The organism is Paractinoplanes maris (assembly GCF_023544465.1).
Taxonomy (GTDB): Bacteria; Actinomycetota; Actinomycetes; order Mycobacteriales; family Micromonosporaceae; genus Actinoplanes; species Actinoplanes maris.
Window position 1 is genome coordinate 459,732 of the sequence record NZ_JALPVL010000007.1, and the last position, 57,331, is coordinate 517,062.

The following is a 57,331-nucleotide window of genomic DNA, read 5'->3' on the forward strand; positions in this document are numbered from 1 at the left end:
GCCCGCGACCGGCCTGCGACATCAAGCCGAGGACCTGCTTGCCGAGGCGGAAGCCGAGGCCAGGAAGACTGCGCCGCAGGTACTGGTCGGTACGCATCTGATCGACGGTGCCGCCACGCAGGTACTCCTCGAGGAGGCCGATCCGGCCACCTTGCTGGTACTCGGCGATCGGGGCCTCGGCGGCCTCAGCGGACTGATCATCGGGTCGGTCGCTGTGCACGCAGCCGCCCGTGCTCGCTGCCCGGTCCTGGTCATTCGCGGTGCCGGGCCGACCGCCGGACCGGTGGTGGTCGGCATCGACGGCACCAACCAATCCGATCTCGCGCTCGGCTTCGCGTTCGAGGAGAGCGCGCAACGCTCGGTGGAACTGATTGCTCTGCATGTTCGGGACGGTTCGCCGGGGCGGTCGGACGGCTTGATCACGGACGGGCAAACGCTCATCGATGCTCTCGCCGGTTGGCGGCGGACATACCCCGACGTCGTGGTCAAACCGGAAGTGGTGCGTGGGCACCCGCGACACGAACTGATAGCGAGATCGAGACAGGCGCAGTTGATGGTGCTCGGCGCTCACGGCCACGACACTTTCAAAGGATTGTTGCTCGGCTCGGTCAGCCAGACTCTGCTCTACCACTCCGCCTGCCCAGTCGCCGTCGTCCGCGCTACTCTGCCCACAAATGGCGTCCAGCGCCTCACGCGGGCGGTTTCACCGAGGCACTCACCGGGGCACCCGTAAGCCAGCCCTGATAACACCTGAGAAGGCTTCGTCGTCCAGCATCACCCGAGCGGCCTGAGCAATGACCGGTCTCCCGACCCGACGGTGGGCCTTCGACGTCGCCGATCTCGGCCACGCTGCTGAGGCGTTCGGCAACACCGATCCCGATGTCCCACTCGGTCCCCCCATTTCGTCAAGTGGTCATGGTGTCGTCGAACGAGCAAGACCCGATCGTCCTGGCGCTGGCGCTGGCTGCCCAGCGCGACGACCGGGCCGCCTTCCGGGCCGAGCTGCACGCCGAAGTCTCGGCGATCTGTGACGGTGGGCCGTGGCACGCCGCCTTCGGTGTCGACCAGGTGACCGATCTCGCCCTGCTCCTGCTTCAGGAGAACGGCACGGAGCTCACCGTCGAGATGGCCAACGGATCTCCCGCTCTGGTGGTACGCCGGGCCGGCGTGGCCCTGGCGGTGCTGGCCGTCGAGACGCACGCGGGCCGGGTGGTGAGTCTGTGGGCGGTGACCGCTCCGGCGAAGCTGCGCCGATGGCATCGCCGTGAAGAACCGTGAGCAGCTGAGGGACGGATTCCGGCGCTGTCCAGCCGTACGGCATGCATGTCACACACCGTCGCGCAATAACGTCCTCTCTTCATGAGCAGTGAATCCACGAAGGACGAGAGTGCCGCGAGCCGTGAAGAGGAACTGGCGCAACGGTACGAACGCGCTCGCCCGCGATTGATCCAGGTGGCGTACTCGGTACTGGGCCGTCGCGGGGAGGCGGAGGACGTGGTTTCCGAGGCGTGGTTGCGGCTCGTCGCGGCCGACCGCCGGGAGCCGGTGGTCGACGTCGAGGCGTGGGCCGGCGTCGTGGTCGCCCGAGCGGCCTTCGACGTCCTGCGCTCGGCGCGGATGCGCCGGGAGGTGTATGTCGGACCGTGGCTGCCCGAACCGATCGTCGAGCAGTTGCCCGGCACCGTGAACCCGGCGGACCGGGTCACCCTGGACGACGCCGTCAGTTTCGGGTTGCTGGTCATGCTCGAATCGCTGACTCCGGCCGAACGTACGGCGTTCGTGCTGCACGACCTGTTCGGGATGCCGTTTCAGAAGGTGGCCGAGGCGGTCGGTCGTTCACCCGACGCGGTCCGCCGGCTCGCCTCGCGGGCCCGCGCGCACATGCAGGCCGGCCGGCCCCGGATCAAGGTGGACGCGTCCCAGCACGAGCGCACGGTCACCGCGTTCCTGAAGGCGGCCGCCAGCGGTGATCTGAACGGTCTGCTCGCGCTGCTGGACGAGTCCGTCGTGATGACCACCGATGGCGGTGGCAAGGTCACGGCCGCGCGGCACCCCGTGGTCGGCCGGCACAAGGTCACCCGCTTCGTCCTCGGGCTCGCCGACGGCGTCACCGGAAAGCAGAGCGTACGGCCGTTGAACGTCAACGGCGCCCTCGGCGTCGGCCTGTACGAGGGCGACGTCCTCGACAGCGTGGTCTCGTTCACCACGGTCGGTGAGCGGGTCGCCCGCATAGACATCGTGCGCGCGCCGGAGAAACTGCCGACCTGAACCCCGGTCACCTGGGTGTGTCCAGAACACGAGAAAGGTGATGATGAGGCATTTCCTAGCGAGGCTCCGGCAATTGAGGCACCGGCGAGACGAATTCGTCAATGTGTCAAACGGAAGATCCATCCGCCGCTCGGCGATCCTATAATCAGGCATGTCACCAGATCCGGAACCGCCCGCGGGTGATGCCGTCGCCGTCTTCCAGATGCACCGTGGCATGTTGCTGGGGCTCGCCTACCGGCTGCTCGGCAGCTTCGCCGATGCGGAGGACGTCGTGCAGGCGGCCTGGCTGCGCTGGTCGGACACCGACCGTACGGTGATCGAGGCCCCGAACCGGTTCCTGGTGACCGTGGTCACCAGGCTTTCCATCGACATGATGCGACTGGCGCACCGCCGCCGGGAGACCTACGTCGGCCCGTGGCTTCCCGAACCCGTCCACAACGGGGACATGCGGTCGCTCGAGCCGGCCGACACCGTCGCGCAGCGTGAGACCCTGTCGCTGGCCATGTTGCGCATCATGCAGCAGCTCTCCGCCCCCGAACGCGCGGTGTACGTGCTGCGGGAGGCCTTCGATCTGCCGTACCGGGAGATCGGCGAGATCCTCGGGCTGAGCGACGCGAATGCCCGGCAACTACATCGGCGCGCAGCCGGCCACCTGAACACCGGCCAGGACCGGTTCGCCACCGACCCGGAGATCCACCGTGACCTGGTGGAGCGGTTCCTGTTCGCGGCCCGGACGGGCGAGCGGGACGCCCTGGAGGGCCTGCTGGCCCGCGACGTGACGTTGTGGGCCGACGGCGGCGGCCGGGCCAGCACCGCGCTGCGGCCGGTTACCGGCGCCGAGCGAGTCTCCCGCCTGATGATCGGCGCGTTTGCCAAGCGGCACCCGACCGGCCTGATCGTCCAGGTCAACGGACAGGCGGGGCTGCTTCTCCAGCACGACGCCGAGGAAGTGGCGGACGTGAATGTCATCGCATTCGAGATCTCCGGCGACCTGATCACCGGCATCCAGTGGATGGCCAACCCGGACAAGCTGACCAAGCACGGCCCCGTGCGGTAGACCGGCGGCCAGGGTTGTCACAGATCCGCGGGGCCGCTCCGTCTTCATAGCGAAGGAGGCCCCAATGATCATCGTGACCAGGGCCCACGCGCTGCGGGTCGCCCGCCGGGCGTACGGGCCGGACATCGCCGAATCGCTGCGAGAACACCTGCCCGAGCGACTCGACCTGGACAGCGCTGCCGACCGCAACCTGTTGTTCCAGCTCGGTATGACCCCGGACCAGCTGGCCAGCGCGATGGGCGCCGAGCTATGACGAAAACCGGACGACTGCCCGCGGACCGGCTCGCGATCGGCATCGAGCAGACCTGGGTGCGCGGGACCCACCCGAGGAGCGTGGACGTGCCGTGAGCCGTGACGATGAACTCGCTGAGGCGTACGACACCGCACGTCTGCGGCTGACCCGCATGGCGTATTCGATCCTGGGCAGCCACAGCGACGCCGAGGACGCCGTTTCCGATGCGTGGCTGCGGCTAGTCTCCGCGGACAACCGCGAACGCGTCCTCAATATCGAGGCGTGGAGCACCGTCGCCGTCGCTCGTGTCGCCTACGACGCGCTGCGTTCGACGCGGTCACGCCGGGAGACCTACGTCGGTCCGTGGCTGCCCGATCCACTCGTGGAGCACTTGCCCAGCGGGGTCGATCCGGCCGACCGCATCACCCTCGACGACACCGTCAGCTATGCGCTGCTCATCGTGCTCGAGTCGCTGACCCCGGCCGAGCGTACGGCGTTCGTGCTGCACGATCTGTTCGCGTTGCCGTTCCAGGAGGTCGCCGCCGCGGTCGGCCGCTCCCCCGACGCTGTCCGCCAGCTTGCCTCGCGGGCCCGAAGCCACATTCGGGCCAGCACACCGCGACTGAAAGTGGACGCGGAGAACCACCGGCAGACGGTGACCGCGTTCCTCGACGCGGCGGCCGGCGGAAACCTGCAAGGGCTGCTCTCGTTGTTGGACCCCGGCGTCGTCACGACATGTGATGGCGGCGGCCAGGTCAGCGCCGCGCGGCGGCCGGTGGCCGGCGCGGACAAGGTCAGCCGGTACATCATGGGTCTGTTCACGATCGCCTCGGACCGGGAGGCGAGGCTGGTCATGGTGAACGGCGCGCTCGGCTTCGCCTGCTTCCGCCACGGGGTGCTGGACTTCGTGGCGTCGGTGACCACCGTGGCCGGGCAGATCGCCACCATCGACATCGTGCGGGCGCCGGGCAAGCTCGAACAGGCGTTGGCAGACGGCCGGAAGCAATGAGCCCGACGGGCTGAGCATCTTGCGGCCGTCGTTCGTCGTGCGTGTAAAAGCTCCTAAAAGGATCTCCTGGCGGTCCAGTTGATCGGTCGCCGCCAGCAGATCAGGACGCAATCGAGGCCGACCAGGCCGTCGTGGATGTCGAGGGCCAGGGGGAATGCATCGCTGCTGTAGCCCTTGTCGGCCAGCAGCGTGTCGAACCGGCGGCGTGGCCGCCCGCGGCGGCCGGCGATCGGCGGGTAGCCGTCGAGCACGTCGAGGGCGCGGCTGATGTCAGGCACGTTCGCGGCGGAGGTGAGCACATGGATCCGGGGTGCCGTGGCCGTCGCAGATCAGGTGATGCTTGGAGCCGGGCTGGCCGCGGTTGACCGGCGACGGGCCTGTTCCGGCACCCCTTTTTTCGCGTCGATGTGGCTGCCGTCCATCGCCGCCCTCGACCAGTCGATCCTGTTCGCCGCGTTCAGTTTCGCCAGCAGAATCTGGTGCACCTGGTCGAACACGCCGGTCTCGGTCCAGCGCACCAGCCGCCGCCAGCACGTCATCCCGGAGCCGAACCCGAGCTCCTGCGGCAGGTCTTCCCAGCCGATTCCGGTGTGTAACACGAATAAGATGCCCTGCAGACACAGTCGATCCGGCAACGGCCGCGGGCCAGGCGCCTTATCCGGCCACGGCGGCAGCACTGGCTCGATCAGCTTCCAGAGGTCGTCATCGACGATCCACGCCTTGCTCATGACCGGCGAACGAGACTGATCTTCACCTCGTGGCGCTGATCAACCTCGATTCAGCAGATCGTTAGGAGCTTCAAAGGGAAACGCACACCGTGCCAACCACTCTCGTGGTCGGCGAACACCCTGCGCGGGGTCGTTGTTTCGGGCGGCCCCGCAGGCCGCGGATCGGTGGGATGGCGTCGATCAAGGGCAGCAGTTGGGTGACGTCGTTGCGGTTGCCGCCGGTCAGGATGACCGCCAGGGGTAGTCCGCTGGCGTCGGTCGCGTGCGCCAGGTCCAGCAGGCCTGCAGCGCGCAGCTCGGCCAGGACGGCTTCGTGCAGCTGTTGCAACACCCCGGCTTGGTGCCACTCTTGCAACCGGCGCCAGCACGTCGCACCGGACGCGCCGAACCTGACGGTGGGTAGATCGTTCCAGCGCATGCCGGTGCTGATGACGAACAGGATCCTTTCCAGCGCGGCCCTGTTGTCGGTCCCGCGCCGGCCCGGGAACCGGTAGCGGCGCAGCGGCACCGGGATCAACCCGATCGAACGACGCCACGCCCGACCGAGCCCAGGCATCCCCCGCGGACCGTCAGCAGAGCGTCCGCAGTCCTTGCCCCGTCACAACTGTCGCTCCAGATCAGGCTGCGGCTCATCAGCTTGGGAAGGCTCGCTGCCGGCCCGCGGCCGCTCGATCGGGAAGAAGAAGCCCTTGGTCGCCGGGGCGAGTGCTCCCACCCGGTTCATCTTCTTGGGGACTGCCCAGCCCGAGTAAGGCAGAGGCTCCGTCGAAAGGTGTTGGTGCACCTCGGCGAAACCGCCGTCGGGAAGCCGGCGGATGATGCCGGTCTCGACCCCGTGTGCCAGCACCTGACGGTCGTGCTGTTGCAAGCCCAGACAGATCCGGACAGTGATGAAGTAGGCCAGCGCCGGGCCGAGCACCAAGGCTATGCGCCCGCCCAAGACCATTGCGTTCACGCTGATGTGGAACTTGTCGGCGATGATGTCGTTGATGCCGGACACCGCCGCGACGAGGTAGAAGGTCACGGCCATCGCACCCACGCCGGTGCGCTCCGGTGCGTCCCTGGGTCGCTCGAGCAAGTTGTGCCACGAGGTGTCACGGCGCAGGCGCCGCTCGATGTAAGGATACGCAGCCGTCAAGGTCAGCATCCCGCCGAAGACGACCACACCGGGCCAGAACACCGGCGGAATCGAGTAGCCGTCGCCTATCGGGATGGTGATCTGCCACGCCGGGAAGATGCGCAGCAGCCCGTCGAGGAACATCACATACCAGTCGGGCTGGCTCGACGAGGCCGCGTCACTGCCGGACGAGGGACCGTACAACCAGACCGGGTTGATCTGCAGTACGCCCGCGATCAGGGCCACCACGGCGAACACGATGGAGAAGAGGCCGGCGCGCTTCATCAGGACGCGGGGGAACAGCCGCTCGCCGACCACGTTGTTCTCGGTCCGCAGGGGGCCCGGGAACTGGGCGGGCCGTTGCCTCATGGACAGCAGAGCGGACAGGCCGGCGACGGCCAGCACCAGTCCGGGCAGCAGGAACGAGTGCAGGACGTTGAGGCGCTCGATGATGACGGACCCCGGGTATTCGCCGCCGAACAGCGACGCCGTGATCCAGGTGCCGGCGACCGGGATCGAGAGCATGATGGCGTGCGCGATGCGCAGGCCGGTGCCGGAGAGCCCGTCGTCGGGCAGGCCGTAACCGCTCCACCCCTCGAGGAACGCCAGCACGAACAGCAGGACGCCGATGACCCAGTTGGCCTCCCGGGGTCGGCGGAACGCTCCGGTGAAGAACTTGCGGAGCATGTGCAGGATCAACGAGGCCATGAACAGCAGCGCCGCCCAGTGATGCATCTGCCGCACGAACAATCCCCCGCGCACTTCGAAAGAAATGTCCAGAACGCTCTCGTACGCCTTTGAGACCTCAGTCCCCCGCAGAGCGACATAGGGTCCGTCATAGGCGACCGGTTGCATGGACGGCTCGAAGAAGATGGTCAGGAACACCCCGGTGATCAGTAGTACGACGAACGAGAAAACCGCGATCTCGCCCAGCAGGAACGACCAGTGGTCCGGAAAGACCCGGTTCATCAGCGATCGCAATGGAGTCGCGATCTTGTATCTCGCGTCGACCTCGGCCGCCATCACTGGAACTGGATTCGGCCGGCGCTTTTCCTTTTTCGTCGCCATATTGTCAGGACGTGCCAGCCGCTCCAGATGTGACACCGAATGCGGCGCCGTCGGCTAGGTCACAATATTCTCAACCTGTCACAAGGTGCCGGACATCTCGGAAACGCGGGGGCGGCCACCACTCCGAGCAGGGACACGGGCATGTCGCTGTTTCAGTCGAGGGGTCAGCGCCAGCAGGCTGACCGCCAGCAAGAACTCCACGATGAGGGAGCCGCTGATGACATGAGCCGCTGACCCGTCGAAATGCAACTCCTGATAGACGAAGTGGCCGGCCGTATAGATGGCAAAGGCAACCAGTGATGCGCGGACCATCTGATGATTCAAACTGACCGCGGCGAACAGCAAAGCGCCGATCAGCCCCAGGCCGAGGCCGGCCACATCGAACAAGTACTGCCAAACACCGATGGCGGACTCCGAAACGATCAACAATATGATCCCGGCTCGCAGCCATCGGCGTGTACTCCTGACACGGATGCTCATTCCATGAAGACGGTGCAGAGCCGGCCGATGTGACGCGGCATGAGCCGCATCACTCGTGACGCGACCCGGCACGCTGCCCCGTTGTGTTTCTCGTCCGGTTCGGCCGACGAAAGACGTGTCAGGCCCACCTCCGCCGAACCGGCTCGAATGACGTGTCACATCCACCGACGCCGGCTCGTCATCTTTGCTGAACGCCCGACTTCGCCATCGAAACACGCATGATGAACCCAATCGGAGCTTCCGTCGTGAACAAGTCCTCGAAGCAGCCCTTTCTCATCACGAGCGCGGCCCGGAGTCAGGAAGAACTGTTCCGCGCCCGACATAGGCGGTACCTGCTGATGATGAGCGGGCGCGCCGGCCTTCTCGTCCTGGGCACCGTCGTGGTCAGCGTGCGCCCCCCAGTGATGTGGCCGTGGCTTGTGCTGTGCGTCGCCGGCATGGTGCTGCTGCCCTGGATCGCCGTCCTCGTCGCGAACGATCGACCGGCTCGACCCACAACCGAACGCGCCGCTTCCACACTCGCCGATGAACCGAGGCAAACCGCCGACCGGGCCTCCGCCTTGAAGAAAAGGGAAATGACATGTCCGACAATCTGGCCGTGATGAGCAACGACTATGAGCGTTTCCGCCTGTCGAGCGAGGCGATCGCGGAATGGGAGGACGGTGCCCGCACCGACGACCGCGCCGGATCGTACGAGTGGTGGTATTTCGATGCGCACCTCGCCGACGGTGCCAAGATCGTGGTCGTCTTCATGAACAAGGACCTGGGTGCGGCAACCGAACCGCTGTCGCCGCAGCTGCGGGTCAACCTCGAACTGCCCGACGGCACCATGTCCAACCATGTCATCGCGGTGCCGGCCGACCAGTGGTCCGCGGAACGCGACCACACCGACGTCCGGATGGGATCAGAGAACCGGTTCTCCGGCGAAGGCCTGCGCGAATACCGGATCCAAGCCACAGCGGGCCCGGTCGACGTCGACTTCACCCTGACCGCCGACGTCCCGGCCTGGCGCCCGGCAACCGGCCACATGCTGTTCGGCCCGGATAAAGACCTCGAATTCAATTGGCTTCCGGCAGTACCGCAAGGCACCGTGACCGGGGCGTACACAGTGGATGGCCGGCGGCACGAGACGACCGGCGTCGGGTATCACGACCACAACTGGGGCAACGTCGGGATGCAGAAGATCATCCACGACTGGTATTGGGGTCGCGGGCAGGCCGGGCCCTACACGGTCATCGCCTCGTTCATCACCGCCGCCCCGAAATACGGCTACGACGAGATCCCCATCTTCATGCTGACCCGCGACGGCCGGATCATCGGTGACGACCCCACGAAGACTGCCTTCGAGCCGCAGCAGATCTACACCGATGACGAGACCGGCAAACCAGTCGCGAACATCGTCCGCTACCGCTACGTCGATGCCGACGACACCTACGTGGTCACCTTCGATCGACAGCGCGACCTGGCGCGCAACCCGATCACCAAGGACCTGCCCTTCGTCAAGCGCATGGCGGCCCGGCTGGCCGGGTTCGACGGGGCCTATCTACGGTTCGCCGGCTCACTGACCGTCGAGCACTTGAAGGCCGGCCGGTCCGTCGAGGAGTACACCGAAGAAGCCATCTGGGAACTCATGTACTTCGGGCACGCTCGACCCCGTACGCAGCGATGAGGACAAGCGTCTTCTCGGCGGCCCGGTGCTGCGCTTCCGGCGTACACGCGAAGCTCCGGCACGCCGTACTCGTCCGCCTGCCCTCCTGCCGCGGTGATCTCGTCGACCGGTACGCGCTGGCGTGGCGTAGGGAGGCGAGGAGCGGTCAATGGATTCCTGCCGGTTCCCGGATGACGACGGTCCGCCGACGTGACTACAGGAACTCACTGCGGTACGTGGGGGCCAGTTCGGCAGCGCGGCGGCGGCGCTCGGCGAGCTCGTCGGGCGACAGCTGAGGCGGTGGCGCGTCCTTGCCGGCGATCACGTCGCCGATCCGCAGGAAGTACTCGTCCTGCCCGGCCGGGGTACACATGCAAAGCATCCGGGCCGGCGCGCCGGAGACGTTGCGGAAGTTGTGCGGCGCGTTGGCCGGGATGTTGATCGTCGACCCGGCCCGGACGGTGTGCTTCCCGCCCCGGAACATGAACTCGATCTCGCCCTCGAGGATCGTGAACATCTCCTCGAAATCGTGCCTGTGCGGGGGCGGGCCGCCACCGTCGGGGACGCGCATATCGATCAGGCAGTACTGGCCGTTGGTCTGCTCGCCGGTGATGAGCATGGCGTACGTGTTGCCGACCAGCGAGACGTACGTCGTGCTCGGGTCGTCCGGATGGGCCACGGTCAGCGAGCGGGACGGGTCGTCATCGGGAATCATTGCTGGGGCTCCTTCGAAGAGGCGGGTCAGAGCGTGACGATGGTCTTGCCCGGCAGCTCGCTCGCGCCGGCCTGGGCGTGAAGTGCCGACAGGTCGGCCAGGGCGACCCGCTGGGCGACCTCGACGCGCAACTCACCGGTGTTGACCCGAGCGACCAGGTCGGCGAGCTGGTCGGCGTCGCTGCGGACGAACAGATCGATGCCGCGAACGCCGCGCTCCTCGTCGGAAGGGGCTGGCATCCAGACGGTGGTGTTGACCAGGGTGCCACCGTCCCGGATCAACGAGACCAGCGCGGCCAGCTGTTCCGGGGAAACCGGCGCGAGGTTCAGCACGAGGTCGACCGGCTCGGTCACCGCCGCGGTCACGTCGGTGGTGGTGTGGTCGACAACGTCGTCAGCGCCCGCGGCTTCGACCCGCCCGGCGCTGCGCGGACTGGCCGTGGCGATCACGTGGGCGCCGGCCTCCTTGGCCAGCTGCACGGCGTATCCACCGACCGCCCCGCCGGCGCCGTTGATCAGCACCCGCTGACCGGCGGTCAGGTTTCCGTGGTCGAACAGCGCCTGCCACGCGGTCAAGCTCACCAGCGGCAACGCCGCCGAGTCGGCCAGCGGGATGTTCTTCGGTGCCCCCGTCAGGATGTCGGCCGGCGCGATCACGAACTCCGCCGCCGCACCGGCCGCCGTCATCGGCAGGAAACCGATGACCCGGTCGCCGACCGCGATCTCGTCCACGTCGTCACCGAGCGCGTCGACCGTGCCGGCGACGTCGATGCCGGGCGTGTGCGGGAGCTCGACCGGGATCGGGCCCTGCATGAAGCCCGCCCGGATGTTGCCGTCGACGCCGTTGAACGACGTCGCGGCGACCCGGATCCGGACCTGACCGCTGCCGGGGGTGGGCTGCTCGACATCCTCGTACCGAAGGACCTCGGGACCGCCGAACTCGTGAAAACGCACTGCTTTCATCGCTGAACCTGCTTCCGTGGAACGCCGTCGAGGTGTTGCTGGAGACGTCAATCAACTTCGCAGGATTCGACGTGATCAGCCTGGGCCGGGCTGGCCCACCTTGACGATGGCCGGATGCCCGGCGCCGCTGACGATCTCGGCCAGACGCGCCGCATCGGCCGAGCCCGGCGCCGCGGTGAGCATCAGAGCCGCCAGGTCGTCACCCGGGATGGCGAGCAGGTTGCCGACGAGCGTGACGGCGGCGCCGTCCGGATGAACGAACTCAGCACTGCTCTCGTACGCCGTCACCGGTCGCGGCGTACGCCACAGGGTGTCGAACCGGCGGCTTCGGCTTCGCAGCTCGTCCACCAGCGCGGCCAGCGACGCGTCGGCGGGGTAGCGCAACAGCGTGCTCCTCAGCTGGGCGACAAGGACCGCCTCGTGATCGGTCACGTCGGCCGCGGACTGCCGGAAACCAACGAACGGATCACAGAACGTACGCCAGGCGACATTCCACTCCCAGGGATCCCCCGTGACGGCCCAGTGCCCCAGCGCCAGAAACGCGCTGTTCACGGCGACCAGATTCATCGCACCGTCGGAGACGAACATCGGAGTGTCTGTGAACCGCTCCAGCAGCCGCATCGCACCCGGACCGATCTCGTTGGGCACCTGCCCGTCCGCGGCGGCGTACCCGGACAGCGCGCAGAGCCGCTCGTAATCCGCCCGCCCGATCCGGAGCGCACGGGCGATGGCGTTCACCACCCCGGCCGACGGATGGCTGCGCCCCTGCTCCAACCGGCGCACGTAGTCCGCGGACATCCCCGCGAGCTCGCCGAGTTCCTCCCGCCGCAGACCTTGCACCCGACGCCGGCCGACCGGCAGCCCGACCGTTGCGGGATTTGTGCTCTCCCGCAGGTGGCGCACCGCGGCGCCGAACTCGTGATGATCCACAGCTCAAGTGTGCCCGCACAGTCGGGGCAGTGGGGTATTCCCAGCCTCAGGCCGCCCGGTTCAAGGGCCGGACGGAAGCTGGTTGCCACGGCCCTGATCGGCTCTCCGTTGCGAGTGCCGTCCGTACCGGACGTCACGACGCCAGACCTTCCTAGGATCATGAGTTGTCGACCACGGCCGGCTATTCAAGCTGTGGGTAGGTCTCTTGCCGTGGGCGGGCCGGTGACCGCCGAGGCGGCCGCCGTGGAATTGATCTTCCCGCTGCCCGTCGAACCGCTGCCCGTCGAACCTGGGATGCTGGACATCCGGCAACGTCAGACGGGAGGGCGCACATGGCGGACAACAAAGCGCGCCGTAGCCAGCGCCCGGTGGTGGCCGACGGCGACGAGCAGTGGCTCGTCGCCGTCGCCGCCGGGGCTAGCCGTGACGCCGGCGGCGTGCCGGTGGCGTTGCTCGGCGACTACCTGCCGCTGCTGGCCGACGCCGCCATCACCGGCCGTAAACCCAAACGTGCCGAACTGGACGCCGTGGAAGCGCTCGGCCGGCGAGCCGCCGAGCAGGGCATCTCCGCCGGCCGGGTGGTGCAGCTCTACCTGTCCGCCGCCCGCCGGCTGTGGCAGGACCTTCCCGAGGTCGTCCGCAGCCGCGACCGAGAGGCCGTACGAGCCGCCGCGACGGCCGTGCTGCACGTCGTGGACGACGCCGTTGCGACCCTGGCCGAGGGTTACGCCGTCGCCCGTCGCGACCTGGTGCGCCGCGAGGAGGCGCTGCGCCGGGAACTCATCGACGACCTGCTGCGCGGCGACTCCGATCTCGGCGCCCTGGTGGAACGCGCCGAACCGTTCGGTCTCGACCTCGCCCGGGTCCACCAGGTCGCCTTGGCCGCGCCGAGCCGAAGGCTGCCCGACACCGATGCGGCCATCTCCGCTCTTGAAGCGGTGATCTTCGACCGTCTCGGCGACCGTGACGTTCTCGTCGCGACCAAGGACGGGCTCCTGGTGGTCTTGGCACCCGCCGACGCCAGCAACCCCGACTCCGCGCCGCCTCGGCGCAGTGCTGCCGCCGACGACCTCGGACATCTGATGCACGACCAGCTTCGCCGCCTGCCTCGCGGACGGCCATGGCAGATCGCCGTCGGCCGGCCCCACCCCGGCCTGTACGGCATCGCTCGCTCGTACGAAGAAGCCCGCGAGGCACTCACCATGGCCGCCCGGCTCCGCGTGGCTTCTCCTGTGGTCAGTGCCCGCGACCTGCTGATCTACCGAGTCCTGCTCCGCGATCAGCCCGCCATCGTCGAACTGGTCCACGCCGTGCTCAGCCCGCTCACCGGCGCGCGGGGCGGCGCCGAGCCGTTGGTCACCACGTTGCACGCGTACTTCGACACCGGCGGCGTGGCCACCGAAACCGCGAAACTCATCCACATATCAGTACGGGCAGTGACCTACCGTCTCGAACGCGTCCGCACCCTCACCGGCTACGACCCGGCCGACCCCGCTCACCGATTCACCCTGCAAGCCGCAGTGCTCGGCGCACGCGCCCTCGACTGGCCCGAAAGGCCCCTACCGGCATCGGGATGACGAGGACGCGTTCGTGCGGCTGTCATCCGCCGAGCGTGAGAGCTGCGAGGGTCACCCGGGTAACAAAGTCGTTGCTCGACGGCTCTGATGCAGAGCACCGTCGCCGACGACGGTCAGGCCACGGGTGGTGATCGCAGGCGTCGACATCACTGGGCACTCCGCGGCGACGATTTCGCCGGTAGGTGACGGCGCGGGGATGCCGCGCCGCAGAGCGGCACGGCATCCCCGGCCAGGTCACCCCTTGTGCTTTGCCTGGCAGGGCACGCAGAAGCGGGCATGCGGAAGAATCTCGAGGCGCTCCACCGGAATGTTCCGGTCGCACTTCTCGCACCCGCCGTAGGTGCCGTCGGCCATCCGGCGGAGCGCACCGGTGATCTGCTCGATGTTGCGCCGGGTCGTGACCAGCAGCTCCGCCCGGTTGTGCGCCTCGCCGGGGTCGCCGGTGTCGGCGTTGATCTCGGTCAGTTCTCGGAGCCGGGCCGTCTGCGTGGTGAAGTCGTCGGCCAGGGAGGCGCGCAACTCGGCCAGCCGGCTGTGGTCGACAGTTCGATGATCGATACTCATGGTCTTCCTTTCACGGAATGCGGGAAACAAAAAAGGGCCGAAGCTGAGAAGCTTCGCCCTGGCGGCCGTTCAGTGGATGCAACGGTCCGCGGGAGGGCCTCGGCCGGTTCGCGCCGACATCGGGCACATGAGGGTGGATGCGATGGTCACCACCCGGGAGGCCACCGGCACTGGCGTCAACACGCACGCAGCGGCCGCCGGCACCTCAGTGACGGCATGCGGGCAGAACGTGACCGGTGACATGGCTCCACCATAGGATGAGGACCGCCGGAAGCCAAAGCTCCCGGCGCGCAGCGGTCGGCGCAGCGGGTCGAGCGGCGCCAGTTCGGGCGGCACTTCACCCTTGACCACGGTCTGGGCCAGCAGCTGCCCGATGACAGGACCGAGTGCGATCTGAGCGGGCACGGGCATCAGGCCGCATGGCGGCCGTTGCCGACGGTCGGCAAGCAACAAGGAGATAGGTCGCCGTCGCGGACCGTGGTCGACGCGCACCCTCGCGGCGATAATTGACGTAGCAAGTAATGGCGACGAAAAGACTGCGGTACGGGGCACCTGCCCCGCCTCGGACAGTCCGGAGAGGTGTCGAGATGCACTGGCAGGTCGATGACGTGATGACGCACAAGGTGACCACCGTGGATGTGGACACTCCGGTGGGGCAGATCGCGAGTCTGCTCGAACGCGAGGGCATCAGTGCCGTACCGGTGACCGTCCCGACGGGCGGCGTAGTCGGTGTTGTCTCGCAGGCCGATCTGCTCGTCGGCGTCGCGAAGGGCGAGCGGGACAACGCGCGTGGGGGCCGACCGAAGGGAAAGGCCACGGCTCCGCGAGCCAGGGACATGATGACCACCCCTGCGATGTCCATCGGTCCAGCTGCGTCGCTGACCCAGGCAGCCAGAACCATGCAGGACCGCAAGGTACGCCGGTTGTTGGTCACGAGCCCGCAGGGACGACTGCTCGGCGTGGTCTCCCGCGGCGATGTACTGCGCCCGTACGCGCGCACCGACGCAGAGATGCGGCGCGAGGTCGAGGCGGAGTTGCGTCGCCGGATGTGGATCTACCCGGATCAGGTCGGTGTCCGTGTCGCCGCGGGCGCGGTGACGCTGATCGGCGCGGTGGGCCGGCGCTCCACCGCTGACATCATCACCCGGGTGGTCACGGCGGTGCCCGGGGTAACAGCGGTGGCCAACCGCATCCGGTACGACTTCGACGACGCCGATCTGGTGCGCTCCAACGTCAGCCGCACCCACCCGTTCAGCGCCGAACCGTTCCACCCCGGCAAGCAGCGTCGGCGCGGCCGCATCCGCCTCACCACGGGCAGTCGGCGCAGACAGCGCCAGGATGCCTGAGCCCACTCACGCGGATGACACCGCGAGCGGCACTGCAGAATGTCACACCGCAGGCGCATCGCCTCGGAACAATGCGACTGCCGTCGCGCTCGACGGCGGCAACACCGCTCACGACGCCAACATCCCGGGAGACTCGCGAGCGGTCCGGGGGACAGCCAGCGCAACACGGTCACTGCTCAGCTACCTTCGTGCCGGCTCCGCCAACCACCTCGACGCCAGGACCTTCGTACCGTCCGATCGAGTGTTTGTCTGCCCATGGTGTCGAGACTGGCGAACAAATCCCATGTCAGGGCAGGTCAGACTCAGAGTCCCGGGATGTCGTCCAAGAGGCCTCGGTGCGGAGCCTTCGCCCCCGATCAGCAGCCGCGTCGATCACACGGCAATCCTGGTGGCTCGCCAGCTGCGGCACGCAGCACGGCCTTGAGTAAAAGCTCGCCAGTCCCCGGGATGCCGGCAATGCCTGCGGTGCAGGCCAATCATCGTCCAGAGGTCGGGTCACCGGTGTTGAACGGTCCATGGAACATGTCCATCTGGACCAGCAGCGCCAGCAAGGCCACGACGGCGGCGACGAGTCCCTCGGAGGATTCGCTGGAGGAGGCAACATGACAGCCGCACCGCAAGCCCCGGTTGAGCCGATGGAACTGTTCCGCACCATGCTCGAGGACGAGTTCGCCGCTCAGACCACCCGGCTGACACAGCTGACGGTATACGCCCGGCTACCTCGGCACGCCGGCTACGACCCGGAGGTCCTCGACGGGCTCATCACCTCGGCCCGTCGACGGATCGCCGACACGGCTCACGCTCTCAGGCGCATGTCCGAAGGAAGCTACGGCGTGTGCGCGACCTGCGACCGGCCCATCCCGCTGGGCCGGCTACGGATCGCGCCCACCGCCCTCCACTGCACGCGCTGCGGAACAGAGCCTCGGGCGCGTTCCACCGCGCGACGGGAATACCTCGGCGTCACCGTGACGGGGGCTGGGCGTCTGCTCGATCCTCCGCGAGCTCGTCGACGATGAGCAGGTCCCGTCGCACGTGACCGGCCCGGTAGACGGCTCGGCCGACCATGTGCGCGGCCACCGGCGCGGTGGCCAGCTGGAAGACGCCGACCAGGACGAGAGTCGTGATGTCGATGGTGTTCTGCAGCCGTAGCGCCGTGCCGGCCAGGATCAGCAGGAGTCCCAGCACTTGCGGCTTGGTGGCCGCGTGCATGCGGTTGAGCAGATCGGGAAAGCGTAGAAGCCCCACCCCGGCCGCCAGGCTCAGGAACGCTCCCGAGATCAGGCAGGTGCCGGCGAGGACGTCAGCTACGGTCTGGACGGTCATCGCCTGCTCCTCGGAGAGAACCGGGCGACCGCGACCGAGCCGACGAAGCCCAGGATCGACAGGACGACGAGAATGGGCAGCGAGGTCGCGTCGCGGGTGTAGGCGGCCTCGGCCGCGATGGCGCACACCACGATGGCGAGCAGCACGTCGACAGCCACGATCCGATCCAGCGTGGTCGGCCCGCGGACGATGCGAACCAGTACGAGAGACACGGCCGCGCAGAGCAGTACGGACGCGATGATGCCGACGACGATCACAGCTGTCTCCTTTTCTCGACCGGCGGCGGGTCGCTGAGTCTTCGGATCTCGTCGTCCGAGCCGATCGCCCGGACGATGCGCGCCTCGGTCTCGTACACCTCGTGCCGGAACCGCTCGACGGCGGCGCGGTCGGCCACACCGATGACGTGGATGTAGAGCGTCGTGGAGGCCCGATCGGTGTCCACGATGAGGCTGCCCGGCACCAAGGAGACGGCCTCTCCGGTCAGGGTCAGCACCAGGTCGGAAGGAACCCGCAACGGCACCCGGATGATGGCGCTGCGCGGCTGGTGCCCGAAGCGGAAAGCGAGCACGGCGAGTTGAAAGCTGGCAGCCACCAGATCGATGACGAAGCGCCACGCCAGGCGGAGCAGAGCGACCGGATGCGGGCGCCCGGCCACGGTGACGGGCGGCAGCGGAAACACCGTGATCACCACCGCGGCGACGAGGAGTCCGCTGATCAGGTTGGCCCAGGAGAAGACCCCCCAGAGCAGCATCCACACCGTAACCAGCACGGCCGCCGTCAGCAGCCGGTCACGCCATCTGGGCAACCTCATGGCGCCTCCTCCGGGAAGACGGCTTGGATGTACGGTTCCCGATCGAGCAGCTCCTGAGCGGCCTGACCAGTGACGTCGAAGAGCGGGCCGGAGACGACCGTGAGACCGGTGCCCAGAACCACGAGGGCGAGCGTCGCGCCCACCATGAGCCGCGGCAGCACCCGGACGGAGGCGGCGCCGTCGGCCGCCACAGTCTCAGGACGCGGAGTCCGCCAGAAGGCCAGGTTCCATACCCGACCGATCGCGTAGAGCGTGAGCAGGCTCGTGATCACGCCGCCGGAGACGAGTAGCCAGGCCAGGACGCCGCCGTTGGCGACGCCGGCCTGGAGCAACCCGAGCTTGCCGAGGAAGCCCGAGAAGGGCGGAATTCCGGCGAGGTTCAGTGCGGGAAGGAAGAACAGGACGCCGAGAAGGGGCGCCAGCCGGGCGAGCCCACCGAGGTGCTCGAGCGCCGTGGTGCCTCCCCTTCGTTCGACCAGGCCGGCGGCCAGGAAGAGGGTGGTCTGGATGACGATGTGGTGCACGACGTAGAAGATGGCGCCGGACAGCCCGGCGCTCGAGGCGAGCCCGATACCGAAGAGCATGTACCCGATGTGGCTGACCAGGGTGAAGGACAACAATCGCTTGATGTCCGACTGGGCCACGGCGCCGAGAATCCCGACGACCATCGTGAGCAGCGCCGCTATCAGAATCGCGTCGTCGGCCGGACCGTCCGGGAACAGCAGAGTCTGGGTCCGGATGATCGCGTACACGCCGACCTTGGTCAGCAGTCCCGCGAACACAGCCGTGACGGGCGCGATGGCAGTCGGATAGCTGTCGGGCAGCCAGGCGGACAGCGGGAACACAGCGGCCTTGATGCCGAAGGCGAGCAACAGCATGCTCTGCAGGCCGAGCTGCAGGCCGTCCGGCAACGCATCGAGCCGATCGGCGAGCTGGGCGAGGTTCAGCGTGCCGGTTGCGCCGTAGATCAGGCCGATCGCGGTCAGGAAGATCAGCGACGACAGCAGACTGACCACGACGTACGTGGTGCCGTCCCGGATCCGGCTCTTCGTGGCGCCGATGGTGATCAGAACGTAGCTCGCGGCGAGCAGGATCTCGAAGCCGACGTAGAGGTTGAACAGGTCGCCGGCCAGGAAGGCATTGGTGACGCCGGCGGTGAGAATGAGGTAGGCCGGGTGGTAGACCGCCACGGGCACGGCGTCGTCCTGGTCGGCCATGCCCTGACCGATGGAGTAGACCAACACGCACAGCGTCACCGCGGCCGACACCACGAGCATCAGGGCGGCCAACTGGTCGGCGACGAGGACGATGCCCATGGGCGCCGCCCACCCGCCGACGGCCACGATCAGCGGGTCACCCGAGGCGGTGAGGGCCAGCAGGGCCACCGCCACGGCGAGCGTCGCGGCCAGAATCACCAGGCTCACAGTGCGCTGGAGGTTGGGATGCCGGCGCAGGAGCAGAGTGACGGCGGCGCCCAGCAGCGGCATGACGACGGGCAGGGGCACCAGCCAGTTCATCGCTGCCCCGCCTGATCGGAGTTGTCCGGGCCGGCCGCCGTCACCGGTGGCGAATCCTGGTCCTCGAGACCTTGATCGCGTTCGGCCCGCTCCATGATGCGCCGGTCCTCGACGTCGTCCTGCACGTCGTCGTGACCGGTCAGCAACCAGCTTCGGTACGCCATCGCCAGCAGGAACGCGGTCATGCCGAGGGTGATGACAATGGCGGTCAGGATCATCGCCTGGGTCAGTGGATCGCTCATGCCCGGTTCGGGGGTGACGCCGACGATCGGGGGTCCGCCGTACGCCCCGCCCAGCAGGATCAGCACGTTCACGCCGTTGCCCAGCATCGTGATGCCGAGGATGACCCGGGTCAGGCTTCGTTCCAGCAGCAGCGTGACCCCGGCGGCGAACAGCACGCCGACGACGATGACCAGAAGCAGATTCGTGCTCATACGAGTTCCTCCTCCCGCCGGGCCGGCTCTGCCCGTTCCGTGCGATCGTGACGGTCGATCTCGGCCCCCAGACTGCGCAGGATGTTCAGCACCACTCCGATGACCACCAGGTAGACGCCCACGTCGAAAATCGTCGACGTCACGAAGTGGACGTGGCCCAGCACCGGCAGGTGCCAGTCCAGCAACGTGCTCTGCAAGAACTCGCCACCGGCGACCAGAGCGGCCAGGCCGGTTCCGAGCGCGATGAACAGGCCGGTGCCCATGACCACGCCGGCGTCCACCGGCGCCGCCACGTTCAGTTCGTGCCGTCCGCCGGCGAGGTAGCGCAACACGAGCGCCAGCCCCACAGCCAGCCCGCCGGCGAAACCGCCCCCGGGCGCGTTGTGACCGGCGAACAGCAGGTACACCGAGAACAGGACGATCGTGTGGAAGACGAGGCGAGTGATCACCTCGAGGATCGGCGAGCGCAACCCGGCATCGAGGGTGTGCCCGGCCATCAGCCACACCTCACCCCGAGGCGGCGTGGGCAACGGCGTACGGCGGCCGCCGCGCAGCAGACGCCGCGAACCGCCGGAGACCAGACTGGCCACTCCGATGGCCGCGACGACCAGGACCGAGATCTCGCCCATCGTGTCCCAGGCCCGGATGTCGACCAGGATGACGTTCACGATGTTGCTTCCGCCGCCGAAGGACACCGCGGGTTCCCCGAAGGCGGTGGAGATGGCGACAGCCTGACGGCCCGTGGTCGCGGCGTACGCCAGACCGGACACCACAGCGCCGACAGCGAGTCCGATCGCCACCCGCAGCGGGCGGCTGGAGACCAACGGCCGGACGGCGAAATGACCGGGCAACCGCCGCAGCACGAGTACGAACATCACCATCGTGCAGGTCTCGACCAGCAGTTGTGTCAGTGCGAGGTCCGGTGCGCCGTGCAGGACGAACAACATCGCGGTGGCGTACCCCGTCACACCCACCAGGACCACCGCCGCCAGTCGCCGGCGGGCCCGCACGGCGAACACAGCCGCGACGGTCAGCGCGGCCGCCGGTATCAGCTGCAGCGGGTCGTCCCACAGCCGGAACCCGCCCACGAGAGGCGGGCCGGCGAGCAGCGCACCGCCGCCGAGCAGCACCAGCATGACGAGGATCGTCCCGAGGTAGACCGGCAGTGAACCCCGCTGGGTGGCGCCTGTCACCTCGACCGCCGCCCGTCCGAGCAGGCCGGTGGTCCGTTCGTATCCGTCGGCGCCGGTGAACGGCAGTCGCAGGCGCCGCCACCGCGTGGTGCGTGCGGTCATGGCGAATATCGCCGCGCCGGCACCCAACGCCAGGATGGACAACGCCAGCGCCGGGGTGAAACCGTGCCAGACGGCGAGGTGATAGTCCGCCGCGCCCGAGTAGGTGTCGGCGTATCCGGCGAGAAGGTCGTTCAGCGCCGGCGAGGACAACCCCGCCAGAAGACCGGCCACGGCGAGCAGCGCAGGAGGAGTAAGGAACGGCCACGACACGTTGTGCACCGTCCGCGGCGCGACGCCGTGTTTGTCGGAGAAGGCTCCCCACAGGAACCGCAGGGTGTACGCCACCGTCAGCGCGGACCCCGCGACCACGCCGGCCAGGACCGCCCACTTCCACCAACCGCCGCCGCGGAACGCGTCGAAGATGGCTTCCTTGCCGACAAAGCCGGCCAGCGGTGGCACCCCAGCCATCGAAAGAGCCGCCAGGACGGCCACCAGCCACACCGACGGCAGCGACCGCCGCAGGCCGCTGAGTTCGCGCAGGTCCCGCGTGCCGGCGGAGTGGTCGATGATTCCGACCACGAAGAACAGCGCCGCCTTGAACATCGCGTGTGCGAGCAGCATCATGGCGCCGGCCAGAGCGGCGTCGCGGAAGCCCGCGCCGAGGGCGACCGCGAGCAGACCGAGCTGACTGACCGTGCCGTATGCCAGCAGGAGCTTCAGGTCGTGCTGGCGAAGCGCCGTCCATCCGCCGAGCACCATGGTCACCAGTCCGCCGGCAAGGACCAGTGGCCGCCACGGCGCGGCGCCGGCCAGTGCCGGGCCGAGCAGCCCGAGCAGGAACACTCCGGCCTTCACCATCGCCGCGGCATGCAGGTACGCGCTGACCGGCGTGGGAGCCGCCATGGCCGCCGGCAACCAGAAACTGAAGGGAAAAATCGCCGACTTGGACATGGCCCCGAGCAGCAACAGGATTACGGCAGCCACGAGGTAGCCGCCTGTCGGTAAGGCGTCCTGCACCACGGACCACTGATAGCTGCCGGCATGCTCGCCCAGCATGATGATGCCCACCAGCATCGCCAGGCCACCGACAGTGGTGACGATGAGTGCCTGCAGCGCGGCGAGCCGGCTGGCCCGGCTCGCCGGGTCATGCCCGATGAGCAGGTACGAGAAAACCGTCGTGAGTTCCCAGAAGACGTAGAGCACGATCAGGTTGTCGGAGACCACGAGGCCGAGCATCGCTCCGGCGAAACCGACGAACACACCGGCGAATCGGGCCAGCCCGGGCTCTCCTGCGGTGAAGTAGCGGGCACAGTAGACCAGTGCCAGCGCGCCCACTCCACCGACGAGCAGAACCATCAGCCAAGACAGTGACGTCATGCGCAAGGCGAGCTCGGCGCCTACCTGACCGGCCCAGGGGTACACCTCGGTGACCGCTCCTCCGTCGCGCATCGCCGCCGTACGGCTCACGGCCCACCCCAGGCCACTGGCCGGCACCAGAGCGAGCAGGTAGAACGCCCGGAGCCCCAGGCGGCGTACGAGGGTCGGCGCCACGAGAGCGGCGGCCAGATGGGCGATCAGCAGGACTAGCACATGCGTCCCCTCAGTCTCGCGACTGCCCGCCCACGTACCCCTGCGCTCTCAGAGGAAACCGCGCTGTCGGTCAGTCATGATGTCTCGACATTCCGTCCGCGACTCGATGCGGAGTGCGCTGTGCCGATCGATCTTGGTAGCTGCTTGATCCGCTGTTCCTGATCGATGCTACGGACGTCAGGCCGAGATGAGCACAGGCGCGGGCGAGGGATCTGCGACGTCGAGGTTCTTCTTCGCGGTTCTCGTCCGGGCCGAGAACACCGGCAGGCCGAGCATCTGTGCGACAGCCTGAGCCTCGGTCTCTGTCAGCACCATGTTGTGCGCGACCCGGTCGACGTCGTCGCGATCGTACGAGATCACATCTCGCCGGCCGTTCAGGTGTGCCACTACTCCGACGCGCTTTCCCTCAGCCGTCGTCAGGGTGTAAGAGACCGCCGAGCCGGGCAGCGGCTCGGTCTCCACTTCCAGAGGGCGCAGATGCCCCGCTGAGCGCAGAGTGACTGCGGAGTGCCGCTCCCTCGGACGGCGTGACGGCACGCCGCCGTTCCGTCCCGCGCGACTGCGCGCGTCCGTGGCCGCGTGGGTGACGAGCCCGAGAATCCCACCGGCGGCGCCGCCGATCAGCAGGCCGCTCACCATCGCGAGCAGCGTCGGCACGGAGATGACGAAGAGACCGACTACCGCACCGGTCAGCAATCCGAGCCAGGCACCCAACGTGATGCCCAGCATGGCCGCGTTCCCCCAGGCTCGTCGAACCATCACCGACTGCGGCAGCCGGGGTGGCCCGTTGCTTGGGGGTTGCGAGGCTTTGCCGCCCGCCCGCTGAATGCCGTGGTGCAGGGTCGCCTTCGTGACCATGCCGATGACCGCCTCTCAATAGTTGGTGTATCCAAACCATATCGAAAATAGTTGGTTTGCGCAAACCATCTATCGCGGTAGGCTGTGCCGCATGGACGATGGCACTGCGGCCCGGCAGATACATGAGGCATTCACCCAGCTGATGCGGTGGGCACACCGGGGCGACGTCCGCCGGATGCTGCTCGAGTCCACTGCCGAGACGCTGTCGGCGAACGACATCACCCTGCTCCGGGCCATCACCGCACACGGCCCCGTGCGTATCTCCGATCTGGCGTCCTGGCAGGGGGTCGACAAGTCGACGCTCACTCCGCAGGTGCGCCGCCTGGAAGACCGCGATCTGGTTGTCCGGCAGGGCGATCCCGGGGACCGGCGGGCCAGCCTGATGACCGTCACCGACCACGGACGGCGCCGCCTCGACGCCATGGACAGGGCCGGCGAGGACCTCTTCGGGCGAGCCTTGGACGGCTGGTCCGACGACGACCGGCGCCACCTCGCCACGCTGATGCAACGACTTGCCGCAGGCCTGGCCGTCGTGCCGCACGAGAGTGTGCTCCGCACGCGGCAGACCACCTGACGTGCGTGGTTCACGGCAGCCGGAAGGGGCCGGTCTGTGACGATGCCCCGGGCCGTGCGGCGTCAGATGTTGCACCCGTCCGGCGGCAGGCTCTCCGGCGGCTGCGGAGAACCACCCTCGCCGGCGGCGTCCGGGCAGGACAGCCCGAGTGTGTACGCCGTCATCGACAGCGATCCGTAGGCGTAGCCGTCGACCAGGACCGAGGTGCCGGGGTCGTCGGCGGTCGCCGCGAGCCCGGCCAGATAGAGCGCGGGAATGAAATGGTCGGGCGTCGGCACCGCGCTGCGGTAGTCACGGTGCGCGTCGAGGCTCGCGAACCCGCTGGGGTCGGTCAGCATGCGGACCTTGGCATCCTCGTCGAAGCGTTGCGCCCAGTCGTAGCCGTCGTCGGTGAGCTTCCAGTCCATACCGCGCAGGTTGTGCACCACGTTGCCACTGGCGATGATCAGTACGCCGCGACGACGCAGCGGAGCCAGCTTCGCGCCGAGTTCGATGTGGTAGTCCAGTGGCTTGTCCGCGTTGATGCTGAGCTGTACGACCGGGATCGAGGCGTCGGGGAAGGCGTGGGTCAGCACGGACCAGGTGCCGTGGTCGATGCCCCAGCTGTCGATGTCGGCGCCGACCCAGGTCAGATGGACCACGTCGCTGACCTCGGCGGCCAGGTCGGGAAGCCCGGGCGCCGGATACTGCACCTCGAAGAGCTCCTCGGGAAACCCGTAGAAGTCGTGGATCGTCCGCGGCCGGGGCATCGCGGTGACCGCGGTGGCATTGGTGTACCAGTGGGCGCTGATCACCAGGATCGCCCGCGGCCGGGGCACTGATTCGCCGAAGACCCGCCAGGCGGCGGTGTAGCGGTTCACCTCGAGAGCGTTCATCGGATTGCCGTGCCCGATGAACGCCGCCGGCATCAACACATCCACTTGAGACCCCCGGTTGCCACGTCTGCGCTTCCGCGATCAGCGTAGACCCGGAGCCGGCCCACGACGCCTCGTCGACCTTCGTTGCCGAGGGTCGGCAACGTGCACCTCGGTTTCCTGTCCCTCGTAGCTCTTAACCGGCAAGGAAGCTGCGGCAACAATGGACACAGACCCCAGGGATACCGCAGCCGCCGGCGCGGACCGGGGCACGTCCTTGATCCATCGCCGCCGCGCCGGCTCCCGGCCCGATGGCTTCGTCGAAGGAGGCAGTTCATGCGATCCCGCACAGCTTCGTTCCCCGTGGTGGCCGTCCTCGGCGCCGCCGTCATCGGACTGGCGGTGATCCTCTTCGTGACCGTCGGCCTGACCGAAGCCCTGACACTCGTCGCCGTCGTCGCCGCCTTGTCCGCCGTGTACGCCCTGCGTCATTGGGCCCGCAAAAGATTGATCTACCACCGTACTTCCGAGCCACAGGCGTGAACGCCTCCGATCGTCGCGTCGGCAGTGGCCGGAACCGTGAGCACCAGGAAGGGATTGACATGCAGCAATGGCGAGTCCAAGACGTGATGACCACTGATGTGATCACTGCCTCCGGAGATGCGCCGGTGAAGGAGCTGGTCGATCTGCTCCGCGAACGGGAGATCAGCGCTGCGCCGATCGTCGACGATTTCGGCGTCGTGCTCGGTGTGGTCTCCTGGAGCGACCTGCACGAGATCATCGAGGTCGCCCAGCCAGTACGCTCGCGGCGATGGTGGCGCCGGGCGTTTCCACCGCGCCTGTACTGGCCCGAGGGCACGGCGGCCGGAATCATGAACGGTCCCCCGGTGACGATCGGGGCGGACGCGTCGCTGACGGCCGCCGCCCGGCTGATGCACCAGCGCGCCGTCGGTCGACTGCTGGTGGTCGACGCCGGCCACAAGCTGCGGGGCATCGTCAGCCGATCGGACCTGTTCAAGGTCCACGACCGGCTGGACGCCGTGATCCGCGACGAGGCGGTGCACCACGTCCTGATCGGTGAGCTGCGGATCCGCCCCGGAGCAGTGCGCGTCAGCGTGGACGACGGCGCCGTGACCCTCACCGGACGAACGGCACGGAGGACGACCGCGCAGGCCGCGGCCCGGACCATCGCGCTGATCCCCGGCGTGACCGACATCGACAATCAGCTTGTGCCGGACGTCGACGACACCGCGGCCCCCGGGTCCGCCGGTCACGCCCTCCGGCGCAACTACCTGGTGCTGGACGGCGGCCCCCGGAGCATGGCGGCAGCGCAGGCGTGAACTCGATCGACCCGTCCTCCACTCCCCCGATCCACGAATCAACCGCGAACTGACAGTTGACTGTCACGGACCAAGTGCATGCCCGGCCGGGTGGCGCGACGGCACCGTCAGAAGCAGTCCACAGCGGGACCGGTCCCCTTCATGATGACGGGTGTAACGTCCGAACGAGTCACTCCCCCGTCCATCGGAGTCCCGGATGTCCGCGAGCCTGCTGACCACCATGGCCGACCGCCTCGACGCCGCTCCCGGGTCGCCCCTCTTCACGTTCCTCGATCGCCACGGCAAGGAGATCGACGCGGCCGACCTCCAGGAGATCGTGCGCCGGGCGGCCGGCACCGCCGACTTCCTGCAGGCGGCCGGGGTTGCGCCCGGCGACCGCGTACTGCTGATCTTCCCGCCCGATGGTCTGGAGTTCGTCGCCGGCTTCGTCGGGTGCATGCTCCTCGGCGCGATCGCTGTCCCGGTGGCCAGCCCCGACCCGCGGCATCTCGATCGGGAGCTGCCCAAGCTCCGGCACATCGCCGAGGACAGCGGCGCACGCGTCGCCCTCACCCATGCGAGGTACCGCGGACTCACCACACTGGCGTCGGTACGCGACGGCTTGGCGGGCCGCTGGCGCGGCCGCGAGACGTCGAACTGGCCCGAACTCACCTGGTTGCTGTCCAATCGCGTCAAACGCGCCGATCCGGAGGTGGCCGCGGCCCGGCTGGCCCGCGCGGCCGCCCGGTTCGGCCCGGACGATGTCGTGTACCTGCAGTACACCTCCGGCTCGACGTCGGCGCCCAGGGGCGTCGTCGTACGGCATCGGAATCTGACGCACAATCTCGAGCTGATCGCGCGCAACACCCGGGTCGACAGCGAGTCGGTGCTCGTCGGCTGGGTGCCGTTGTTCCACGACATGGGGCTGGCCGGCGGGATCCTCAACGCCCTGTACACCGGGGCGCGCTGCGTCGCCTTCTCCTCGACCACCTTCCTGGCTGCCCCGCGTCTCTGGCTCGAGGCGATCGATCGCTACCGCGCCACGCACATCGCCGGGCCGAACTTCGGCTACGACTACGTGTTGCGCGGTCTGCGCGACGGCGACTCGTTCGACCTCTCGTCGGTCCGCTCCACCCTGCAGGGCGGTGAGCCGATGCTGGTCGCCACGATGGACCGCTTCGAGGCCGCGCTCAGCCGGATGGGCTTCGATCCGGCGTCGTTCGGCAACGTCTACGGCATGGCCGAGGCCGTGCTCTTCGTCTGCGGTCGGGTCGGCCGGAAGCCGACGCTGCTCCACGGGGATCGGGCCCTGCTGGATCGCGACGGCGTGATCGTCGCGCCGGCGCCGGGCGCACCCGCGATGACGCTCGTGGGCAGCGGCGTGCCGGACGAGGAGTGGGGTGTTTCGGTGATCGCCGTCGACCCGGTAACCCGGCGGCCGCGGCCACCGTACGCCGTCGGTGAGCTGTGGATCTCCAGTCCCAGCGTGTCGAGCGGTTACTGGGGACGGACCGAGGAGGAGAACGCGGCCGTCTTCGCCGCGCGCCCGGCGACCGGAACCGGCCCGCACGACGGGCGGCGTTTCCTGCGGACCGGTGATCTCGGAGTGATCGGCGACGACGGCGAGGTGTTCCTCTGCGGCCGCCTCAAGGACCTCATCATCGTCGGGGGCCGCAACATTCATCCGCAGGATCTGGAAGCGGCGGTAGTGGCGGCCGATCCGATTCTGCGGCCGGGCAACGCGGTCGCCTTCGGGGTGCGGGTCGACGGCGTCGAGCGGGTCGTGGTGGCGGCCGAGCTGCGCAAGAAGGTCCTGCGGGACAGGGAGCCGGTCCCGCTGGACCGCGCGGCCTCGGCGATCCGGGCCGCGGTGACCTCGCACTGCGGGGTGCAGTGTCATGAGGTCCTGCTGATGAGGCCGGACAGCCTTCCGAAGACGACCAGCGGAAAGCTGCGGCGCACACAGTGCAGGCAACAGTGGACGGCTGGATCGCTGCGTTCGTCGGCGGTCCCGGGACAACGCGAGCCGACATGGACGACATTGCCCCGGGCGGGCCCGGGCGGCGAGCCGGAGTACCTGCTCCGGTTGCTGCAGACCGAAGTAGCAGAGGTGCTGCAACTGACCGACCCGAACGACATATCGGTGGATCGGCCACTCCTCGACGTCGGCCTCGACTCGCTCGGGTTGATCGATCTGGCCCTGCGCGTCGAGGATCGGACCGGAGCGCGCATCCCGCCGGCGAACTTCGGCAACGACTCGACCCTGCGGGCGATGGCGATCTCGCTGGTACGGCACTTCGAGTCGGCGCCTCCCGAGCTGGACGAGGCTCCGGACACCGGTGACGTCCCATTCAGCGCCGCGCAGCGGCACGCCCTGGAGCTGGGGCAATGGGACGGGTCGACCCGTACGGTCATGCTCGACGTCCATCGGCGGCTCACCCCGGACCGTCTCCGCCGAGCCGCGTGCGCGCTGGTCGCCCGGCACGAGGCGCTGCGCCTGCGGTTCCGTCGCGACGACGGCCGATTCGCGCAGCGCTACGGCGACATCGAGGGCAGTTTCACCGTCGAGTCGGTCACGCTGGACCGGCCCGACGCGCGCCCGCCGCTCATCAGCGAGCAGCATCGCCGCGTCAGCGTCGAGCACGGCCCGCTGATGCGTCTGGTTCTCATCGAGAGCGGCTCCAGGCAACGTCTGTTCATCGCGGTCAACCACCTCGTCATGGACAGGGTCACGCTGCGCATCCTGCTGGATGACCTGGACCAGCTCTGCCGGTTGGACGAACAGGGCGAGGCCCTGCGGCTGGCCCGGACATCGGCCCGCTTCGAAGTGTTCTCCGGCTGGATGAACGACTTCGCCCGCCGGGACGCGAGGGCGGATCTCGAGTTCTGGCGAACTCAGCTGGCAGTGCCACCACCGGCCACCTACGACCCGCTGGCGCACACCGGCGTGCAGACGGAGGACCTGGCGACCGCCCGCCACAGCCTGCCGCCCGAGGAGACGCGCAGGCTCCGCAACGTACGGATGACCGGGCCGGACGCCGGCCGTGCACCGCTGGGCACCACCCTGCTCACGGCGCTGGTGCGGACCGCTCAGCGCCAGTGGAGCTGCGGGCGTCTCGTGGTCGAGCTCTCCGGCTCGGGGAGACAGACAGCGGTACACGGCCTCGATCTCTCGCGCACGGTCGGCGATCTGCACTGCACCTTCCCGCTCGCCTTCGAGGACAGCCAGTCCCAGAGCCCAGCCGAGACGCTGACCGCAGTGGGAAAACGGCTCGCCGGTGTCCCGTCCGCGGGGCTGTCGTTCGAAGGCCTCAAGTATCTGAACAACGACCCGGACCTGCGACAGAGCATCCGCCAGGCCCCGGCTCCGACGCTACGGTTCACCTTCCAGGGCGAGATGCCGACGCGGAGCCGCAACGGCCTCTTCTCTCTGAGCGCGGCCGCCATCGGTGACGTGTGGGATCCCGGGGCCGGCGTGCGGCAACCGCCCCTCCACATCGAATGCGCGGTCGTCGGCGGCACGACCCGCATTGTCTGGGCATACTCGCCCCGGCGGCTGTGGTGGACCGGAGCCGAGATCGATCAGTGGATGACCCGGTTCCGAAATGAGCTCTACCAGCTGGTTTGAAGGGGCACGGGCTTCCCGGTCGGTCAGACGTCGCGGTAGGTGGCGAACTCGTCGAGCAGGCTCTACGGGCGTCGTCGCATTGCGGGAAGCATGTCGCGGACGGCTGCCTCGAACTGATCGTAGGACGCATCCAGCGGAAGCGAATCTGCGACCGGCGCCCCGCAAGCCTCCAGGCGTGCCGACAGCTCACGCAGGAGATGTAGAGCCTAGTAGGGCATCTGATCATGGGGTGGGGCTACGCCGCTGGCGCGAGCCGCTGTTCCTGGCGGCCGCGGTGACCACGCAGGCGCTGGTGTTCTTCTCCGCCACCCTGATCATCAACCGCTCGCGGCCGGACGTGCCGAAGCTGGACGTGTCGCCGCCCACCTCCAGCTTTCCGTCCGGGCACACGTCCGCCGCGTTGGCCCTCTATGGCGGACTGGCCCTGCTGCTGGCCCTGCTCGCTCGGCGAACGTGGCTCAAGGTCCTGTGCTGGGCGCTGGTCTTGGTGCCGATCGCGGTCGGGCTGGCCCGCATGTACCGCGGCATGCACCACCCGTCAGGCGTGGTGGCGTCGTTCCTCAACGGCGGCGTCTGCATCGCCGTCATGGCGCGCGCAATACTCGCGCGCGGCGCGGTGTCTTCCAACCCACCAACAGGTTTAGCCCGCTCGTCTTCATTCGTGTCCGGTCGTCAGGAGCACTGGCGGCGGTCGCTCCGCTGAACAGGCCGTCGTCGGATCACTCGGCAGGTTCCTCATTTAGCGAAGCGCTTTCGTAAGAGAGCGACGGTCACGACCTTGGACGTCAGACGCGCAGTTTCTCCACGAGCGCTCTGCGAGGAGTAGAACGCTCAAGGCGGTTACCGGAGGCCGTCCGGAATGGTCGAAGGTCTTACGTACACCAGAAAACCGCCCCCCTGATCGGCGGGAACCCGGCTTGTCTGCCGCGATCGCCACTGGAACGGTTGATTTCGTAGCGATCAAGCCGAATTCTCGAGACGAAGAGCATGGACATGCAGTATCAAGCGATCACCCGGCTGGCGGCCGCGGTGTTGCTGCTGGCCGGCCTGAGCACGGGATCCGTCCCCGCGAACGCCGTTTCGTCAGCAGGCACATTCAAGGTCGACTGGAAGCCGTGTCCAGACGCTCCAAATATCCAATGTGGAATGTTACAGGTGCCGTTGGACTGGTCCAAGCCGACGGGCGAAAGAGTGCCGATCGCCGTCGCGCGCCGTCCGGCCGACGATCCGGGCGCCCGCATCGGAACGCTGTTCTACAATCCCGGTGGGCCCGGTGCCGGTGCCGCAAGGTACATCGTCGCCGCGGAAACCGCCTTCTCCCCCACGCTGCGCACCCGGTTCGACCTGGTCGCCATGGACCCGCGCGGAATGGGCAACAGCGTGCAGGTGCGCTGCGAGCTGAACCTCTTCACGCCCGACACGACCCTGTTCCCTCGCTCCGAGGAACAGTTCCAGCGGATGGTCCGGCACAACCGCGAATTCGGCCAGAGCTGCCTGCGGCAGACCGGCGCGCTCATGCACAACATGGACACCAGGACCGTCGCCCGCGACCACGAGGCATTGCGCATCGCCCTCAATGTCGACAAGGTCAGCTGGCTCGGCATCTCGTACGGCGCCCAGTTGGCGGCCAACTACGCCAACGAGTCCCCCGCCACACCCGCGCCATGGTGATCGACGCCGCACTGGATCACAGCCAGGCGGAGACCGCGCAGGCGACCGACGAGATCATGTCCGTGGAGAACGGATTCAACCGGTTCGCGCGCTGGTGCGACACAGCAACCGCGTGCGCGCTTCGCGGCCAGGACGTCGGGACCGTGTTCGACGCGCTGGTCGCACGCGCCGACGCCAACCCCATCCCTGTGGAGGGAGCGCTGCGAGCGGTCACCGGCGAGGACATCCGGATGGGAACCAAGACCCAGCTCGCGACCAAGGATCCGGTCGTCATCGCGCCGGGTTCAACCTGGGCGGCACTGTCCCAGTCACTCGCGGCCGCTGTCGCCGGAGACGCCTCGGCATTCATCTCCTTCCCCGACGGCGTGCCCCAGGACGGCCTGGGCGCCATCTCGGCGAACGCCTGCACCGACTACGTGCCCCAGGTCGAATCGTGGGCCGAGATGCAGCAGCGCATGCAGCTGGGCCGGCAACTCGCCCCGCACATGCAGGGCGCGTCCGACACCTGGCGGGTCAACGGCTGCATCGGCTGGCCGGTCAAGGCGACGAACCCGCCGCGGGCACTGAACGTCCGCGGAATACCGACGCTACTCGTGCATGCGGTAAACGATCCACAGGACCCGTACCGCTGGACGCACAACCTCGCGGCTCAGATCCATGGCAGCGACCTGCTGACCCGCACGGGCGACGGGCACACCTCCTACTACTCCTCGCCGTGCTCACGCGCCGCGATGGACAACTACCTCGTCCGCCCGCAGGCATCCGCCGACCGAGTGTGTGACGAGTAGCCCCTGGCCGATTGGTGACCCCTCGTCCCGAGTGACGGGGGGCCACAACGCCAAGGCATCAAAACCGACCGCCCGGCGCCAGGAGCGCAACCTGGTTGAACAGCCAGACGTACCAGAAGGTGACGGCGATGGTAGTGCCGGCGTCGATCGATGCCGCGCAGGCCGGCCCGGTTGTCGCGGATGGACGCCACGATGAGGGCGGCGATGAATGTGCCCGCGGCGACGAAGCTGTCCCATGGGATGGCGCCCCGGCTCAGGGCGTACGCGAGGACGGACGTCGGTGCAAAGTGTGGACTCAGCGTGCGACGTCCAGCCGGCGCAGGTCCTTGGCGGCCCGCCGGGCCAGCAGCTCGGCTCCCTGCCGGCGGGCGATCTCCTGCGAAGTCTCGAGCTCGGCGCGAGCGTCGGCTCTCCGGGACGGCCCGTTCGCGAGCAGGGTTCGGCCACGCAGGCGGTGCAGCTCGGCCTCGTACATTCGCTCGCCGGTCTGGGTGACCTGTACGAGCGCTTCGTCCAGCAGTCGCAGAGCCTCCTCGCTGTGCCCCGACAAGGCCTCGGCCTCGGCGAGCAGACCCAGCACCCAGGGGACGAGGTGCCGCGCGCCGCGCGACTGGATCTCGTCGACGTTCTGCCGCAGCGCTCGGGCACCTCCGGCCGGGTCGCCGGTCAGCGCCCGGGTCCAGGATCGGACGGCCGAGGCGTAGCTGAACCAGGCCGGAAGCGGACCGGCGAGCTCGAGCGCTCGGCCGGCATGCAGACCAGCCGTGGTCACGTCCCGGCGAAGGGCGCCGATCAATGCGGCGCTGGTGAACACGGCCGCTCGCACCAGGGGTGCCGCGGTGCCGGTCGCGGCGATCGCGGAGTCCACCTGCGCGGTCGCGTCGTGTCCGTGGCCGAGGAGGTCCAGCACCGGAGCCAGTTGCAGCCGGACGGTGATGTCAACCGGGAGTGCCTGGTGCGACGGATCGGGCGCGGCGGCGGCCAAGCCGAGGCTCTGCTCGAGGTGCTCCCGCGCCGCGCCGGGCTCGCCCATGCACCACAGGGTTCGGCCGACGGCGAGCTGGGCGAGCGCGAGCGCGAGCGGATCGGCCATCTGCTGGCCGAGATCGAGTATCCGCTCGGCCAGCCGGCGCGCGTCGGCGTGCTCGGCTCGAGCCACCGCCACCTCGTACAGGCTCCGGTACGCCGCGATCGTGGCGGGGCCGTCGGCCAGTTGCTCAGCCAACTCCCGGGCACGCGTGACGGCGGCGCGGCCAGCCGCCGACTGTGCACCGTCGAGCTGGGCGAACAGCATGCTGAGCCGCATCTGCACGTCGAGCTCCGACCGCATGCGTTCGGTTGACTCGGCCTCTCCGACGAGCAGTTCCAGCGCGTGCCGCAGGTGTTGTTCGGCCCCCTCGTGCGCCAGGGTGGCCAACGCGTGGTCGGCGGCTGCCAGCAGGTGTGGCAGGGCGGTGCGGGTGCCGACCACCGGCGAGGCCAGCCACCAGTGCAGGCCGGCGCGGTCGGCCCAGCCGGGGCGGCCGGCCAGCGCCTGAGCCACGCGGGCGTGCAGCCGCGCCTGCCGGACCCGGCTGACCTCGCCATGGATGGCCTCCCGGACGAGGGCGTGCGCGAACCGGTACCGGCCCACGGCCGTGTCCTCGACCACCAGGCCTGACAAGAGTGCTGCCTCGATGGCATCGAGTGCGCTCTCGTCGTCCAGACCGGACACGTCACGGACGACGTCGAGATTGAACTCCCGCCCGATCACCGCGGCGACGAGGAGCACCGATCGCGTCTGCTCCGGCAGCCCGGCGAGGCGGCGGCGCAAGACGTCCCGAACGCCCACCGGCACCTCATGGGCCGCGGCCTGTTCCGCCGCGGCCAGCCTCCGGTCGCTGCCGAGCAGGCGAACAAGTTCCAGGACGAAGAAAGGGTTTCCCGCGCTGCGGTCGTGCACCACCCGTACCAGCCCACCGTCGGGGCTCGCTCGGAGATTCGCGGCCATCAGCTGCCGTACGTCGGTCTCGCTCAAGCCGTGCAGAGCAACCCGGTCCACCGTCGGCAGGCGCGCCAGCGCGGCGAGCGTGTCGCGCAGTACCGCTTTGCCGGCCGGATCGGGGTCACGGTAGGTGGCGGCGACGAGGATCCGCGCGGTGCCGAGCTCGCCGGCCAGCGCCGGTAGAACGCGCAACGTGCCGGCGTCCGCCCACTGCAGGTCGTCGATCACCACCAGGAGCGGTCGGCGCGCAGCCAACCGGTGCAACAGCGCCACCACCGCACGGCACAGCCGGAACCGGACCGCCTCGACGTCCACGACGGGCGGTGCGGCCGCCTGCTCACCGGCGGGGTCGATGAGGATCGACCCGAGCACCGGCAGATGCGGAGCCAGCAACGCCTCCCGGTCATCGTACGGAAGGTCTGCGATCAACTCCCGCAGCACCTGCGTCCACGGCCAGAACGGCGGCGCACCAGGCTCCTCCCCGCAGCGGCCCCACGCGACCGCCACCCCGGTCGAGCGCCGGGCCAACTCCTCGGCGAGCCTGGTCTTGCCGACACCGGGCTCGCCGGTCAGCAGCACCAGCCGGCCGTGCCCGGCCACGCTCGCGGCCAGCGCCCGGTCGAGCGAGCTCAGCTGGGTGGTGCGGCCGACGAGCGTGCGTTCCGGGTCGGGCACCGGCCCGGCTTCGGCCGCGTGCACCGCTGTGTCCGGTGCGGACCACCGCGCCACGGCCTGATCGAGATCCGGTGCGTGCCGCAGGATCTGCTGGTGCAGTACCTCCAGTTGTGGACGCGGGTCGATACCCAGGTCCTCGTTCAGCATCCGGCGGACGTCCTGGTAGGCGCTCAGGGCCTCCGCCTGGCGCCCGGAGCGGTACAGCGCCAGCATGCGAAAACCGTGCAGGCTCTCCCGGTACGGATGGGCCTTGGTCAGTTGATCAAGCTCGGCGAGGTCGATCGCGGGCCGCCCCCGCGCCAGGTCGGCCGCGATCCGGTCCTCGAGTGCACCCAGCCGCAGCTCATCCAGGCGAGCCCGTTCCTCGCGGGCGAACGAAGCGTCGGCGAAGTCGGCCAGAACCGGGCCCCGCCACAGCGCGAGCGCCTGCCCGAGGAGGTCGGCGGCCCGTTCGGGATCGCCCGTGCCCAACAGCTGCCGGCCCTGCGTGGCGAGCGCTTGGAACCGCGCCGCGTCAAGATCCTCCGGGGCGACCGCGATCCGGTACCCGGGCGGCTGGCTCACCAGCACGCGCGCCGGCGTGCGGGCCTCGCGAACCGGCTCCAGCAGCCGCCGCAGATGAGACACATACGCCTGGAGCGACGCGAGCGCCTGCGCCGGCGGGTCCTCCCCCCAGATCTCGTCGACCAGGTGCTCAAGCGAGACTGGACGATTTGCGTGCACCAGGAGGATGGCGAGCACGGCACGCTGCTTCGGGCGGCCCAGCTGCAGCAGCCGCCCGCCCTCCGCCACTTCGAGCGGTCCGAGAATGTTGAACTTCACCGCACCGCCCGTCTCCACCGGTGGGAGTCGCACGGACCATGTTATAGCGCCTCCGGAACCAGGGAACCCCGCACATCGGACATGATCGGAGCCTACGGGCGCCGTCGAACGAGGGCGACGCCTCAGGAGCCGGGTGGCCGCCACGGCACCGTTGCCGCCGTCGCCCTCTCGTCCGATGCCAGGATCGCGGCCACGTCCGCACCGGTGAGGAAGGCGACCATCAGGGTGTTGGTGATGGTCAGCTTGCGGCGGGGTCGATGGTGGTGCCGGCGAGCATCGGCCGGGCCAGCGACTGCGGTGCCAGCGGCAGAAACGGGATGTCCATGAAGCTGAGGTGGGAGGCCCCGGTGATCTGCACCGTGTGGGCCGGCTTTGCGGTCCGGTCGAGGGTGATGGCCTTCTCGGCGGCGTACCAGTCGGGGTCGGGGGCGATGCCGACCGCGACGGCATCGTCGGGGGTCAGGTCAGTACTCCCAGGACGCGTACTTGGCGTTGCGCTGTTTCATGTCCTCGTACAGCAGCACCTGCCGGTCGATGTACCACGCCTTGGCGGCCTGCAGGATCACCAGACCGGTGACGGTCGCGATCAGGTCGAGCTGGACGAGCCCGTACGCGAGCGCCGCCGCACCGATGGTCTGGATCGCGTAGGTCACCCGCAGCACCTTGGGAGTGAACTGGGCGGGAACCGGAACGACGTTTCGCTCCGACCAGACCCGTTCACCGAAGACGCCCTTCGACGCCCAGTTGCGGGTGGACCGGGGCTTGGGAAACAGCAACGGGTTGACCATCATGAAGACCAGCGACAAGACGATCGGCACCAGGCACCACCACCCGATCCAGTCGCGACTCCAGATCGACAACGCCAGCAACGGCAGGACCGCGAACCGGGTCACGACGCTGACCGGGTTGGCGTGGCGGGTCCAGCTGTCGCCGGTCAGGCCGAACCATTTGGCGACTCGTTGCTCCCCGCTCAGCTTGGTGGTGGTAGGTGTGCCCGACATGGCCGGAGTACTCATCGTGGACCTCCCTGGTGGCGACTCGACGTGACTGTCACGAGGGTGCGGCACCGGGCTTGACGGCGGCTTGACACGGAGCATCCCCGCGCGTCAAGTGGTCGCCAAGGCGTGGCCACCAGGATGGTGCTCGTGGGAGTTGACGAGGACCCCCGGCCGTCGGGAATCGTGTTCCGGCGGCTGGGCACGCCGGCCGAACGGTCGCGGGCACGCGCCCTGCTGGACGCCGCCGGGCCCGCGTACCGCTCGCCGCGGCTGGCCGGCGACGAGGTGTGGTTCGGGCTGTTCGACCTCACCGCGGCCAACGGCGCCGCCCTGACGGCCGCCGCGGCCACGCTACCGACGTCGGCGCGGGTGCTGGAGGCACGCGCGCTGGTGTGGACAAGTGCACACTGGTCACAGACGTGCGGACGGCTGGTGCGGGAGCTGGCCGATGTGTGCCGGGCGCACGGTGCGGAGTGGATGGTGGCCGCCGTCGCGGATGGCGACACGGCCGCGGTGCACCTACTGCGCCGCGCCGGCTTCGACACGACCTCGGATCCGGGTCTGCCTGACACTGGCTCCATCGAATGGCTCATGCGGGACGTCTAAGGAGGCAACGGTGCGTCCGTGGTGGCAATGGCTCCTCGGCTGGCTTGGATTCGCGGCGTTGCTCGCGACGCTGATCTTCTATGCCGCCAGCGGGCTGCTCGCGCCGGCCTGGGCAGTCGCAGTCCTACTGGTCGTCTGGCTTGGGCTGGTGGTGGCAGCGATCAGACTGCTGCGCCGCCGGCGACCGCTGTGGGTGCTGATGACGCCGATCGCCGCATGGTTGATCTGGTACGCCGCGTTGACCGCCGGAGAGACCTGGCTCGGCTGGACAGGCTGACCCCTCGCCCGAGCGGTCCTCGCCCGGACGCTGACTGCGCTAGCAACCGCAACGACCGGCAACCACATCAGTGGTGCTCGCACTGCGGGCAACTTCGACGCGATTCAGTCGCCCGGCGCACGGCACCTTCTCGCCTCGGCGGCGCCGTTCGGCGGGCATTTGACACAGCGCCATACCCGGCGTCAAGTCACCGTCAAGCCCGGCCGCGCACGATCGTCTGCGAACGAGCTACCCACCCGCTACCGCAGCGGTGGTGGCCGGCGTCGGGCTCGCCCCGGCAGCCAAAGCCTGGTACCTCGAGCGCATGGTGCTGCTGTTCGACGACATGAAGACCCGCCACCGCGAGTACTCGGCGTGGGAGTACTGAGGCCACCGCCGCCACGACACCACCCGAATAGAGGGAACCGATGAACCGCACCCACATCACCTGCCGGCTCCTCGTCGCCACGGCAACTGCGCTCGCGGTGGCGCTGACAACCGGCGGGCCCGCGGGCGCCCAGCCCGTGCCGGCAGACCAGGCCGAACGACGCCTGCAACAGGCCCTCGATCGGGTGGTCGCCGCGGGCGCCCCGGGAGCCGTCCTTCTCGACCGGCACGGATCGCGCACCACCCGACTGGCGAGCGGCTTCGCCGATCCGGTCGAGGGCCGTCGGATGCGCGTGGACGACCGGTTCCGAGCGGCCAGCCAGATGAAGAGCTTCACCGCGGTGGTGGTCCTGCAATTGGTCCAGGAAGGCCGGCTACGCCTCGACGATCAGATCGACGTGTTGCTACCCGGTGTCGTGCCGCACGGCTACGGTGCCGGAGTCACGGTGCGGCACCTGTTACTGCACAACAGCGGACTGTTCGACTTCGGTGACGATCCACGCGTACTCGCCCCGTACTTCGCCGGTGACCTCGGTCATGTGTGGACCCCGCCGCAACTGTTGGCGATCGCGTTCGAGCATCCGCCGCTGTTCCCGCCGGGCACCCGGTTCTCCTACGCTGACACCGGCTACTTCCTGCTGGCCTACATCGTCGAGGCGGTCACCGGACACGCCTTCGGCGACGAGTTGCGGCGCCGGATCCTGCGCCCGCTGGGGCTGCGCGGCACCGACCTGCCGACCGTCGACGCAATCGCCGGCCGGCACGCACACGGATACATCGTGTTCGGCGACCCACCGGCCGACACGGACGTCACCGCCCTGTATCCGTTCTCGTGGGCCGCCGGTGGGCTGACGAGCACCGCCCACGACTCCGCCCGATTCTATCGCGCTCTGTTCGCGGGCCGGCTGCTGTCCCCCGCGCTGATCCGCGAGATGAAGACCACGATCGAGGTCACCGACAGCGACCTGCCCAGCCGCAGCGGCCTCGGGGTCCAGCGATGGACGCCGTGTGGCGTCGCGTGGGGGCACAGCGGCAACGCTCCCGGCTATCTGGTCTACACCTGGATCAGCCCGGACACCCAGCACGAAACCGTCTTGATGATCAACGAGGACCCCCAGTCGGTCGGTCCACAGGCTCTGGCCGAGTACTACGACCTGCTCGATCGCGCGTACTGCAGGCGACCCTGACGTCCGGGGTAATCGCCTGGTGGGTGCCGACGAACAACGGATGAGGAGTGTTGCGATGACAAATCAGAACAGCCGGATCACCGTGGTCGGTGGTGGCATCGGTGGGCTGACGGCCGCACTGCTCCTCGCCCGTACCGGAGCGGACGTCACCGTGCTGGAACGAGCACCCCAGCCGAAAGAGGTCGGCGCCGGACTGCTGATCCAACCGAACGGCCTGGCCGTGCTGGGCGGTCTGTCACTCGCCGCCGACCTCCACCAGCGCGCGCACCCCATCGGCGGCGCCGTGGTCCGGTCGCCGGCCGGCGTGCCGATCCTGCACACACGAATGCCCGACTACGGTCCGGGCCTCGACCACACCCTCGCCGTGCGGCGCAGCCACCTGCTCACCGTGCTGCTCGGCGCCGTCGAAGCAGCACCGGCCGTCCGGACGCTCTTCGGCCACGAGGTGATCGACGCCCACCAGGACGGACACGTGACGTACCGCGACCCGGACGGAACTCACCAGACCCTGCGCGCCGACCTCGTCGTCGGCGCCGATGGGGCGGGGTCGCAGATCCGCGCGGTCGGCGCGTTCCGCCCCACCGTGCGCGGCAGCCGCGCCACCTACATCCGCGGCATCATTCCCGGCGACGACCTCGGCCTGGAAGGTGAGTACTGGACGCCGCTGGGCGTGTTCGGCGGCGCGCGACTCGGCGACGGAACCACCTACTTCTACGCCGCAGGCGACGCCGCCGGGGTTGCGGCGGCGCTCGCCCAGCGAGACCTGCCGGCGTTGCGTCGCGTGTGGGCAGACGCCCTGGCCCCCAGCACCGGCGTGCTCCAACGCGTCCCAGACTTCGACGCGCTGCTCATCAACGACGTCACCCGAGTGGACTGCGCTCGCTGGGTCGACGGTCGCCTCGTCCTCGTCGGCGACGCGGCACACGCAATGGCACCCAACCTCGGCCAGGGCGCCAACAGCGCGATGGTTGACGCCGCGGTACTGGCCATCGAACTGGCCGGCGACCGGCCGATCGCCGATGCGTTGCGGCGCTACACCACCCGCCGAGCCCGGCCGGTGCGACGTGTCCAGGACACCGCCGACCGGCTCGCCCGGATGAGCCGCGTAGCGGGTCGCCTCAGGCCCGTCACCCGAGACACCCTCCTCAACCTGCTCACCCGGATCCACCCCCTCGCCCACCGACAGACCACCGCCGCCCAGCAGGAGGATCCGCGCGCCCTGCTCGCATCCGTCGCCGCGCTGGGCTCCACACCAACGACCGCGGAAGGAACGAAGGCCACCGATCAACCTCGACCCTCGGAACGGCGGGGCGCGCGACGCGCAGGTGGCGCGGGAGCCGAGCACCGGGCAGTACCTGATAACCGCGATGCGAAAGGTACGTCGGGTCCTTCCCGGTAGGCCGTACCGCAGGTGAGTGCTACGACGCGTCCCGTACCGGCCCCGGCCGCCTCGCCCTGCGCCGGCTGACCGCGGGAGAACCGGTCTGGCCGGAGCGAAACGTCGTTCCGGTTCCGCCCAGTTCAATCCCCAGGGTCTGAGGGTGACCTACGCGATCCAGGGCGCCAGCAAATCAGGACGCAGGCCAGGTTGACCAGGCTGTCGTGGATGTCGGACGTCGGTTACCCGGGGATGCCGGCCGGGGCTCAGCGGTGCAGCGGTGTCCGCAGGATCTTGCCGGCATGGGTCCACAACAGCGCGTCGCCGGCGTCGGGTACCACATTCCGCCGCACGTCAGGCAGGCGAGCCGCAAGCGAGGCACCGTGAGTGCACCGGGCTGGTGTCGGCGGTGCCGTAGCAGAGGTCCACAGGGACCCGTACGAGCGCCGGGTCGAACGGCCATCGGGCCGAGACGAGGACGGTGTCCCGCGCGTACCCGCCGGGGCCTTGCGCGAAGGCCTCCGCCATGGCGTGCCGCAAGGCGCGTTCGAATACCGGATCGGTGTAGACGGTCCGGTCGGTGTCACCGGCCATCATGAGGATCCGCTGCCAGTACTCTTCCGGATCCCGTACCCGGCGAACAACGTCTCCGCGGCGGCTGAATCGGTGCGTACGGCCTCGACCATCGCGGTGACCTCTGGCGGGAGAGCCGCGGCGAGCGACGGATGGGCGAGTTCGTCGGTGCCTGCCACCACAGCGGCGTCGGTGAGGTCGCCGGCAGCGGCGCAGGCCAGCACGAACGGGGCGCCTTTCGAGAAACCGACGCCGCGTGCCCCGGTGAGGTTGCGCAGCCGGATCGTCGATCCGACACGGTGGCGATCGGTGAATACGAACGCGCCTTCACCGCAGGACAGGCCCGACAGATCATCCCGTCCCTGGGGCGCGCAACAACGCCGCCGTGGGGTTGCCGGGGCTCGACCCCGGAGCAGATATGACAAAGGCGGTCATCAGCTCGCACTTGCCGCGAGCAGAGACCGCCCAACCGTCTTTGTGTCCGGAGGGGGACTTGAGTCCTTTTTATAGCATCCCGCACCAAAACGTCCTACTGGCTATCATATCTGCTCCAGCACGCTGCGGTAGCTGCGCTGCTACGAGCCACCCGGAAGAGTCTCGGCCGGCGGTGGGCGCCGTGAGGTCCGTGCCACTGCCCCCACTCGTTCCCAAACTGACCCTGCCGGACCGTCAGGGCGAACGCCGTGTCCTCGGCCGCCGGCGGCAGCCGGCGCTACCACTCCCCCAGGTGCCGGTGCTGCCCCGCCGGGACGTGGTGTCCGGGATGTGCTGGATGGACCGCGCCGGGCGCGTCTCCGACCGGGCCCTCATGGAATGCCTCGGCTGGACGCCGGGCACCCGGGTCGGGTTCACCATCCGCGAGCAGCTGATCGTGGCGGTCGCCGACGAGAACGGCAACCGCCGGCTCGACAACCGCAGCCACCTCTGGCTCCCGCTCAACGTCCGGCACGCCTGCCGGCTCTACGACCGCGAACGGGTCCTGCTCGCCGCACTACCCGGACGGCAGCGGCTGATCATCCATCCGCCCGCCTCCCTCGGGCAACTCACCGCGGCCGCCCACGTCGCCGCACTGGGCGGTGACCTGTGAACGCCACCAACTCGAGACCCGAAGTCCTGCAGGCGGCGCGGGTGCTGTTGCAACAAATGGGCGTCTCCCTCGTCGACCTGATCACCGCACCCGCCGAACTCGGATCAGGAGTGCCCTCGTTCCGCGACTACGTCCCGGTGGTCATGGCCGCGGTCTCCCCCGCCTCCCAGCGCATGTACGGCACCTACTGGAACAAAGCTATCGACCTGTGGGGCGACCGCGGCATCGACCAGATCCTGCCTTCGAGATCGAAGCAGCCATGCGCCACGTCCAGAAGCACGCGCTGAAACGCCGGAACAGCCGTGGCGGGCGCAGCGCTTCGGAACACTTCATCGCCGGGCCTCCGATCCTTATACAAGCGGGCCGTCGCCGACGGACTCATCACGGAAGGCGACAACCCTGCGCGGAAGGTTGCCAAACCCCGCCGGCTGGCCAGCACCCGCACCGCGCTGCCCTACGAACGGCTCGGCGAACTCATCGAAACCGCCAGCGTCACCGGCAACGACCCCGAACTCGACACGCTGATCCTGCGGTTCCACATCGAGACCGCCTGCCGCCGCGGCGGCCTGCTCGGCCTCCGACCCAAGGACCTGGATGTTGAACAGTGCCTGGTCATGTTGCGGGAGAAAGGCGAAACGTTCCGCTGGCAGCCGGTTTCCCCCCCACCCTGATGGCCTTCCTCCAACTACACGTCCAGGAGCGCGACGCCTTCGAGGAAGAACCGCTGCTGCGGTACCGCAATGGACGAGCGGTCGGACGACGCCGCTACGACTACCTGTTCGAGCGACAGGTCGTCGGCGCCGGTGACGCGGTCTTCGGCGGCAGCCGCCGCGGACCCGCTCCCGGTTCAGGACCAGCGCCGCGATGTGCGCGCAGGTCCGTCGACAAGACCGCACCTTGGCGGCCGGGCACCCTATGGCTACCGGCTCGTCGACGCCGGGCCCCGTCCAAACCAGGTCCACGCTCCCTGCACCGATACTATCCAGGCGCGTCGCCGCCCGAGTCGCGAACAGCGCGTTTCGCTCAAGTGCGCGGCAGGAACGTCGATAGCCAGGTATGACCTCCGCATCGCCCTTCGCCGCGACAACGGTCACGGACGGCCCGCGCCCTCCGGGGTACGTCGTTCTGGGCACCTTGGGGCAGGGTCACCAGGGCACGGTCTACCGCGTCCAGCGCGACGGTGCGGAGTTCGCGTTGAAGGTGCTCGCCGCCGGGGCGGAGACCGGCACCTCACCGGCGGCCGCGCGCCGGGAGGCCGCGAAGCTGGCGACGATTCGCTGTCCCGGCGTGCCGAGGGTGTACGAGGTCGGGTCGGTGGAGGGCCGGCCGTACCTCGTCATGGAGGTGGTGGAAGGCCGTCCGCTCAGCGACGCCTTGCGTCCAGGGCCGCTGCCGTGGGACACGTTGCTGCGGACCGCAATCGGCGCCGCTACAGTGCTGGAAGCGGTACACCGCGCCCAACTGCTGCACGGCGACGTCAAACCGGACAACATCATCCTCGGCGAGGACGGCGTCGTCCGGCTCATCGACTTCTCGTTGGGCGCCCAGCTGTCCGCCGCCGATGCCGACGGCCGCGTCGCCGGCAGCGCCCTCTACAGTTCGCCCGAGCAGAGCGGAATGCTGGAACGGGCGTTGGACGCGCGCGCCGACCTTTACTCTTTGGGTGCGGTGCTCTTCGAGGCGGCCACCGGAAAGCCACCGTTCACCGCGCCCGACCTCGGGCAGCTGCTCCGGCAGCACGCGCTGGCACCACTGCCCGACCTTCAGCAGGCCGCCCCGCACCTGCCGGCGGCGTTCACGCGGATCCTCCAACGGCTGCTCGCCAAGGAACCAGACGATCGTCACCAGAGCGCGTCCGATGTGCTCGCGGACCTGCGGTTGGCGGCGGCAGAGCAGGGTGACCCGGGCGACGTGCCGGCTACCGAGCAGCGAGCGCGGGACGAGGTTCCGCTCATCGGCCGCGACGCTGAACTGACGGCCCTGCGCGACGGGTGGACACAGGCGCTGGCCGGCCGGGGCGGCCTGGTGATGGTGACCGGGGTTTCCGGCGTCGGCAAGAGTCACCTGGTCCGCGAGCTCACACACAGCCTGCCGACCAGCTCTCCCGTGCTGCACGGCGTCGGCGTCCACGGGACGAAGCAGCCCCTTGCGCCGCTGCGCGCGGCCATCGACGGATATCTTCGCGAGCTGGCGCAGCTGCCTGACAGCGAGGCGGAGACTGCTGTGCAGGTGCTGCGGACGGCGGCCGCGGACACGGCCGACATGATCAGTCATCTGTCGGACGGGCTGTCGACCGCTCTGGGCACGCCGGCGTCCGCCGGTAGCGCCGTCGACGAGACGCGCCACACCGCCGCAGTGGCCAGCTTCCTGCTCGAGCTGGCCCGTCGCAGCAACGGCCTGCTACTGCACCTCGACGACCTGCAGTGGTACGACCGTTCCACCGTACGAGTGCTGGAGCAGCTCGCTGCCGAGGCGGACCGGGCGCCTCTGCTCGTCGTCTTCACCGTCCGCTCGGAGGAGGCCGATGCCGAGCCGGTGGCCGCTGTGCGGGAAATGCTCGGCGATCAGCTGACCACTGTGACGCTGCCTCCCTTGGACGTTGCGGCGACGGCTGCGCTAATTACCACTGTCAACGGCGGGCTGGCGATCAGTGACCAGCTCGCCGCGCGGCTGGCGGCCCGCAGCGGGGGAAATCCGTTCATCCTGACCGAGTACGTGCGGGCGCTGATCGACGCCGGCGTCGTCACCGTCAGCTGGGGCGAATGGCGCGTCGACGTCGCCATGCTCGATGGCCTCACCCTGCCCCAGGACGTCTCCGATCTGGTGCGGCGGCGCGTCGATGCGCTGGACGCGGCGAACCGCCACGTTCTCGGGACCGCCGCCACCGCCGGTTTCCGGTTCCAGGCTGACGTTTTGGCCGCCGTGGAAGGACTGTCGCACCGTTCCGTCGTCACCCTGCTCACCGACGCCGCCCGGCTCGGGCTGGTCGAGGAACTCGAGGAAGGCGTCTACGGGTTCCTGCACGAGCGCATCCGCGAGGCGCTGACGGAGCAGTTCGACGAGGTGAGCCGGCAGCGCCTGCACGACCGCATCGCCGACGTGCTGGACCGGGACACCCCATCGACCGACGCCGACGTGTACGCGCTCGCCCACCACCGGATGAGCGGCACCCCCGGACACGATGCGACCGCGACCTTCGCCGCGTGCCGGGCGGCGGCCGAGCTCGCCCTGACCGATTGGGCCCCGGAGACGGCCGCGGTGATGCTGGAACACGCCGCGGCGGTCGCCGACGAAAACGGCATGCCGACGGACGACACCTTCGGCGAACTGCTCGCCACGGCCTATCACCGATCCGCCCGGCTGGACGACGCCGTCGCCGCCGTGCACGCGGCCGTGGAGCGCGCGACCGATCCCCTGCGGCGGGCCCACCTGCTGCGCCTGCTGAGCATGGTGCACCAGTCCGCTTGGGACACCGAACGGCAGATCAGCGCCGCCGAGCAGGCCCTGGCCGAGCTGGGACGACCCCTGCCTCACCGCAGCGCCGGCCGGGCGTTGTCCTCGGTCGGCTATTTCCTGCTGAGCGTGTTGATCCAGCTCACCGGGATCGGCGGCAGCACCAGAAACCCACGAACGCGCGACCGCTACCTGCTGCAGTGCGCCCTCTACGAGAGTCTGGGCGCGGCGTACACCCGTGAGCTGCAACCGGCCAAGTCCGTAATCTTCGCCCTGCGCGCGCCCTACCTCACCCGCCGCACCGGCCGGTCCACCGAGGGCGTGCGCGCGATCACCGCGGTCGCGCTGCTATTGGAGTTCACCGGCTTCCCGCGGCTGGCGAACCGGGTGTCGTCCCGGGTCGCCCAGGACGCCGCCGCGCTCGGCGACCAGGCGCTCATGGCCCACGTCGCGTGGAGCCGAGCCATCGCCCGGCACGGCAGTGGCCGGGACGACGGCACGCAGATACGCAGGATGCTGGACGAGCACGGCCGCTGGCTGGACTTCGGCCTGGCGCTCGACGCATACGCCGTACTGTCCTGGGATTGGCTGCTGTGCGGCGACATGGCCACTGCGGAGACCGGTCTCGATCAGGCTCGTCGCCGTGCCACGGTGAGCGGGCAGAGCCGGCGCAGTGCCGTTGTGGCGGCTGACGCCTGCCTGCTGGCGCTGCGCGGGCGTGCGGGCGAGGCGGCGCTGAAGCTCAACACGATCGCCAGTGGAGAGATACCGCTGCACCAATGGGTCGACCTTCTGATCGGCCGGGTGCAGACGGCGATCGAGCGCGGCGATTTCGGCGAGGACTACGAGCGCGCGATGGCAGAGTTCGACGCGTACGGGCTAACACCCCGTGACCTGCTGCCCGCTCAGCACACCTTCTACTGCCTGCGGGCGTACGCCGAGTTGGAGCGGTGCCGTACGGTCCCCGAGCAGGACCGGCCGGCTCAGCTGGTAGCGGCACGCGCCGCCCTGGCGACCCTGGGCAAGGTGGCCTACCGGCCCATCCTGCGCGCATATCACCGCGTCGGCCGGGCCGCGTTGTGCGTGCTCGACGGCTCCCCCGGCAAAGCGCTGGAGCGGCTCACGGCGGCCGCTGCCGACGTACGAGCCGTGGACGCGCCACTGCTCGAATACGAAGCAGCACGTATCCAAGCGCACGCCTTGGCGGCTCTGCAGCTGCCGCAGCACGCCCGCCGCCAGGCCAACTTCGCCGCAACCGTGGCGCACTTCCAGGGCTGGCCCCACCGCGTCCAGCGGCTCATGGCCGAGTTCGGTTTCGCCACCTCCGCCGAGGACATCTCCGTCCGCTCGGGCGCCGCCCGTTACCGCGACGCCCAGCGCCAGTCGGCACTGCAACAGGTCAGCCTCGCCGCGGCGCGCGTTCTCGACCCGGCCCAGCTGGTCCGAATCGCTCTCGACGAAGTGATCCGCATCCTCGGCGCCGAACGTGCGTTCCTGCTCCTGGAAGATGACAGCACCGCAGGCCTGGGATCCCACGTCGGCCGGGACGCCTACAGCCAGGACCTGGTGCAGGCCCATGGCTACAGCACCCGCATCGTCGATCAGGTCCGCGCGGGGCGACGTGCCGTCGTCGTGACCGGAACCGACCGCGGCGAGCTGCCGCGATCCGACAGCATGATCGAGTACGACCTGCGCAGCATCGTGGCGGCGCCCATCGTGCTCGACGACCGGCTGCTGGGGGTCGTCTACCTGGACAGCAGGCTCGCCAAGGGCGTCTTCACCGGGGCTGACCTGGAACTACTGACGGCGGTCGGCCATCAGATCGCGATCTCCCTCGAGACAGCCCGGGCGGCGCAGCTGGAGGTGGCGGTGGCCACCGCACAGCATCAGCGAGACCTGGCCGAGTTGCTGCGGAAGGCCATGACGTCCTTCGCCGGGACTCTAGACCCGGAGGACGTCCTCGATCGGCTGATGGTTGCGGTGCGTCAGACCGGGGCCACAGACCATTTCGGCCTGATCACAGCGGCGGAGGATGCGGCCGCATTGACGGTGCGGTATCACGACGGCGACGAGACCCGGCGGCGGCTGGTCGAAGGCATGCCGGAGGAATTTTCGGCGTTGCTGCGGTATGCCCATCCGACGCCACCCCAGCACGGCCCCGCGGCGTCCGGCCTGGCCCGGGTCGGCGCAGCCCTAGCCGACTGCGGCGTGACGTCACACGACAGCTGGCGACTGATCCCCTTGACGGTCCGCGACGGCCAGCTCGGCATCCTGCTGCTCGGCAGTGCCGCGCCGGCGGGCAGCACCGCTGATCCTCAGGTCATCGCGACGCTGGCCGGGCAGGCGATGACGGCGTACGAGAACGCGAGGTTGTTCGCCCAGGTCCACCACATGGCCGCAGTCGATTCCCTGACCGGCATCGCCAACCGGCGCTCCTTCTTCGACCGGGCCCAGCAGGAGTTCGCCAGCGCTGGCGAGCGTCACCGGGGCGCCGTGCTGATGATCGACGTCGACAACTTCAAAAAGATCAACGACGGGCACGGCCACCACATCGGCGACGAAGTGCTCCGCGGAGTCGCCGCACGTTTGCAGGCGAGCTGCGGCACCACCGATCTCGTGGCGCGATACGGTGGCGAGGAGTTCGTCGTCCTGCTACCCGACGGCGGCGAGCAGGCTTCGGCCGTCGCCGAGCGGATCCGCTGCGAGGTGGCCGGCACCCCGATCGCCACCTCAGCCGGTCCGGTGCCGGTGACCGTCAGCGTGGGTGCCACACCCACCGTCGGAGTGACTGCCGTCGACGCCGCGTTGACCCGCGCCGACTCGTGCCTATACGAGGCCAAACACGGCGGCCGCAATCGCGTCGTGGTGGCTGAGGCCGGCGCAGGGGCCGGGCCTTCGTCAGTCTCGACTGCCGAGGCCAACTCCGACGGGCATGGTCCGCGGTCTGCGCGCCTCGGGCGCACCGCCTTGCCTGCGGGCGGCGGCGTGCCGTCATGAATACGGGAGCCGTCGTCACCCTTGTCGTGGGTGCGTGCTCACCCTGTGCCGGAGTGGTCCTGGACGAGGTGAGCGAAGGCCTTTTCGAGCAGCCTTGTAGTGCTGGTCCGACTGGAGCGGCCCGGACGATCCCGGGCTGATCACCTACTGGCTTTTCCCACCGAAAGTCCTTGCGCTGATCCTCCACGCCTACACCGATGACCCGATCAACCGCCGTGACGACGCCGAACGCTGAGGGAGCCAGCCAGACCGAAGGCAATGTAGCTCTGGTCGCTGCCCTCATGGCGCAGCTCAATATCACCGCCGACCAGCTTCCCCGCACCGACGCTCCCCCACGCCCGAGCCGGACCGTTCCTACCTTCGACGAATACATCCTCCAGGTCGCCGCTGGTGTGGTCGCCGGAACTCGCCGCGTCTACGACACTTACTGGCGGCGCATACGCGAGCGATGGGGACACCGGCGTCTCGATGAGCCCACGCCCTTGGAGATCACACAGTTCGCCCAGGAAGTCCGCGATGGCGCCGTCGTCCGCCGCAACCATCGAGGCGGAGCCGGCGCCGCCGAACACCTCATCGCCGCCTTCCGCTGCATCTACCGCTACGCCGTCGCGGACCGGCTCATCGAGGCAGGAAACAACCCGGCCGCTCGTGTCGACAAACCCCACCGCCAGCCCAGTCTGCGGCACGCACTCCCCGACCCCGCTCTCGCTGCGATCGTCAAAGTCGCCGGCGAAACCCGCAACGACCCCAACTTGGACCTGCTGATCCTGCGCCCGCACATCGAGACCGCGTGCCGCCGCGGCGGGGCACTCGCGATCAGACGCCACGACCTGGACACCGACCAGTGCCTCGTGTTGCTCCGGGACAAAGGCCAAACTCAACGCTGGCAGCCGATCTCGCCGACCCTCACCGCAGCGCTGGTCGCCCATCACAACGAACGCTCAGACGGCAGCCCAGATGAGCAGCTGCTGCGCTACCGCAGTGGCCGCGCCGTCGGCCGCCGTCGCTACGACCATCTCTGGCAGCGCATCGGCACCTACCTACCCTGGGTGGCCGTCCAGCAGATCAGCGTCCACTGGATACGCCACACCACCCTCACCTGGATCGAGCGGCACTTCTCCTACGCAATCGCCCGCGCCTTCGCCGGCCACGCCGGGGGCAGCGAAGCCGGCACCACCGCGACCTACGTCAAAGCCACCCTGCAGGAACTCGCTCGAGCACTCGCGACGATGACCGGAGAACCACATCCGATCGCCGACATGGACCCCATGGCAACGATGCTCCGCGCCGAAGCCCCAACCTGGTTGAACGATCCACCTCGACTTCCAGACAAGGCCTCGGCAGAGGTTTCAGAAGACGCGTGACCGCGTTCACCGGCGTGGGATCGTCCCTGCTCAGAGCACCTAACAAGGCATAATCGTCCCTGCTCAGAGCACCTAACAAGGCATAATCGTCCCTGCTCAGAGCACCTAACAAGGCATATAAGTAACGGCCAGCCGCCTCGGCTGGCCGTTACTTATATGCCTTGAGACGAACCCAAGATGGGTCATCTGGATATCATGTGCCCATGAACACCCATGCTGTGCATGGATGCTACGGATTTGTGTCCGGAGGGGGACTTGAACCCCCACGCCCGATAAAGGGCACTAGCACCTCAAGCTAGCGCGTCTGCCATTCCGCCACCCGGACCTGCACTACAGCCTACCTGGGCCGATATCCGATTTTCCAACCGGAATCGGCGACCCGGCGGGCCGCACAGGAGAGAACTTTACACGGTGCCTGGGAGGGGTTGCAGGGAGGGTGGGGCACGGACATTCTGGGGCATACGACCGGCTTTGGTGGGGTGGTCTGGCGCCTGGAGGGTGCAGCGGGCAGCATGGCCTGCGTGTCGCAGCCCTCCCCGCTTGAACCTGCCCGGCAGCGTGCGCTTGCCCTTGCCTCGTCGGGGGACCTTGCGGGAGCGCGTGCGGTGCTGGAGCACGCCGTGGAGCTGGGGAAGGTCAACCTGTCCGAGGATGACCCGGATGTGCTGGTCACGGCCCTTCAGCTGGGGACTGTTCTGCAGCAGGCCGATGATCCGTCGGCGGCTCGGCGGGTGCTCGAGGAGGCCTACGCGGCTGGGCAGTGGCGGCTGGGCGACTCCGATGCGCTGATGGTGCGGATCTCGCACGACATCGGTGTGGTGGCTGAGGAACTGGGCAACCGGCATGAGGCTCGCAAGGCCTTCACGCGGGTGGCTGAGTTCGGGCCGGCGGCTCTCGGCGCCGGGCACCCGGCGGTCGCCCGGGCAATGGCTTATCTCGGGCCAGGTCAAGGCCCTTCCCCCGTACGCGGGGAGTTTGCGCCGCCGCAGCCGGTCGCGCAGCCCCGGCCAGCCCCGGCCGTGCCGCAACAGCAGGCTCCATCGCCACTGGAAGCTGCGGTACCGCCACCGCAGCACAATCCGTTCCGGCCGGCCACGGCTGCGCCGGAGCAGGCTGCTTTTCCGCAGGCGCAGCCACCAGCGCAGCCCAGCCCATTCTCCGGCGACGAAGATTCCGATGCGGCGGACAACAACCCGACCAGGGTGTTCCCAGCCATTGATCCGGAAGCGCCGCCCGCGCGCCCCGGGGCGGTTCAGCCGCCGTCTCCCACCAATCAGCACGTCTGGACCGGCCCGATCGCCGAACCGCGGGCCAACCCGGTCCCGGCTCCCCGGTCCAGCCCGGTCGAGGAGCCGACAATCGCTCAGCCGATCCTCAGCCCGCCGCCCGAGCCGACGTTTCTACCGCCGGCAGCGTTCGACAGCCCCCACATCCCAGCTCAGCGCCCGGCGCCCGGCTACCCAAGCGCCCCATCGAGCAGCCCGGGCCACCCGAACACACCGTCGAACAGCCCTAACTACCCAGACCCGCCGTCGAGCGGCCCCGGTTATTCGAGCGCACCGCCAGACAGTCCCGGCTACCCGAGCGCACCGTTCGATAGCCCGGGCCACCCGGGCACGCCGGCGAACGATCACGGCTACTTGAGCGCACCGTTCAACAGTGCGGGCTACCCGGGCACGCCGGCGAGTGGCCCCGGTTACCCGGGCGCGCCGGGCAGCACCCAAGTGTTCGCGCCTGCGTACCCGTCTGACGAACCCCCTCCGTACGCGCAAGGAAGCTCGACCCCCACCGGGCGTAAGGGACTCGGGGTTTTCGCGGCTATCGCCGCTGTTCTGGCGGCCGTCATCGCGGTGGCTGCGCTGGTGTTTGTGCTTGCCAACCGTACGAGTGACTCGTCTGACAATGGCAATGTGCCAACTCTGGCGGGGCAGGCACCGACCGGTGTCGAGCTGCGGGACACCGGGACTGTCATCGACGTCACCTGGACCGATCCGACTCAGTCGTCGGTGTCCTTCATGGTCATCATGGGGCGGCCGGGGCTCGAGTTGAAGCCGGTGGGGACGCTGGGACCTGGGCAGACATCGTTCGAGATGAGTGGGCTCAATCCGAGCGTGAACTACTGCTTCGCGGTGGTCGCCGTCTACAGCGGGAACCAGTTCGCTACGTCGCCTCAGGCGTGCACGAAGCGGGCTTCGGCTACTCCACGATAGATCTTCGTGACTCTCCGGAGAGGATGATCACGGAGAGCGACCAGACTTATCCACAACGGGTATCGAGGCTTGCCGAACTCCCCCTATGATGGCCTGCGTTCCAGGTCCAGACGGGGAGGAAGTGGCAGTGACCAGCGCAGACGAGGTGAGCATCGACCGGCCGAGACGCAAGTGGCGTCGCGGTTACCTGGTCACGATGGGCACCGTCCTGAGTCTTGCGGGTGGTCTTGCGCTCACCGTGCTGGGGCTGGGTTCGGCCGATCAGGCCGTGGCCAGTTTCGACGCCGCGTCCTGGGTGTGGAGCAAGTCCAAGGGCGAGATCGCGCGGATCAACGGCGTCACGGCCAAGGTGGACACGCGGGTCGACGTGCAGAAGGCTCGCGGCCACGCCGTGCAGGTGGTGCAGAACGACCGCTTCGTGATCTTGCGGGATGTCAACACCGGCGCGATCGGGTCGATGGATCTGACGACCTTGCAGGAGTTCTGGAATTCGTCGACCACCTCGGGCATCGGGGTGCGGGTCGCGCTGCACGAGGATTCCGTCTTTGTGATCGACACCGTGCAGGGATTGGTGCAGCAGCTCGACCCGCGCTCGCTGGGCAATGTGGGCAATCCGCTGCGCTTCGCGCCGGGGATCGCCGGTGGGGTCTTCGACGGCAAGGGCCGGCTGTGGGTTGCGGCGCCCAGCGAGGGTACGGTCACCGCGATCACCCCCGTGCCGACCTCAGCGTCGGGTGCGCCGGCCGGCAGCGGCGAGCCGCAGCGGGTGCGCACCGAGCCGGTGGCCGAGCCGTCGCACGACCTGGCGCTGTCCACGCTGACCGACGGCGTGGCCGTGCTCGACCGCACCAACAACAAGCTGCACACCATCCGCGGCGACCAGCCGGGCAAGGACAGTCAGACGTTGCCGCTGGCCGGGCCGGGCACGCTGGCCCCGCACACCGACGGCAAGCGGGTGCCGGTGACCGTGCCCGACGCCCGGCACGTCTACGTGGTCGGTGACGACGGGTTCCGCAGCGATTTCACCGTGCCCGGTGACGGCGAGGACCTGCAGCCCGCGGTGGCCTGGGAGGGCTACTTCTACGTGGCCGACGCCAGCGGCTCGGTGCGCGTGTTCGACTCGGCGGGCAAGCGGCAGAAGGACATCCGCTTCCGGAACCCGGGCGGGCCGCTCGAGCTCGACGTGCGCGAGGGCTATCTCTTCATCAACGCGCCGGGCTCGTCGACCGCGCGGGTCGTGGACGGCTCGCACGGGGTTCGCACGGTCAACAAGTACGCCGACGACGTGCTCGGCGGCGACGCGCCACCCACGCCGCCGCAGGCTCCTCCCCCGCCGCCCAAGCCCAAAAAGCCGGTGATCACCAAGCCCAGCGCGCCGCGCAACGTGCGAGCCGCCGCGGGTAACGCCGAGGCCCGGGTGACCTGGCAGGCCGCGCGGGACAACGGTGCCTCGATCACCCGCTACGTCGTGGCCGGGGCCGGCCGCACCTTCCAGGTGGGCGCCGACCAGCGCGCGCTGACCGTGACCGGGCTGGTCAACGGGCAGACGTACGAGTTCGCAGTGCGCGCGGTCAACAAGAAGGGCGAAGGCCCACCGCGGACGAGTAATGCCGTGCGCCCGACCTCCGAAGTGCCGGACGCGCCGACCGCGGTGACCGCCGAGGCCAAGCCGGACGGTTCGGTGGTGGTCAGCTGGCCGCCGGCCAACGGGCAGGGCCTGGACATCCGCCGGTACACGGTCACCGCGATCTCCGAGGGTGGCAGCGCCCCGATCGGTGAGGCCACCGAGCCCACGCTGACCATCAAGGACGGCGAGCTCGAGTACGGCAAGCAGTACGCGTTCACCGTCGTGTCGATCAACGAGCGCGGCGCCGGGTCGAAGGCGTCACCGGTCAGCGGCAGCGTGGTGCCCTTCACCAAGCCGGGCAAGCCCGAGGGCACCGACGCGGCCACCGCCGGCGACCAGGCGGGCTCCATCCAGGTGGCGTGGCAGCCGTCGGCCGACAACGGGCGGCCGGTTACGAAATACGTGGTGAGCGCGGGCGATCAGAGCCTTGACGTCACCGACGGCACGGCGGCCACGCTGACCGGGTTCGAGGCCGGTGCCACGGTCGCGGTCGAGGTGCGCGCGGTCAACGAGGCCGGCGAGAGCGAGCCGGGCACGGCCACCGCGCGGACCGTCGCGCTGCCGCGGATCACGGTCACCGGGGTCAACCCGACGTTCAACACGGCGACGGTGTCGTTCAGCGTCGACGCGGGTGGCGGCACGGCCAGCTGCTCGGTGGCGTCCTCCGGCGGCGGGGGCTCGGCCGCGGGCAGCTGCGGCAGCCTCAAGGTGGCGAGCCTCAAGCCGAGTACGAAGTACACGTTCACCGTCACGGCCAAGAACGCGGCGGGCACGGTGAAGGCGACCACCACCGCCACCACGGATGCGATCTTCGGCGTGGCCACCTGCAAGAACGGCGCCGAGGGGGAGACCGCGACGTACTGCAACAAGGAAGTCGACGGCCGCAACGGCAACGAGATCTTCAGCGTCACCAAGCAGGACGACGACCGGCAGGTCGGCTGGGCCAAACCGGGCACCCGGCTGGAGGCCTACTGCAAGAAGTCGGGCGAGTTGGTGTACGCGTACATCTACAACAACGAGAAGCGCAGCACCTGGTGGGTGCGGGTCAACTACAGCGGCAAGAACTACATCCCGTGGGCGTGGCTGAACCTCGAAGGCGGCGACAACCTGAACAACCTGCCGACCTGCTGAGCTGAGCTACTGGGGACAACAGACGTGACGGAACCACTGCCGCCGCAGCACATCAACGGCTTCGCCGAGGTCGCGGGCGCGCTCGCCGACCGGATCGGCACGGTCGTGCTGGGCAAACCCGACGTGGTGCGGCTCGCGCTCACCGCGATGTTCGCCCAGGGGCACGTGCTGCTCGAGGACGTTCCCGGGGTGGGCAAGACGACGCTGGCCCGGGCGCTGGCGGCGTCCATCCAGGGACAGTGGCGGCGCATCCAGTTCACGCCCGACCTGCTGCCGTCCGACGTGTCCGGTGTCACGATCTTCAACCAGGCGTCGCGCGGGTTCGAGTTCCACCCGGGGCCGGTGTTCGCCAACATCGTGATCGCCGACGAGATCAACCGGGCGTCCCCCAAGACGCAGTCGGCGCTGCTCGAGGTGATGGAGGAGCGCCGGGTCACCGTGGACGGGGTGCCGCATCCGGTGCCACAGCCGTTCCTGGTGGTGGCGACGCAGAACCCGGTCGAGATGGACGGCACCTACCGGCTGCCCGAGGCGCAGCTCGACCGGTTCCTGGTGAAGTTGTCGGTCGGTTACCCCAGCGAGGACGTCGAGGTGGAGGTGCTGCGCGGGGCGGCGCTGCGCTCCCCCGACGCGCTCGAGCCGATCACCGACACGGCCGTGATCGGCGAGATGGTGCGGATGGCCACGCGGGTGCACATCGCTGACCCGCTGTATACGTACGCGGTGCGGTTGGCGGCCGCGACACGCAACCATCCGCAGGTGCGGGTCGGGGTCAGCCCGCGCGGGGTGATCGCCCTGACCCGGGCGGCGTGTGCGTACGCGCTGATCAACGCGCGGGGGTACGTGCTGCCGGAGGACTTTAAGACGTTGGTCGAGCCGGTGTTCGCGCACCGGGTGCTGCTGTCGGCCGACGCGCAACTGCGCGGGGTCACCGCGGCGGAGGTGCTGGCCGACGCGGTGCGTTCGGTGCCGGTGCCGCTGCCCGAGACCAACCGCGTCGCGGCCGGGGCGTGAGCACACCCGCGACCGCCGGAGAGCCGCCGCTGCCGGCCGGCAGCGCTCCGCCGACCGGCGGCGGCTTCTCCCCCACCGGCGGCGGCTCTCCCGCTGGCAGCGGCTCTCCCGCTGGCAGCGGCTCTCCCGCTGGCAGCGGCTCTCGCGCCAGCGGCAGTCTCTCCTCCGGCAGCGACGCACTCTCCCCCATTGGCGACGGCTTCTCCCCCGCCAGCGGCGGCTTCTCTGCCGCCGGCACATCAGCTAGTCGCGGGCGGGTTGCGGTCGGGGATCGGCTGCGTCGGTGGCGGCGTAGCACGGGGTTGACGGCGCGCGGCTACGGGATCGTGCTCGCTGCGGTGGGGCTGCTTGTCGCTGGGTTCCGGTTCGGATATCCGGATCTGGCGATGCTCGGGGCGGCGGCGGGTGTGGCGCTGGGCTGTGCGGTGGGTTTCGCGTCGTGGCGGCCGCGCCTGGGGGTGGATCGGGTGGCGGAGCCTGATCGGGTGGCCCGGGGTGAAGCGGCGCGGATGACGCTGACGGTGCGCAATACGAGCCGGCTGCGGGCGGCCAATCTGGTGGCGTCCGACCGGTGTGGGAGCAGGGCGGTTCCCGTACCTCTGTTGCGGTTGCGGCCCGGGCGGGACACGACCGTGGGGTATCCGGTGCCGACGAGCCGGCGGGGCATTGTGGCGATCGGGCCGTTGCGGGTGACGCGGGGGGATCCGCTCGGGCTGGTGACGCTGGCTCGGACGTACGGTGAATTGGCCGAAGTGTGGGTGCATCCGCGGATCCATCTGCTGCGGGCGGTGCCGGCGGGGATGGCGCGCAGCCTCGATGGGCGCGTCGACAAGGTGCCGCACGGGACGATCACGTTCGACACGCTGCGCGAATACGTCATCGGTGACGAGTTGCGGCGGGTGCACTGGCGTTCCAGCGCCAAGGTCGGCGAGCTGATGGTGCGCGAGCAGCTCGACACCTCCGAGCCGACGATCGTGGTGCTGCTCGATGACCGTGCCGCCGCCCATCCGGATCTCAGGGACGGGACGGCCGAATCGTTCGAGACGGCGTGTGAGGCGGCGGCGTCGATCGTGGCGGCGGCGGTGCGCGAGGACATTCCGGTCAGCCTGCATCTGATAACCGACGTGGTCAGCGGGCCTTATCTGGACGTGCTCACCCAGGCTTCGCTGCGGCCGGGCGATCTGGCGGCGACTTTGCGACGCGTACGGGCCCAGCGGCTCGGCGACACGCTCGTGTTCCTCACCGGGCCCGGTGGCCGCGATGACCTCGGCGCGGTGAG

The 57,331-nt window shown here is 69.1% G+C and carries 49 protein-coding genes, 1 tRNA gene and 2 pseudogenes (2 of these 52 only partly in view); 32 read left to right on the forward strand and 20 right to left on the reverse strand.

All coding sequences use genetic code 11. From position 1 onward, the window contains the following. The 6 genes from NAG42_RS22620 to sigJ (NAG42_RS22645) form a co-directional block, all read left to right on the forward strand. On the forward strand, positions 1-733 hold the 3' portion of the coding sequence (locus NAG42_RS22620; RefSeq protein WP_250032784.1) for a universal stress protein. The gene continues 173 nt to the left of window position 1, outside the view; only the last 733 of its 906 coding nucleotides appear in the window; its start codon lies beyond the left edge, outside the window; the stop codon is at positions 731-733. 182 nt (positions 734-915) lie between these two features. Then, the gene (locus NAG42_RS22625; RefSeq protein ID WP_250032785.1) at positions 916-1,278 is read left to right on the forward strand and encodes a sigma-70 family RNA polymerase sigma factor family protein; all 363 of its coding nucleotides are present in this window, start codon (positions 916-918) and stop codon (positions 1,276-1,278) included. Between the two features lie 81 nt (positions 1,279-1,359). Then, positions 1,360-2,268, forward strand: a complete 909-nt coding sequence (gene sigJ, locus NAG42_RS22630; RefSeq protein WP_250032787.1) for an RNA polymerase sigma factor SigJ — start codon at positions 1,360-1,362, stop codon at positions 2,266-2,268. A 151-nt stretch (positions 2,269-2,419) separates the two neighbouring features. Next, complete coding sequence (gene sigJ / locus NAG42_RS22635) at positions 2,420-3,325, forward strand: RNA polymerase sigma factor SigJ (RefSeq protein WP_250032788.1); 906 nt, start codon at positions 2,420-2,422, stop codon at positions 3,323-3,325. Positions 3,326-3,389: 64 nt separating this feature from the next. Then, positions 3,390-3,578: a hypothetical protein gene (locus NAG42_RS22640; protein WP_250032789.1), complete on the forward strand. Its 189-nt coding sequence runs from the start codon at positions 3,390-3,392 to the stop codon at positions 3,576-3,578. A 91-nt stretch (positions 3,579-3,669) separates the two neighbouring features. Beyond that, positions 3,670-4,566: an RNA polymerase sigma factor SigJ gene (gene sigJ / locus NAG42_RS22645; protein ID WP_250032790.1), complete on the forward strand. Its 897-nt coding sequence runs from the start codon at positions 3,670-3,672 to the stop codon at positions 4,564-4,566. Between the two features lie 53 nt (positions 4,567-4,619). On the opposite strand, the pseudogene NAG42_RS22650 reads toward sigJ (NAG42_RS22645), so the two are convergent. The 4 genes and pseudogenes from NAG42_RS22650 to NAG42_RS22665 form a co-directional block, all read right to left on the reverse strand. Then, a pseudogene (locus NAG42_RS22650) lies at positions 4,620-5,294 on the reverse strand (IS5 family transposase). A 124-nt stretch (positions 5,295-5,418) separates the two neighbouring features. Next, a pseudogene (locus NAG42_RS22655) lies at positions 5,419-5,850 on the reverse strand (transposase); the annotation flags it as partial. A gap of 42 nt (positions 5,851-5,892) precedes the next feature. Continuing rightward, a complete protein-coding gene (gene qcrB, locus NAG42_RS22660) occupies positions 5,893-7,479 on the reverse strand; it encodes a cytochrome bc1 complex cytochrome b subunit (protein WP_438872433.1) in 1,587 nt (528 codons plus the stop codon). Positions 7,480-7,557: 78 nt separating this feature from the next. After that, positions 7,558-7,905 (reverse strand): hypothetical protein, encoded by a 348-nt coding sequence (locus tag NAG42_RS22665; RefSeq protein ID WP_250032791.1) that lies wholly within the window; start codon positions 7,903-7,905, stop codon positions 7,558-7,560. Between the two features lie 299 nt (positions 7,906-8,204). Here NAG42_RS22665 and NAG42_RS22670 point away from each other — a divergent pair, with 299 nt between their 5' ends. Beyond that, positions 8,205-8,561 carry a DUF3099 domain-containing protein gene (locus NAG42_RS22670; RefSeq protein ID WP_250032792.1) on the forward strand — a complete coding sequence of 119 codons (357 nt, stop codon included), beginning with the start codon at positions 8,205-8,207 and terminating at the stop codon, positions 8,559-8,561. Further along, a complete protein-coding gene (locus NAG42_RS22675; RefSeq protein ID WP_250032794.1) occupies positions 8,540-9,628 on the forward strand; it encodes a hypothetical protein in 1,089 nt (362 codons plus the stop codon). Before NAG42_RS22670 ends, NAG42_RS22675 begins: the two co-directional genes overlap by 22 nt. Before the next feature lie 193 nt (positions 9,629-9,821). Here the strand turns inward: NAG42_RS22675 and NAG42_RS22680 are convergent, their stop codons facing one another. From NAG42_RS22680 to NAG42_RS45010, 3 genes are all read right to left on the reverse strand, one after another. Beyond that, complete coding sequence (locus tag NAG42_RS22680) at positions 9,822-10,322, reverse strand: cupin domain-containing protein (protein WP_250032795.1); 501 nt, start codon at positions 10,320-10,322, stop codon at positions 9,822-9,824. Positions 10,323-10,348: 26 nt separating this feature from the next. Beyond that, on the reverse strand, positions 10,349-11,284 hold the full coding sequence (locus NAG42_RS22685) for an NADP-dependent oxidoreductase (protein WP_250032796.1): 936 nt from the start codon (positions 11,282-11,284) through the stop codon (positions 10,349-10,351). Between the two features lie 75 nt (positions 11,285-11,359). Then, positions 11,360-12,214 carry a helix-turn-helix domain-containing protein gene (locus NAG42_RS45010; RefSeq protein ID WP_250032798.1) on the reverse strand — a complete coding sequence of 285 codons (855 nt, stop codon included), beginning with the start codon at positions 12,212-12,214 and terminating at the stop codon, positions 11,360-11,362. 332 nt (positions 12,215-12,546) lie between these two features. On the opposite strand from NAG42_RS45010, the gene NAG42_RS22695 reads away from it, so the two are divergent. Beyond that, on the forward strand, positions 12,547-13,791 hold the full coding sequence (locus tag NAG42_RS22695; protein WP_250032799.1) for a PucR family transcriptional regulator: 1,245 nt from the start codon (positions 12,547-12,549) through the stop codon (positions 13,789-13,791). A 234-nt stretch (positions 13,792-14,025) separates the two neighbouring features. Here the strand turns inward: NAG42_RS22695 and NAG42_RS22700 are convergent, their stop codons facing one another. Next, positions 14,026-14,355 (reverse strand): TraR/DksA family transcriptional regulator, encoded by a 330-nt coding sequence (locus NAG42_RS22700; protein WP_250032800.1) that lies wholly within the window; start codon positions 14,353-14,355, stop codon positions 14,026-14,028. Positions 14,356-14,942: 587 nt separating this feature from the next. Here NAG42_RS22700 and NAG42_RS22705 point away from each other — a divergent pair. Further along, positions 14,943-15,701 (forward strand): CBS domain-containing protein, encoded by a 759-nt coding sequence (locus NAG42_RS22705; protein WP_250032801.1) that lies wholly within the window; start codon positions 14,943-14,945, stop codon positions 15,699-15,701. Between the two features lie 812 nt (positions 15,702-16,513). Then, positions 16,514-16,717, forward strand: coding sequence for a TraR/DksA family transcriptional regulator (locus NAG42_RS45360; protein WP_369077110.1), 204 nt, complete (start codon positions 16,514-16,516; stop codon positions 16,715-16,717). Here NAG42_RS45360 and mnhG read toward each other — a convergent pair. From mnhG to NAG42_RS22740, 7 genes are all read right to left on the reverse strand, one after another. Beyond that, a complete protein-coding gene (gene mnhG, locus NAG42_RS22710; protein ID WP_250032802.1) occupies positions 16,662-17,024 on the reverse strand; it encodes a monovalent cation/H(+) antiporter subunit G in 363 nt (120 codons plus the stop codon). The two genes, NAG42_RS45360 and mnhG, sit on opposite strands and share 56 nt — an antisense overlap. After that, entirely contained in the window at positions 17,021-17,281 is a 261-nt protein-coding gene (locus NAG42_RS22715; RefSeq protein WP_250032803.1) for a monovalent cation/H+ antiporter complex subunit F, read from the reverse strand. Before NAG42_RS22715 ends, mnhG begins: the two co-directional genes overlap by 4 nt. Next, entirely contained in the window at positions 17,278-17,835 is a 558-nt protein-coding gene (locus NAG42_RS22720) for a Na+/H+ antiporter subunit E (RefSeq protein ID WP_250032806.1), read from the reverse strand. Before NAG42_RS22720 ends, NAG42_RS22715 begins: the two co-directional genes overlap by 4 nt. Continuing rightward, positions 17,832-19,352 carry a Na+/H+ antiporter subunit D gene (locus NAG42_RS22725; protein ID WP_250032807.1) on the reverse strand — a complete coding sequence of 507 codons (1,521 nt, stop codon included), beginning with the start codon at positions 19,350-19,352 and terminating at the stop codon, positions 17,832-17,834. The genes NAG42_RS22720 and NAG42_RS22725 overlap by 4 nt, the downstream gene beginning before the upstream one ends. After that, entirely contained in the window at positions 19,349-19,786 is a 438-nt protein-coding gene (locus NAG42_RS22730) for a Na(+)/H(+) antiporter subunit C (RefSeq protein WP_250032808.1), read from the reverse strand. The genes NAG42_RS22725 and NAG42_RS22730 overlap by 4 nt, the downstream gene beginning before the upstream one ends. Next, on the reverse strand, positions 19,783-22,611 hold the full coding sequence (locus NAG42_RS22735; RefSeq protein ID WP_250032809.1) for a Na+/H+ antiporter subunit A: 2,829 nt from the start codon (positions 22,609-22,611) through the stop codon (positions 19,783-19,785). The genes NAG42_RS22730 and NAG42_RS22735 overlap by 4 nt, the downstream gene beginning before the upstream one ends. 177 nt (positions 22,612-22,788) lie before the next feature. Continuing rightward, a complete protein-coding gene (locus NAG42_RS22740) occupies positions 22,789-23,469 on the reverse strand; it encodes a cation:proton antiporter regulatory subunit (protein WP_250032810.1) in 681 nt (226 codons plus the stop codon). Positions 23,470-23,560: 91 nt separating this feature from the next. On the opposite strand from NAG42_RS22740, the gene NAG42_RS22745 reads away from it, so the two are divergent. Next, positions 23,561-24,043, forward strand: a complete 483-nt coding sequence (locus NAG42_RS22745; RefSeq protein ID WP_250032811.1) for a MarR family winged helix-turn-helix transcriptional regulator — start codon at positions 23,561-23,563, stop codon at positions 24,041-24,043. A gap of 62 nt (positions 24,044-24,105) precedes the next feature. Here NAG42_RS22745 and ygiD read toward each other — a convergent pair whose 3' ends face one another. Next, positions 24,106-24,951, reverse strand: coding sequence for a 4,5-DOPA-extradiol-dioxygenase (gene ygiD / locus NAG42_RS22750; RefSeq protein WP_250032812.1), 846 nt, complete (start codon positions 24,949-24,951; stop codon positions 24,106-24,108). 282 nt (positions 24,952-25,233) lie between these two features. Here ygiD and NAG42_RS22755 point away from each other — a divergent pair, with 282 nt between their 5' ends. The 6 genes from NAG42_RS22755 to NAG42_RS22780 all read left to right on the forward strand — a co-directional run bounded on the left by NAG42_RS22755 (position 25,234) and on the right by NAG42_RS22780 (position 32,303). After that, positions 25,234-25,440, forward strand: a complete 207-nt coding sequence (locus NAG42_RS22755; protein ID WP_250032813.1) for a hypothetical protein — start codon at positions 25,234-25,236, stop codon at positions 25,438-25,440. An 86-nt stretch (positions 25,441-25,526) separates the two neighbouring features. Next, positions 25,527-26,237 (forward strand): CBS domain-containing protein, encoded by a 711-nt coding sequence (locus NAG42_RS22760; protein WP_284045692.1) that lies wholly within the window; start codon positions 25,527-25,529, stop codon positions 26,235-26,237. A gap of 196 nt (positions 26,238-26,433) precedes the next feature. Continuing rightward, positions 26,434-29,844: an AMP-binding protein gene (locus NAG42_RS22765; RefSeq protein WP_250032815.1), complete on the forward strand. Its 3,411-nt coding sequence runs from the start codon at positions 26,434-26,436 to the stop codon at positions 29,842-29,844. A gap of 229 nt (positions 29,845-30,073) precedes the next feature. After that, positions 30,074-30,547 (forward strand): phosphatase PAP2 family protein, encoded by a 474-nt coding sequence (locus NAG42_RS22770; protein ID WP_308201173.1) that lies wholly within the window; start codon positions 30,074-30,076, stop codon positions 30,545-30,547. A gap of 284 nt (positions 30,548-30,831) precedes the next feature. Further along, positions 30,832-31,515 (forward strand): alpha/beta fold hydrolase, encoded by a 684-nt coding sequence (locus NAG42_RS22775; RefSeq protein ID WP_250032816.1) that lies wholly within the window; start codon positions 30,832-30,834, stop codon positions 31,513-31,515. Next, on the forward strand, positions 31,509-32,303 hold the full coding sequence (locus NAG42_RS22780) for an alpha/beta hydrolase (RefSeq protein WP_250032817.1): 795 nt from the start codon (positions 31,509-31,511) through the stop codon (positions 32,301-32,303). Before NAG42_RS22775 ends, NAG42_RS22780 begins: the two co-directional genes overlap by 7 nt. A gap of 295 nt (positions 32,304-32,598) precedes the next feature. Here NAG42_RS22780 and NAG42_RS22785 read toward each other — a convergent pair whose 3' ends face one another. Together NAG42_RS22785 and NAG42_RS22790 are read right to left on the reverse strand one after the other, a co-directional pair. Then, positions 32,599-35,928 (reverse strand): ATP-binding protein, encoded by a 3,330-nt coding sequence (locus NAG42_RS22785; protein WP_250032818.1) that lies wholly within the window; start codon positions 35,926-35,928, stop codon positions 32,599-32,601. Between the two features lie 320 nt (positions 35,929-36,248). Next, the gene (locus NAG42_RS22790; protein WP_250032819.1) at positions 36,249-36,800 is read right to left on the reverse strand and encodes a DUF6653 family protein; all 552 of its coding nucleotides are present in this window, start codon (positions 36,798-36,800) and stop codon (positions 36,249-36,251) included. Positions 36,801-36,929: 129 nt separating this feature from the next. Between NAG42_RS22790 and NAG42_RS22795 the strand changes: the two genes are divergently transcribed. The 4 genes from NAG42_RS22795 (at position 36,930) to NAG42_RS22810 (ending at position 40,617) form a co-directional block, all read left to right on the forward strand. Then, positions 36,930-37,388 carry a GNAT family N-acetyltransferase gene (locus tag NAG42_RS22795; protein ID WP_250032820.1) on the forward strand — a complete coding sequence of 153 codons (459 nt, stop codon included), beginning with the start codon at positions 36,930-36,932 and terminating at the stop codon, positions 37,386-37,388. 10 nt (positions 37,389-37,398) lie between these two features. Then, positions 37,399-37,665: a hypothetical protein gene (locus NAG42_RS22800; protein ID WP_250032821.1), complete on the forward strand. Its 267-nt coding sequence runs from the start codon at positions 37,399-37,401 to the stop codon at positions 37,663-37,665. A gap of 407 nt (positions 37,666-38,072) precedes the next feature. After that, positions 38,073-39,218 (forward strand): serine hydrolase domain-containing protein, encoded by a 1,146-nt coding sequence (locus tag NAG42_RS22805; RefSeq protein WP_250032822.1) that lies wholly within the window; start codon positions 38,073-38,075, stop codon positions 39,216-39,218. Positions 39,219-39,273: 55 nt separating this feature from the next. Then, positions 39,274-40,617 (forward strand): FAD-dependent oxidoreductase, encoded by a 1,344-nt coding sequence (locus NAG42_RS22810; protein ID WP_250032823.1) that lies wholly within the window; start codon positions 39,274-39,276, stop codon positions 40,615-40,617. A 333-nt stretch (positions 40,618-40,950) separates the two neighbouring features. On the opposite strand, the gene NAG42_RS22815 is transcribed toward NAG42_RS22810, so the two are convergent. After that, entirely contained in the window at positions 40,951-41,190 is a 240-nt protein-coding gene (locus NAG42_RS22815; protein WP_250032825.1) for a hypothetical protein, read from the reverse strand. 131 nt (positions 41,191-41,321) lie between these two features. Between NAG42_RS22815 and NAG42_RS22820 the strand changes: the two genes are divergently transcribed. The 6 genes from NAG42_RS22820 (at position 41,322) to NAG42_RS22845 (ending at position 50,070) form a co-directional block, all read left to right on the forward strand. Then, a complete protein-coding gene (locus NAG42_RS22820) occupies positions 41,322-41,591 on the forward strand; it encodes a hypothetical protein (RefSeq protein ID WP_250032826.1) in 270 nt (89 codons plus the stop codon). A gap of 194 nt (positions 41,592-41,785) precedes the next feature. Continuing rightward, the gene (locus NAG42_RS22825) at positions 41,786-42,256 is read left to right on the forward strand and encodes a hypothetical protein (protein ID WP_250032827.1); all 471 of its coding nucleotides are present in this window, start codon (positions 41,786-41,788) and stop codon (positions 42,254-42,256) included. Further along, complete coding sequence (locus NAG42_RS22830; RefSeq protein ID WP_250032828.1) at positions 42,253-42,543, forward strand: hypothetical protein; 291 nt, start codon at positions 42,253-42,255, stop codon at positions 42,541-42,543. Before NAG42_RS22825 ends, NAG42_RS22830 begins: the two co-directional genes overlap by 4 nt. Before the next feature lie 15 nt (positions 42,544-42,558). After that, entirely contained in the window at positions 42,559-42,927 is a 369-nt protein-coding gene (locus NAG42_RS22835) for a site-specific integrase (protein WP_250032829.1), read from the forward strand. Between the two features lie 385 nt (positions 42,928-43,312). Beyond that, positions 43,313-48,706 (forward strand): diguanylate cyclase domain-containing protein, encoded by a 5,394-nt coding sequence (locus NAG42_RS22840; protein WP_250032831.1) that lies wholly within the window; start codon positions 43,313-43,315, stop codon positions 48,704-48,706. Positions 48,707-48,921: 215 nt separating this feature from the next. Continuing rightward, positions 48,922-50,070: a tyrosine-type recombinase/integrase gene (locus NAG42_RS22845; RefSeq protein WP_250032833.1), complete on the forward strand. Its 1,149-nt coding sequence runs from the start codon at positions 48,922-48,924 to the stop codon at positions 50,068-50,070. A 240-nt stretch (positions 50,071-50,310) separates the two neighbouring features. On the opposite strand, the gene NAG42_RS22850 is transcribed toward NAG42_RS22845, so the two are convergent. After that, a tRNA-Leu gene (locus NAG42_RS22850) sits at positions 50,311-50,395 on the reverse strand. Between the two features lie 187 nt (positions 50,396-50,582). Between NAG42_RS22850 and NAG42_RS22855 the strand changes: the two genes are divergently transcribed. From NAG42_RS22855 to NAG42_RS22870, 4 genes are all read left to right on the forward strand, one after another. Continuing rightward, complete coding sequence (locus NAG42_RS22855) at positions 50,583-52,280, forward strand: fibronectin type III domain-containing protein (RefSeq protein ID WP_284045694.1); 1,698 nt, start codon at positions 50,583-50,585, stop codon at positions 52,278-52,280. A gap of 196 nt (positions 52,281-52,476) precedes the next feature. Then, on the forward strand, positions 52,477-55,038 hold the full coding sequence (locus NAG42_RS22860; protein ID WP_250032918.1) for a fibronectin type III domain-containing protein: 2,562 nt from the start codon (positions 52,477-52,479) through the stop codon (positions 55,036-55,038). A 24-nt stretch (positions 55,039-55,062) separates the two neighbouring features. Then, positions 55,063-56,052 carry an AAA family ATPase gene (locus tag NAG42_RS22865; RefSeq protein WP_250032837.1) on the forward strand — a complete coding sequence of 330 codons (990 nt, stop codon included), beginning with the start codon at positions 55,063-55,065 and terminating at the stop codon, positions 56,050-56,052. 302 nt (positions 56,053-56,354) lie between these two features. Beyond that, positions 56,355-57,331, forward strand: the 5' portion of a protein-coding gene (locus NAG42_RS22870; RefSeq protein ID WP_250032920.1) for a DUF58 domain-containing protein. It continues 151 nt past the right edge of the window; the window shows 977 of its 1,128 coding nt (coding positions 1-977); the start codon lies at positions 56,355-56,357; the stop codon falls past the right edge of the window.

Excerpts from the sequence above, each read along its gene's own strand:
- NAG42_RS22625 (WP_250032785.1), top strand. The coding sequence starts at position 916 with ATGGTGTCGTCGAACGAGCAAGACCCGATCGTCCTGGCGCTGGCGCTG.
- sigJ (WP_250032787.1), top strand. The coding sequence starts at position 1,360 with ATGAGCAGTGAATCCACGAAGGACGAGAGTGCCGCGAGCCGTGAAGAG.
- sigJ (WP_250032788.1), top strand. The coding sequence starts at position 2,420 with ATGTCACCAGATCCGGAACCGCCCGCGGGTGATGCCGTCGCCGTCTTC.
- NAG42_RS22640 (WP_250032789.1), top strand. The coding sequence starts at position 3,390 with ATGATCATCGTGACCAGGGCCCACGCGCTGCGGGTCGCCCGCCGGGCG.
- qcrB (WP_438872433.1), bottom strand. The coding sequence starts at position 7,479 with ATGGCGACGAAAAAGGAAAAGCGCCGGCCGAATCCAGTTCCAGTGATG.
- NAG42_RS22675 (WP_250032794.1), top strand. The coding sequence starts at position 8,540 with ATGTCCGACAATCTGGCCGTGATGAGCAACGACTATGAGCGTTTCCGC.
- NAG42_RS22680 (WP_250032795.1), bottom strand. The coding sequence starts at position 10,322 with ATGATTCCCGATGACGACCCGTCCCGCTCGCTGACCGTGGCCCATCCG.
- NAG42_RS22685 (WP_250032796.1), bottom strand. The coding sequence starts at position 11,284 with ATGAAAGCAGTGCGTTTTCACGAGTTCGGCGGTCCCGAGGTCCTTCGG.
- NAG42_RS22695 (WP_250032799.1), top strand. The coding sequence starts at position 12,547 with ATGGCGGACAACAAAGCGCGCCGTAGCCAGCGCCCGGTGGTGGCCGAC.
- NAG42_RS22700 (WP_250032800.1), bottom strand. The coding sequence starts at position 14,355 with ATGAGTATCGATCATCGAACTGTCGACCACAGCCGGCTGGCCGAGTTG.
- NAG42_RS22705 (WP_250032801.1), top strand. The coding sequence starts at position 14,943 with ATGCACTGGCAGGTCGATGACGTGATGACGCACAAGGTGACCACCGTG.
- NAG42_RS45360 (WP_369077110.1), top strand. The coding sequence starts at position 16,514 with ATGTCCGAAGGAAGCTACGGCGTGTGCGCGACCTGCGACCGGCCCATC.
- mnhG (WP_250032802.1), bottom strand. The coding sequence starts at position 17,024 with ATGACCGTCCAGACCGTAGCTGACGTCCTCGCCGGCACCTGCCTGATC.
- NAG42_RS22720 (WP_250032806.1), bottom strand. The coding sequence starts at position 17,835 with ATGAGGTTGCCCAGATGGCGTGACCGGCTGCTGACGGCGGCCGTGCTG.
- NAG42_RS22725 (WP_250032807.1), bottom strand. The coding sequence starts at position 19,352 with ATGAACTGGCTGGTGCCCCTGCCCGTCGTCATGCCGCTGCTGGGCGCC.
- NAG42_RS22730 (WP_250032808.1), bottom strand. The coding sequence starts at position 19,786 with ATGAGCACGAATCTGCTTCTGGTCATCGTCGTCGGCGTGCTGTTCGCC.
- NAG42_RS22740 (WP_250032810.1), bottom strand. The coding sequence starts at position 23,469 with ATGGTCACGAAGGCGACCCTGCACCACGGCATTCAGCGGGCGGGCGGC.
- NAG42_RS22745 (WP_250032811.1), top strand. The coding sequence starts at position 23,561 with ATGGACGATGGCACTGCGGCCCGGCAGATACATGAGGCATTCACCCAG.
- ygiD (WP_250032812.1), bottom strand. The coding sequence starts at position 24,951 with ATGCCGGCGGCGTTCATCGGGCACGGCAATCCGATGAACGCTCTCGAG.
- NAG42_RS22755 (WP_250032813.1), top strand. The coding sequence starts at position 25,234 with ATGCGATCCCGCACAGCTTCGTTCCCCGTGGTGGCCGTCCTCGGCGCC.
- NAG42_RS22760 (WP_284045692.1), top strand. The coding sequence starts at position 25,527 with ATGACCACTGATGTGATCACTGCCTCCGGAGATGCGCCGGTGAAGGAG.
- NAG42_RS22765 (WP_250032815.1), top strand. The coding sequence starts at position 26,434 with ATGTCCGCGAGCCTGCTGACCACCATGGCCGACCGCCTCGACGCCGCT.
- NAG42_RS22775 (WP_250032816.1), top strand. The coding sequence starts at position 30,832 with ATGGACATGCAGTATCAAGCGATCACCCGGCTGGCGGCCGCGGTGTTG.
- NAG42_RS22780 (WP_250032817.1), top strand. The coding sequence starts at position 31,509 with ATGGTGATCGACGCCGCACTGGATCACAGCCAGGCGGAGACCGCGCAG.
- NAG42_RS22790 (WP_250032819.1), bottom strand. The coding sequence starts at position 36,800 with ATGAGTACTCCGGCCATGTCGGGCACACCTACCACCACCAAGCTGAGC.
- NAG42_RS22805 (WP_250032822.1), top strand. The coding sequence starts at position 38,073 with ATGAACCGCACCCACATCACCTGCCGGCTCCTCGTCGCCACGGCAACT.
- NAG42_RS22810 (WP_250032823.1), top strand. The coding sequence starts at position 39,274 with ATGACAAATCAGAACAGCCGGATCACCGTGGTCGGTGGTGGCATCGGT.
- NAG42_RS22815 (WP_250032825.1), bottom strand. The coding sequence starts at position 41,190 with ATGGCCGGTGACACCGACCGGACCGTCTACACCGATCCGGTATTCGAA.
- NAG42_RS22820 (WP_250032826.1), top strand. The coding sequence starts at position 41,322 with ATGGGCGAGTTCGTCGGTGCCTGCCACCACAGCGGCGTCGGTGAGGTC.
- NAG42_RS22840 (WP_250032831.1), top strand. The coding sequence starts at position 43,313 with ATGACCTCCGCATCGCCCTTCGCCGCGACAACGGTCACGGACGGCCCG.
- NAG42_RS22855 (WP_284045694.1), top strand. The coding sequence starts at position 50,583 with ATGGCCTGCGTGTCGCAGCCCTCCCCGCTTGAACCTGCCCGGCAGCGT.
- NAG42_RS22860 (WP_250032918.1), top strand. The coding sequence starts at position 52,477 with ATGGGCACCGTCCTGAGTCTTGCGGGTGGTCTTGCGCTCACCGTGCTG.